The sequence below is a fragment of the Leptospira dzoumogneensis genome (assembly GCF_004770895.1).
GTDB classification, from domain to species: Bacteria; Spirochaetota; Leptospiria; order Leptospirales; family Leptospiraceae; genus Leptospira_B; species Leptospira_B dzoumogneensis.
The window spans coordinates 1-56864 of record NZ_RQHS01000016.1; the positions used below are offsets into that span (position 1 = coordinate 1).

A 56864-nucleotide genomic window follows, 5' to 3' on the forward strand; every position below is an offset into this window, starting at 1 on the left:
GGGAACGTTAAGAGGTCTAAGGAGTTCTTCTCTTACCCCCAATGGGATATGGCAGCTAACGATATTTGGAATACGAACGCGGTTAGTCTGAATATGCTTCAGACAATATAGAATGTAGGCAAATCTTAGTAGTTTCCAAGAAAGTGGATAGATCAATGTTTTAGAGAAAAAGGGAAAAAATTCTGCCCTCTTTAAATTTAAACTCACAACTTGAGAAAATTATATGAAACAATTTAAATATTTTATAACATTATTCTTTTTCTTAAACTTTATCAACTGTCCCGGAGATAAAAACGGAGATAACTTTTCCGATGCTTTGACATTTGGAATAATACAAGCTAACGATACAATTCCATTGCATTGCGGAACTTATCCGAATACTACAGTAAATTACGTAACTAGGGATGAACAGACTGTCAATTTTTTCTCCGGTCAAGGAATAAACACCGGTCCGAGTACACAATTCGTTGCTGCTCTGTTTGTCCTATCCCACGTAAAAGTCGGTAACAAATTAATATTAAAAAGCAACACGACAGACTTAACACAAATCATTCGGGACAACCTTGATTTCGGAACACAGGATGGCTGCCCTCCACAATTTTACGATACTACTCATCAAATTACAATTACAACATATACCGCAAATACAATAGAATTCGTCGTTCATGTACCAGGAAATTACTCAATCGACGTATTATCAAGTCCAGTAGGAACTTTTGACGCAGCACCTACCGATGTGACGATGCAGCTACAGTGAGGCCAAGAGAATCACTTTATCAAATGAATATCCTGATTATTAAAGGTAAACTCACGCAAGGCAGATTCTATAATTCGATCTTCTGCTGAAGGACTCCAAAATATAGAAAAAGTCGGAAGAAGCCATAAGGAAACATAGTGAGTATATTCATTTTCATAATCCTTAATATCTTCAGGTTTCACTGAAAATCGAAGGAAAACATTTACTTCACATTCATTTAATATGCTTTTATCTATTGCCGGTCTTTCTTCAGATAGTCTTCCGCTAAATGTTGTAAAACAAGATACGAATGAGATATAGGTAATTAGAAGGAAAGGAAAGGAGTTCATTCAATTCCCTCGAATCAATCGAATTCCGGTTGCATCCAGTTCCTTTTTAAACTCATTTACGGCTTTAACATTTGAGGTTGCAAAATGATTCTCAAACGAACCTCCGAATAAATTCACCCAAGTAAACGGGAGAAACAGAAACCATGCCGCAATGAAAAGTCTAGGCTGATATTCGTAAACTGAGACTGCTTTATCATTTTGAATTATAGTAAATCGTACAAGTCCGGTTGATTCTCCAAAGAAAGGAATAATGTTTGTGCTGCAATATTAGGCCAGACTGGACATTCTTTGGCAACATCGCAGTCGAAAGTGAAGTGGGCTTCAGTTTCTATTTCGATCTTATTTTCAGACTGCAATTCAACATTTTTACATTCCGGAATATGTAAAATTTCAAGCATGCTTTCACTGATTCGATTTGGTATTATATTGTATTTCTCCATTTCGTTTTTCTGAATGACATGCCCTTTTGAATAAAACGATCGAATATAAAAGCAATTAGTTCGGATCTCGGTGTTTTTGATTGAGCGAGTGGAATTCTGAATCAATTCAGGAGATCTGCCTATTAAGAGACAATTCGATGTCAGCAAATATTGCATCGAGATTACATAAACAAAGATACTTCTATTAATGGAAAACATATGATTCCTTAAATTATATTTTGCCCTTTACAATCCACATTTATTACATGGAAGTTCCCATACCACCAGACGCCCAACCAGTTGATTTGCATAGTTCAAGGACAGCCATAATAGCTAATCCAAACCCGTTCCAATAGATTGAATCGCTGATAGTGTCATCGGTATGTATATCCCTTTTCCCAAAAAATATATGCCGGAACTCCGATAAGCATTAATGCTAACCCTCCGAGGGAAATTAGAGGTAATATAAATTCTCTATTCCTAGTAATTAATTTACCCAGATCACTTCGATCAATACTCCACATCCTTGTGCCGTGATTTCTTGAATACGTTCCTCCACTCAATATTTTTCCATTAATGATCTGCACTATGGGCATATCTTCAAGACAATCCTTCAATTAGCAGTAAAGTCGAACCAATGGTTCGAATAACAGCGGACCGAATCTTTTCGAAGCTATGGGAATTTCTAATTGTAGTTCAGCTCATAATGCTTGCATTTCGACTTGCAATCATAAATTCATTTATTAATAATCCGACTGATCCTTCTTTCCAAAGGTAGAACGTAAGATTTCTGTCATTGGAACAACAGTAAATCCTACTCGGTCATTCTCTCTATAGAGTAAAACTTCCATTTCATCTGCTATTCCAAAATCTCGGTATATTTGAAGCAAAGGAAAGCTCATAGATGCAGAGCTGAGTTTTGAGTTTAAAAACTCTATGTCCTTGATTCTCAGTATGATATACAAATTGTTGATATTAGTTTCAGATATCTTCCGTTGGCTAATTATATTCTCTCGATTAAAGGTTTCGTCATAACTTGGGTTATATGTTCTAAATGGAATAGTAAATATGTATTCGAAGAAGGAACCTATATAATAACCGGGAGCCAAGTAACCATAGCCAAACCCTCCAGCAACTCCTCTTTTATAAATTTCTGAAAATTGTATTTTATAAATCTTCTTAACAGTCTCTTTCTCTAAGACCTTATCTACCTCCTCTTCGATCATCCCTCCATCAATCTTCAATAAAACTCGTCCATCTTGAAATGAATAAGTTATCTGATACTGCTCCGATGTACGCGTTAGCCTTTCTGACTTTAAAACTTCCTTACTAAGCACCTTTTTACCCGACTCGCTCACAGTCAGACAATCGCTTACAACTACAGTCAGCAATAATATGGCGATAGGCGATATGCGGGGCTTTCATAAAATCAGCTATATTTTGTTTAACCAGATTTACTTTTCAAGTGAAAGGTAAGAGAGGATTGAGAAAATGTTCTTCAGAAAATCCAATTTAGCCAGGCAAAGTTAAATCACATTAAGCGGGACTATTTTCACTTGCAAATTGTTGTATTCTACGGACTTCTTTGTCTACATGCGTAAATATTTTCGCTTAATTCTAATTATCTTCTTAATCAATTTGAACTGTGCTACCTTCGTTTTTTATCCCGAAGGAAAACTCTAAATCATATCTCAATTAAATCCTAAAACAGATTTAAGGAGGAAGGAAAAAGTATATTAATTTTCAAATGCAAAATAAACTTTGCTGCAAAGATCTCTAATTAAGTTAGGCTTTGACTTTAAACTGACAGTTCCATCAACAGTCCTTGTAAAATTTTCCCCACCAATATATATAATTTCATCTACTTCACATTTGATATAAGTTCTTTAGCATCAATTTCCAAAATTAATGAATTTATGTATTTTTTCTCCCGTTTCCAAGTCGATTGTATTTCACTCTTCATTGCAAGACTCTACAGAACAAATCTTGGGGAAACACGTGGCCTTCTCATTAAAGAAATAATATTGAGGATAATTCCTCAAAAAGTTTTACATCGGATTAGAAATCTCTAATCGAGTCCGAACAATACTAGGAGGTAATGCCGCATTTCCAAGCGATATAATCGCCAAAAAGATACTTACTCCCCATTGGCTTTCGATTTCATTCGTAAGGATGATTTTAATTTCAGACTTTTGTCCACTTTTCACTATAATATTTTCACAATCATACTTTTCTATAAGATCCGTTTTTACGGAACATTTCTTTGTTTTATCTTTAATAGCACGGCTTCCAATAAAAATCGCATCCAATCGGAACGAATGAGGAAAATCTGAACCATAACCGGAAAGCACTCCAGAATAGACTCCCTCTGGAACCTTAAGCTCAATTGACTCGCCCTTCTCTATCGTAACTGTTCCGTCTGACCGCAAAGTTTCACATACATTCGTACCAAATTCTAAGAAATACTTTTTCTGCGAAAGACACACGCGAGAGAGTTCAATATAATTGATGGGAGTAAAAGTATCATTTTCATACTTAATGGATATTAACCCTATATTTTCTTTTTCTAAAATCTTTTGATCATGATATACAATTTGATTCGAAGAACATCCGAACATGAATAAAATTAAAAGGGGAATACAGAAAGATTTCATTTTTCCTCCATCTATAATCGCTAATATTAAATATATTAAAAGTCTGGCAGACCAAGACAATGACTAACTTGAATATTTACTAATATCCTCTTAATTTTGAATACCCTACTCATTTTATACACGGAATTCAAACCAAGGACGTCCCTTCCGTAAACTCCCAACCGCCCACCTTATCTCAGATTTGCATTCAAAATCACTTAAGGTAGGATTAGGCAATGATATGGCAGTATCGAATCTTTACCTTGCCCTCTAAATCCTTTATAATCCTAGATATAAATTGCCTATCGCAGGAGGATCGAAATGGATCGATTTTCTAAAAAAAATAACCATGGAACCGACAGCACAAGAATAGAATCGAAAAACGTAATTGTTCTTCCATACATATATTTTCTTTTCTCTCTCTTATTTGGATGTTGTGTGTCTACTAAATACCCAAACTCTGATCATTCCAACGGGAAATACTTTTACAATCCAACCCAAGTTGAAGAAAACGGAATATGGAGAACTTTAAAGCTTCTATCCACAATTGATTTTGAAGAATGGCCCAAAAAGGTTCAAAATGAAAAAGCAAATCTAATTAAAAATCCATTATATAAAAATCAAATCGGGATCACTTTCATTAATCATGCGACTGTGTTAATCCAATCCCGCGAAATAAACATCCTTACCGATCCGGTTTGGTCCGAGAGGATCAGTCCGGTGAGCTGGGTGGGAACAAAAAGAGTGAGAGAACCAGGTATGCGGATAGAGGACCTTCCTCGGATAGACCTGGTGGTTATCAGTCATAACCATTACGATCATCTGGACTTGGAAACTTTAAAAACGCTTAATAAAAAATTCTCCCCCAAGTTTCTTGTTCCGTTGGGAGACAAGGAACTACTACAATCCGAAGGAATTTCTGATACAGATGAGATGGACTGGTGGCAAACAATCGAAATAGAAAAGAAAGCAGAAGTAACGTTCGCTCCTACACAACATCTTTCCGCAAGAGGTATATTCGATTGGAATCGCAGTCTATGGGGTAGCTACATGATCAAAATAGGGAATAGACGAGTATATTTTGGCGGAGATGCTGCGTATTCTTTGCACTATAAAGAAATTAAAAGACGTTTGGGCGAGCCGGATATTTCTCTTTTACCGATCGGAGCTTATGAGCCTAGATGGTTTATGAGGTTAGTCCACATGAACCCTTTGGATGCAATTCAAGCTCATATGGATTTGGGTTCTAAACTTTCAATCGGAATACATTTTGGAACATTTCAGCAAACAGAAGAAGCATTAAACGCGCCTGTTGAAGAATTAAAGAAGGAATTACTTAAAGCCGGATTGAATTTAAGTGATTTCATAGTACAAAAAGAAGGAATAGGAAAGATTTATTAAATTTTCTAAATCGATTTAAAAAGGTTTCGGTATTTCTCATTTTCAAAAGGAAAACCTAACGTATGTTTAGGTTAAAGAGTGTAATTTTTTTTAGTCAATGTTCGCAATTTAGAACATTATAAAATGTTGTATAAGCTAGGGCCAAACATTGAAAAATCTAAATAAGAAGTCTCTTGTCATCATATTCACGCTGATTGCGAGTTTGCTATCTGTCGGTTGCAATCACGGCACATCGAAATCTAATATGCTACTAAACCTCGACGGTTTATCAGACGATAGCAGCAGTGAATGGACCAGTCTTTTAGGTATATCTACCACGGAATCAAGAGCCTCAGGAATTACATCGGATCTGTCCGGAAATATTTATACTACAGGTTATACTGAATGGTCTCTAGATGGCCCACCCCATTCCGAAGGTATGAATCAATTTATTGTTAAGTACAATAGCAATGGGGAAAAACAATGGACAAGGTTACTCGGTGCAACTGTTAGTGATACGCATGCAATTGCAATCACTTCGGACTCCACTGGAAATGTTTATACGACCGGTTATACAAACGGAAACCTGGATGGCCAAACACTAACTTATAACACCAATATGTTTGTTGTTAAGTACGATAGCGACGGGAATAAGCTCTGGACAAAATTACGAGCAGCATACGGCAAAAGAACATATTCGTACGGAATCACATTAGATTCTTCGGAAAATATTTATACTACAGGCAATGTGACGGGAAGTTTAATTACTGGCTCCGATATTTCATTTTACGACTTGTTTGTAAGCAGATTTGATAATGATTGATACTTAACTGGTAGCCTTAACATACAAACTTAGTCTATTTTCTTCGATTCCTCTACTCATTTAATACTCGTAATCCAAACCGAGGACCTCCTTTCCCCCCAATCCGAACCGCTCCCCCAAGCCACAAAATAATAAATATTGAATATAAAGCACCGTTCCCAACACCCCTACCTAAACACTACAACCTTGCTCTCAACACACCCTACTTCACTGACATAACTAAGAAGATACTAACTGATTTCTACCCAAAGAAGTGTCCTACTCCTGAGTGTAATAGTAGAATTTTAGATAAAGAAATCTCCACTCGGCCAGATCTCATTAGATGCCCACAATGTAGGTATCTTACTTCAAGACTCAGTTATACTCCCCTGCATCACTTTAAATTACCAATATGGATGTTCGGATTTGTCCTTTATGAATCTCTAATCCAATATCCAAAGGTAGTAACAGCAACAGAACTAAGTAAGAAACTGCGAATAGGATATAATGCAGCAAGCTTACTAAAAAGGAGATTTCAACTATTCGCCTCCGATCAAGTACCAAAGTATAAAGCCTTAACATTCAATGCTTTAGAGAGTAACTTCAAAGACTTCCTACTACCTCCTAATGAAAATAAAGACATCACCTCTAAGATGAGAAACAAGCCCTACGTATGCGTAGACACTGCTGTATTGTATTCTGCAAGTGAGAGAGCAAGCCAAGGTAGGAAACGATACAGCCACAGAGGACAAACATCTTCTATCTACCTTTCAGAGAAACTCGGAGGAAAGCAAATTGGAACTTTAGTCCAGACTATAGCAGTGAAACAAGGACCTGTATTCTTTACTTCAGTATCTAATCAAAAGGCAGAAACTTTAGGACCTTTAATTAAAGAACATCTCCCTACGTGCACTCCACTTTTCACAGACCAAGGATACCCATGGCTTTGGGGAGTATATAGAAACCACAGGTCAGTAAATCATTCTGCGAGATCAAAGGACAATAGGTTCAGATGGGCAAGGAACAGATGGAGTAAGAATGGAGTTCACAACCAAGTAGCAGAAGGCAATCACAGAGTTCTAAAAACTGCCTTTGCTTCTTACGGATACATCAGGCCGGAGTATTCTCAGTTATACCTGAATGAGTTTAGCTTCATCAAGAATGCTAATGTGTTTGGTTTGGATGTTTTAGTAGGAGAAGGTGAAGGATCTTGTTTGAGTAGGGATGCTTTTTCTTCCAATGCGAGAGCGACGGCACGGGGAGCGGTTCGGATTGGGGGGAAAGGATCCTTACTCATCTAGTAATTCCAATCCTCACAAACTAGCTTCTTACTTACCATTACTAACCTCTTCCGCGCAATCCCAACATTCACCTAATAGTAATTATACGAATAAAAGCCTCTCCTCTGTTAGACCTATTAGCAAATCCCACTTAGGTATTAACAAGGACTTCTACTTATTTATTACTAAGAAGTTTCTAGATAATTTCTACCCAAAAACTTGCACAACTCCCGCGTGTGAAAACCATATTTTGGATAAAGAAATTAGCACAAGACCTGAAATCATTCGCTGTAGTAAATGCCATTCTCAACAGTCTAGACTTTCTTACAGTCCCCTACACCACTTTAAACTACCTCTTTGGATGTTTGGATATGTATTACATGAATCTTTAATACAATTTCCTAAGGTCTTAACTTCTACTGAGATAAGTAAAAGACTAAAAATTGGTTATAAAGCAGCTAGTTTACTTAAAAGAAGATTCCAGTTATTCTGTTCCGATCAGTTACCGAAGTATAAAGACCTAACCTACAATGCTCTAAACCATCAGTTTAAAGACTTCCTGCTGCCTCCTAATGAAGACAAAGACATTTCTTCTAAAATGGCTAATAAACCCTATGTATGCGTAGATACAGCCGTTTTATACTCAGCAGGTGAAAGAGCTAATAAAGGAAGAAAGAGATACAATAGCAAAGGACAAACATCCTCTATATTCCTTTCCCCGAAGCTTGGTGGAAAACAGATAGGAACCTTAGTACAAACTATTGGTATTAAAAATGGTCCTGTATTCTTTACTTCTGTGCCTAATCAAAAGGCAGAAACGCTAGGACCTATAATTAAAGACCATATACCTACTTCATCTGCTGTTTTTACTGATTTTGGTTATTCATGGCTCTGGGGAGTATATAGAAACCATAGATCAGTGAATCATTCTGCAAGATCTAAAGATAACAGATTTAGATGGGCAAGAAATAGATATTCTAAAAATGGAATACATTCTCAGGTAGCAGAAGGAAACAATAGGTTACTCAAAACAGCTTTTGCTGCCTATGGTTGGATTAAACCAAAGTATTCTACATTATATTTGAATGAATTTAGTTTTATTAAGAATGCGAATGTATTTGGACTAGATATACTAGTTGATGATGGTTTGAGTAGGGAGCTTTTAGCATCTAATCGGAATTGGCTACGACAGGAGCCGGTGAAGATTAGATCTAAAGGATCCTTACTCAAACAGTATCCGCATCTTCTTGCTGAAAATATAATGCTGCAAGAAGACCATATCGTCCGGATTAGAATCAAAAAAGTTCACACCTAGTTGGTATTTGCCGTCCCCAACCTCTAAGAATCGGACCACTTCTCCTCTTAGGACCAAATTCCTCTCCGAGATCGGAACGAACATTTTGATAATATTATGCTGTTTTAAATAATTAAAAGTCCTTTCATCTTCTATTTCGAATAGAAGTCCATTCATACTGATGTCCAGGATACGAGTTACTGCCTTTTCATTTCTGAAGTTTTCCTGGCGGATATATACTTTAGTTAAAGCGTAGGTAAGAATATCTCCTAATTCTTCTATATACAATGCTTGTTGTTGTACGATAGAGAATTTATCCATCGCGGTAGAGAACACTTTCACGTAGCCGATCGGATCATTGAATAAACGGATTGGGGTGACTATATAAGAGATTAAAAAGTTACGAACTTCTTCTTTTTGGAGTTCTCTGAAAAATTCATCCGCCTTTGCTTGGCCTCTGGTCTGGATCAGATGTAGATATTCGTCTCGGAAATTATCCAGATATGGGTCCTTCTCCTCTCCTATATAACTTTTAATTAAAGAACAATCCGGAACATAGACAGGACGGTTATACTTTTTAATGAAGTCTCCGAAAAATCCTCCGTCTTTTCCCGGCCCGAAGAATACGATCTCATAGTCCCTGGAAATCCCAAGAATATATTCGGTAACCATTAAATTGATCAACTTTAGGCTTGGGTTATCCTTTTTGATCTCTTTCATGAGATGAAAAAACCTTTGCTCTACGCTTAAATTTTTTCCGAGTTCTCTTTCTCCTCCGCTCAAGGAACGATAGAGGATCACATAATTCATAAATAGGTCGTCTACTGCGACCCGGAGGTTTTTACGGAATGCAGCTGCTTGTAATTCGGAAGGGATCTTGACACGAACATGGTCTTCCCAAAAGTCCAGAAGTACAACTTCGAATTGATAAAGTATATTCAAGATTTCGAAACTGATTTTTGCTCTTAAGATCCCTTTTGGCTGTAGATAAGGAACATATAGGACGAGAGTGTCTTCGCTGACTTCCTCGACGACAGAGTTGAGCTTCTCCCCTTCATAATCGAATGGGAACTCTCTTTGATCCGCCTTTAAACTATAAAACAGGTGTTTAACTAGATTGATATCGGAACCGATGATTGTTTCTCCAAACATCGTTTCTAAAATCGTAATCAATTCCTGGAGTGTATCCGATCGTCCTACAGCCATAGCGGTCCGGGTAAAATTCACCCGTATCTTTATTTTCGACTTCGGGACTTTAGGAATCCAGTGCGCTCTTCCGGAATTCGGAGTATTCTTCTTTTTTTCGAAAATGAGACATATGAGAGTATTTTCCGGAAGGAAATTGTGCGGGGGATTTTTATGCTTCTGCCGAAAAATAAACCATGGCAGAGAACAAGTCCGAACTGAATCCAGAACTTTTCGATATGATGCGTCGTGGACAACTTTCCGCGAATAAGATCCTTAACTTGATTTCACTCAGAGAACTTGTGGATAAATTCGCTTCCAAGCCGTTTTTGGAAGAGGAAAAACTCCAAGAGATCAAGGAGCGCACTGGAGTAGAGCCGGACATTCTCACTTGGGGTGATTATTTCCAAACCGAGATCGCTTCCCGTTATTTTGATAAGGCCGATTCTGAATTTTCGAAGATCGTGGATACGATCCGTTTCGATCTGATCTCTGCTCATCTGATCTTCTCCGATAAACCTGATTATTTTGTGGACTCTGTTAGAGGCCAGGCTCTTGTTTCTAAGTCAATCGACAGCAGTTTCTGGACTTTAGAAGATGAAGAGAATGTTCATTTAGAAATTTTATTAGATTATTATGACCAAATGGGCATTGGAGAAAAACCTCTTTCTATTTCGGACAGAGTTTGGTACGAAAGTTTTGAATTAAAACAGGAAGCTGTTTAATGGCATTAGTTGATTCAGAAACAGTAGAACTTTCTTCCGAATCTAGAATAGAAATTCTTTATCTGAACAACCCGGAAACCAAGAACTCCATGACTGTTGCCATGGGTCATGAGTTCCAAGCTCATATAGAAAAGCTTAAAAAGAATCCACCTAGAGCGGTTGTCATTACCGGTAAGAACGATATTTTCTCCGCAGGCGGCAATTTCGAATTATTAAAATCTTTCGCTGAAAAGTCCTTCGAACAGAACAAAAAAGAAATGTTCGAATTTTATAATCTATTCTTAAGCGTTAGAGATCTAAACGTTCCTGTGATCTGTGCTGCGAATGGTCACGCGATCGGTGCGGGTCTTTCCATCACTCTTGCCTGCGACCTTAGGGTTTTTGCTGACGAAGGAAAATATCAATTCAATTTCGTGAAATTAGGGATCCATCCAGGAATGGGATCCAGTTATCTTGCGAAAGAATTATTCGGAATGGAAACTGCAAACCGCCTTTTATTTTTGGCAGAAACAGTAAGCGGTAAAGAAGCTCTTTCTTTAGGAATTTGTTATGATTCAGTTCCGAAAGCGGAAGTTCTTCAAAGAGCTACCGAGATTGCAATCTCTCTGAGTGAAAGCGCTCCTATGGCACTTAGTGAATTAAAAAAGAATATTTACGATCGTGAAAAACTGAATGCTGCTTTGCGTAAAGAGGCAGAATCCCAGGCTCTCAACTTCTTATCCCAGGATTTCAGAGAAACGATCAAATCTATTGAAGAAAAAAGAAAGCCGGTATTTAAAGGGCGTTAATCGACTCGCTCGCTCCGCTCAAGAGCGAGTTGTATTAAGAATTATAAATTCTTTAATAAAGGTTTTAATTCTAAAAGTATCTGCTCTTCCGGAATTGCTAAATCCAATTTATCCACTTTTTTAGGAATTCTTCCGGAAGAAACATCGTCTCCGAGTGCTTTGATCTTAGCTAAGATCGCTTGATCCGTACAGTTAGAAATAGAGATAATATTCGGGACTTCTTTTCCCCAAGAAAATTTCAATCCAGGTGAATCTACAAAGAAGGACTCTGTGATCCCGTCCCCTTCTTTATCTACCATAGTATAAACCGTGGAATCTCCGGTGACCACCGTGACCTTCTTCCCTTTTAAAAAACGATCCACTTTGATCCGGGTATTTGTCATATCCCGGTTCCAAATATAATAATACAATTTATCGATCTGAGAATCTATCAATCGATCCACTGCGGTTTTGAAAAGTTGGCCGTATTTTTTACCTACTTCTTCTTCTCCTCTCATGAGGCCGTCCACTTCTCTTGGAGTGGTAGAATGTAGATAAAAGTCCGGGAGTCCATTGGAATGATTCGTATAGAATATCTGCTCTTTTCTATCACCGGGATAAGGATTGGAATCTACGGAAGTATTATGCAAAAAACCTAATAGGAATTTTTTCCTTTCTTGGGTTTTGGATTTCAGTTCTTCAAACCTTGTTCTAAGAGAACTTGTTTTAGGAGAATCTTTCCCATAAATACGTTCTGTTCTCGAATATTCAGCGTATGCCGCCTTCTCCGCCGCATAAGACTTCAGAAGTTCATCATCATATTTTAATAGAAGATCGAACTCTTTATTCTTCTCTTCCGGCTCGGGAGAAGTTCCGGAAGTCGCATTTGTTTTACTTGTTTCCGCCTGGTTTGGTTCTGTTTTAGAAGAAGGTTTGGTTCTTTCCGATTCAGGTAATTTATAATATTCCTGTTCCAGGTCTTTTAGTCTGGTGAATTTATAAATTTTATTTAAATAGTCCTTTTCCTTCTCCTTTACCTGGGCTGGATCATCGAATCCATCCTTTAAAAGAGTAAGTTGTCCTCTATCAATGATAAGTAACGTGGATTCCGAAGTATCTCTATTCAGATTTCTTTCAGGAAGAGCCTTACCTTCTTTATCCACCAATTGAATATAATGAAATGCTACACGATCCGTGCGGAAATCGTTGATGTTTGTTACATCGGGAGAATTTTGCAGATCCGGAGCTGCGGATAATATGACCCCGGAGATCAAAAGAATAAAAACGACTAAGTTTGTACGTTTGGACCCGGACATATCCTTAATACTATCGGCTGTCTAAAGGGCCAAAACAACCCTTTCAGCCAGTTAATTTAGAGAGAAAACTCAGGAATACCGAAGAAATCTTAGGGTTATCTTGTATGGGTAGAAGAGAGCAAATAGCTTAAACCGGGCAAATCTCCCATTTCTCCGCCTAACTTATATTCGATACGATTTAGATCAGGATAATTCTCGAATAAGGTTTTTTCAGTCGCTAAGAATGCTGACGACAATAGTCCCAATTTTTTACGTTCTATCTCTGCAGACTTTTGCTCTTCCGTCATCTGACTCGCGTATGTATAATCGATCCTGAACTTCATGTCCGAAAGTAAGTTTTCCAATGTGGACTTTCTCAAATCCAAGATCAAAACATCTCCTCTTTTCCAAATAGAGATGACAGAGTCTTGTAAATTAGGAAGTTTTTTCAGATTTCTATATTGAGCGGAAGCGTTCGGAACGGTAGGATCGAAATAACTGGACTCACCGGCTTCCCCCACTAATGTTAAAACATCGTGTCTAAAGTCTTCGCCGGTTAAGAGTACTTTTCTTTTTACCGGGAATACCTGGCCTTCTCCATCTGAACCGTATATTACGATTTCTTTTCTAGGATCTATATTAGGCAGATCATATAGTGTGAATGGAACGAGTAGTTTTAACGGGTTTTTTCCTGCGAGAATGAAACCTGTAAGGAACAATAGTACGATGATCCAAGAATACGTTAAGAATAATATCCTTTTGGATTCTTTGGAATCTGCGGCTCTGGTAGCAAGCTCGAAAACCCAAGTATAAAAGGTGTCCAAATGAGTGAGGAAGCGATCCCAAATTTCCTTAATCTTTTGCAAGTTCATACGCTCTCACACCTTCTAATATACTTTTGGCTAATTTCACTTGGTGAGTTTTATCAGCCAATACCTCCGATTCTTTATTATGGGTGAGGTAACCCATTTCGACCAGAATGGCAGGCATCAAACTTCCCCTTAGCACGGAAAAGTCCGCCTTCTTCACTCCTCTAGACAATATCTTTGGACCAAGGTTTTTTTTCATCTCGGATTCGACACTTCTGGCGAGAAGACGACTTCTTCTTTGGATCATGGAGGACATCATTCCTGCCTGGATCTTGCCGTAGGAGGTCCCGCCTTTCTTGCCGGAAATCCCATTTTCGAATAATGAGACTTCTCTCGCGATTTCAGTACTGGGGGTCTGGGACAAATAATACACTTCGAATCCGTTTACATCCGAAGAAATAGATGCATTACAATGCAAACTTACGAATAAAACGGATCCTCCCTTTTGGATCTCTTTATTCGCGATCTCGGACCTTCTCTCTAATTCTATAAATGAATCATTGGACCTGGTCAGTATCACCCTAACTTCAGGATATACCTTATTCAGGAATTTTTTCAAAAAACGGGCCACCTGCAGAGACACTAACTTCTCCTGCATCCCTTTATCGGAAGAAGTCCCCGGATCTTTTCCCCCATGTCCCGCATCCACTATGATCGCGGAAAGTTTTAATCTTTCCGCTTTAGGCAATAGATCGAATATAAGTTCGTCTTCTTTAAATTCGTAACTTACATCTCCGGGCAATAAACGAACGAAGATCGCCTCGACTAGATCGGGAGGAAGTAAGAAATCCTTGTCCTTATAAACTACAGGTAAATTCGTTTTTTCTAAACTACCATTGATCGCGTAAAAGGAGGCTCCGATACGAAATCGTATCTCACCGGAAGCATGAGAGATAGAGCCTACCAATGTAGCGGACTCGAATTTAGATTGTAGTCCCGGGATCTTTTTATGGATCTCTTCGAAGGGAACGTATCCGTTCTTGCCGATGGTTTGTATCCTGGACTCGGCAAAAACAGGTGCGCTAAAAATTAGAAAGAATCCTAACCCCCAAAGAAGGATTTGATCCTTGTCCAAATTGATCCCTTCTTCTTGTCTGAAGATCTTTTAGAATCGTTTATATCGAATAAGTTACGTTTGCTCTTATCGTAATTCGATTTCTGTTTTTTATTCTCTTGGTTTTGGTGATTATGAGAATGTTGTTTTTGAAAATCGGAACGTTGTTTTCCTTTCTTCTGATTCTGGTTTTTCTGGTTTCTATCTTTACGAGCACCATTGGAACCGAATACGCTGTCCGCTTTTTGTAAAAACTCTTGTGCTTCTTGGATAGCAGCTTCCGGTCTTTTTTTATGACCGCCGTTCTGCTTGCCAGGTCTGGAATCTCTGTTGAAATCTTTTTTGCGATCTCCAGATTCTCTATTCCAGTTCTTCTCCCCTCTTTGATTCCCGCCGTTACCGTTACGTTGGAAATCACCTCGTTTTTTAGGACCTCTGTCCCTTCCTTGGTTCCTGTTCCCATTTCTTTCGACAGGTGCATTATCAAATGCGTCTCCGCCTACAAAAACCTGGAACTCACCAACAGGGAATGTAAGCGCTTCTTCGTGAACCGGCAGAACATCTATCTTTTGTTTCAGATATTTTTCTATCTTCTCCAATTCAACATAATCCGACTCGGAACAGAAGCTGATGGACTTACCGACTCTTCCCGCTCTTGCGGTTCTTCCGATCCTATGCACATAGTTCTCTGTGTCTTGAGGAAGATCAAAATTGAAAACTACTTCGATATTTTCAACGTCGATACCGCGGCTTGCAACGTCGGTCGCCACCATAAACTTGAACTTTCCGGATTTAAAATCCCTCATCAGCCTAAGTCTTTTTTTCTGGTCCAGGTCCGAAGAAATTCCGGTGATCGGAATTCCGAATTTTCTGAGAGAATTCACTATTTTAGGAATATTCGCTTTAAAATTTGTGAATATAATTCCTTGTCCTTCCAGTTCTTCTGCAAGAATGGAATTCACCATATAAGGTAACTTCTCCTCTCTTCCCAAATGGACCAGTTTCTGATCTATTCTTTCAGTGATCAGTTTATCAGGATTGATCTGTATCTCTACAGGCTCGTTCATAAAACGATATGCAAGTCGCATAACTTCGACCGAAAGAGTTGCGGAGAAAAGTAATGTCTGCTTTCTATTCTTACATTTATGAAGAAGCCAGCGTATATCGTAGATGAAACCCATGTCCAACATACGATCCGCTTCATCCAGAATAAAGAACTCGACCTTTTCTAGATCGGCGCTTCCGCTTCTTGCTAGATCGATCAATCTTCCCGGAGTCGCAACGATAAGACCATTCAGTCCGTTCAGATCTCTGTTCTGGACTTTATAATCAGTTCCGCCGATGATCGGGACAACTCTATAGTCCGTATGTTTCAGTAACTTTTCGGCTTCTTCCGAAATTTGGATCACTAACTCTCTAGTAGGAGCAAGGATCAAAGTACTGACTCCTTGTATTCCTCTTGTCAAGATGGAGTGAATGGTCGGCACCAAGAATGCCACAGTCTTACCGGTTCCTGTTTGTGCTAAACCGGTTACATCCCTTCCTTCCATTCCGGGAGGGATTGCTTTTTCTTGTATAGGAGTGAGCTCGGTAAATCCTGCTTCTTGGATTGCTTTTTGCAGGTTAGGCTCTAGATTTAATTCTTCGAATTTCATATTTTTTTAATCGCGATTGAGTGGAATGTGTCGGCGTAGCAGGAGAGGTTTGCGTAGCGAACAAAGAGCCGATGTGTCAGGTATTTGCCTTTCCATCCCTTATCTCTATTAGGGTGGTATGACATAGGTTTCTTATATACCGTGACGAGACCGTACATTTTCAACATTTTTTTAAGAGAATCGGGTGAGTAATCCCAAAAATGGTCCGACGGATGAGTACGAAACCATTCATCAGGATCGGTTTGGAAAGAAGGTCCATTCAATGAAGGAAGACCTAAGAATAATAGCCCACCCGGCTTTAACAATTTATTAATCCTCTCGAAAACAAGCTCCGCATTCGGAAAATGTTCTATTACAAAAAACGCACAGACCGCATCGAAAGTTTCTTTGGGAAAAATCGAATCATCCAAGAAAGAACCGGAGACAACATCCAAACCTAATTTGTTTTTGGAATACTCCGCTTCTGTGGAAGAAAGTTCCAGACCTTTGACTTTGTATCCTTTCTTCTCCGCTTCGGATAAGAAAAAACCGGCGGCGGATCCTATCTCGAAAAGAGTTTTACCTTTCGGATCCTGGAATGCGCTCATCATATCTAAACGCGCCTTAGCTAAATTTCTAAGCTGAGGTTCGTCCTCGTAGTAGGTCTTTTTGTACTGATTCTTGTATTCTTCCTGAAAATAGGAATCTTCGTAATCCCTTTCCTTTGCCAATTTATAGAAATAGACCCCCGTGCGACGGCATACCATATAGGCTTCCGGATATTCTGGGTGAGGTTCCAATTCGAGTATTGAGGACATGCTTGCCTACAAGAAGCTTGTCATAAAGTCTTCCCTACGTAAAGGAAAATCCCCCGGCCCGGAACGAAATACGTGCTTGAAAAAACGAGAAACCATCCAGGAATAGAAGAGAAACGGGAAAAGGAAGCCCTCATAGAATGAGCATACTCGAAAAAATCAAATCCCTTGGGTTGGAACTCCCACCTGCGCCTAAGGCGATTGCAGCTTATATACCTGCCATACAAACAGGAAATCTGGTATTCACTTCCGGCCAATTGCCCTTGAAAGACGGCAAACTCATGCTCACGGGAACCCTTGGCGCCGGACTTTCTATAGATGATGTGAAGGCTGCCACGGAACAAGCCGCTTTGAACGGACTTGCAGCGATCGCAGGAGTGATCGGAGATTTGGACAAAATAAAGAGTATCGTAAAGATCGGAGTATTCGTTTCTTCCGGCCCTGATTTTACGGAACAACACCTAGTCGCAAATCATGCATCTAATCTGCTCTTAAGCATTTTTGGAGAAGCAGGACGTCATGCGCGCTTCGCGGTGGGAAATTCTTCTCTTCCATTAGGAGCTCCGGTAGAAGTAGAAATGACGGTTTCTTTAGGATGATCAAAAACCTTCTCAGAGATCTAAGTCTTGCATTGCCTGCAGCACCCGTCGTATTGAACGGGTGGAAAAGATTTCTTTCCCAACTTTTAGGAAGATTTATAGAATTCTATTCCGAAAAAAGCGGAAAGGAAAAGTTAATCTTCGTTTTGGCATTACTTCAGCTATTTTTTAGTTTAGGAAGTTGGATCAATTATTCCATCAATCTAGGTGTAGAATCTCAGCAGGATCTCATTTCTAAACTGGGTAGCTTTTTCGGAATAGAATCTAGCCGCAGCGGTTTAGAAGAAGTGAATGTAAGAACCGCAGCCAATATATTTTTCATCATTCCTTGCTTTTTAACATTTTTCTTTGGTGGTTTCTGGAGAAGTGAGTGGGTGGGAAAAACGATCGTGGTCCTCCAAGGATTTTCAGGGATATTATTACTTCTAGGTATCTTGCTACCGGATGTATTCTTCGTAAGTTTTATCAGAGACCAGGACTATTATTATAATTTCAACTTTTATGCATTCTGTTCTTTTTGGGCCCTAACAACTGTTTCTTCCTTAACATTATGGAATTCTAAAAATTAAGTTAGTCTGATGGATACTTTCGAATGGGACTCCATCAGACATCCTCTATTTCTCACACTTAAAGTAACATTTTTCTCCACATTCTTCGCCGCATTACTCGGAATATTTTTCGCGTATTGGATGTCCAAGCTCCGATTTTTCGGAAGAGCGTTTGCGGATGCAATTTTGACATTGCCGATGGTCCTTCCCCCCACAGTGCTCGGATATTATCTTTTGGTGGTATTCGGCAAAAAAGGAATACTGGGACATTTTCTTGCGGAACAATTCCAATATTCTATATTATTTAATTTGCATGGAGCAGTTTTAGCTTCCACAATTGTTTCCTTTCCCTTGGTTTATAGATCCGCAAAAGCAGCCTTCGAAGATCTGGATCCAGAATACGAAGAGATCGCTCTCACTTTGGGAAAATCCAAATGGGAAACTTTTTTTACAGTGATACTCCCGCTTTCCTGGAGAGGGATTTTAGCAGGATCTATGATGGCCTATGCAAGAGGAATGGGAGAATTCGGAGCCACATTAATGATCGCAGGGAACATTCCAGAAAAAACACAAACGATCGCTCTTGCAATTTATGATTCGGTCCAATCCGGCAAAGACGAGTTTTCTTTGGTCTTAGTATTCGTAGCATCCATTACTTGTGTATTGGTATTGACAGTTTCCGGGATCTTACTTAAAAAATCTCATTGGTAAGGAGTTGTTAAACGAATGACTAAAAGATTATATATTTTACTCCCTGTTTTACTTCTACTCATCCAATCCCCATCTTATACGCAAGAAAAGGAAAAAGAGATCACTGTCTCGGCAGCCTCTAGTTTAACAGATGTATTGAAAGAATTAGGGCCGGTATTCAAACAAAAAACGGGAACCAAAGCGGTTTTTAATTTCGGATCTTCCGGAAGTTTATACCAACAGATTGAAAAAGGCGCCCCGGTAGATGTTTTCATTTCTGCGGACCAGGACATAGTGGATAAAGGGATCAAAGCAGAAGTTTTAAGATCTTCTACAAAAACGATCTTATTAAAAAATACCTTAGTGCTTATCCAACCTAAGACAAGCGAACTTAAGATCAAAAAGTTAGAAGATCTACAATTACCAGAAATCAAAAAGATCGCGATCGGAAATCCAAGTTCCGTTCCTGCGGGAAAATATGCTGAGGAAGTCCTTACTAAGAATCATCTAAACATTTCCTTAAAAGAAAAGTTCATTCCTGCGGAAAATGTAAGACAGGTTTTGGATTACGTAGGAAGAGAAGAAGTAGAAGTCGGATTTGTATACGTTACCGATGCAGCAATCGCTGAATCTAAAGTGAAGGTCGCACTCATATTAAGCGGACACAAACCGATCTTATATCCGGGAATTTTAGTAACCGGGACCAAAAATTCAGAAGAAGCAAAATCCTTCCTGGAATTCTTAAAAAAATCTCCGGAAGCAAAAGAAACCTTTTTAAAATATAAGTTTATACTTCCTTAATGTCTTTAACCGTAGATATCCGAAAAACACTCTCAGATGGAAATCGAAAATTCGAACTGGACGTTCAGTTTGAATTTTCCGGGGAATTTCAGGTATTGTACGGACCTTCAGGTGCGGGAAAAAGTCTCACATTACGGGCATTGGCCGGTCTTTTAAGACCGGATTCGGGACGGATCTCTTTTGCAAATACGGTCTATTTTGATTCTTCTTCCAAAAAGTATATTCCGCCTCAAAAAAGAAATCTAGGTTATGTTCCTCAAAGTTACGGTTTATTTCCTCATCTAACCGTTAGAAAGAATATAGAATTCGGATTAAACAGATTCTTTCGTATCACAAGCCAAAAAGACAAAGAAACAGTTTCTTACCTAATGAATTTATTCGAGATAGAGGAGACTTCCGAAAGTTATCCTAAACATCTTTCAGGCGGGCAAAAACAAAGAGTGGCGATCGCAAGAGCGCTTGCTCGAGATCCTAAAATTTTACTTTTGGATGAACCGTTTGCTGCACTTCATACGGATCTGAGACAAAAGATGAGAGAAGAATTAAAAAGTTTAAGGAAGAAGATCAGGATGCCAATTCTCCTGATCTCACATGATCCTAAAGATCTGGAATATTTCGGGACTTCTGCTCTTTATATGGAAGAAGGAAAGATAATTAGCAATCGTTCTTAATAATCGAAAATCCCAAGATCCATTTTAGCTTCTTCAGAAGCCATAGCTCTTGGATCCCATTTAGGTGTCCAAACCACTTCTACGTCTACTGAGTTGATACCTTCCACCCTTAAAGCATTGTCTTCTATATCCTTTTTCATTTGAGGACCAGCGGGACAAGCCATAGAAGTATAAGTCATTTCGATCCTGGCCTTATCACCTTCTACCTGGATCTTATAGATCAGACCTAACTCTGCCACGGAGATCCCGATCTCAGGATCTTCTACCCTATGGATCTCAGCATAGACCCTTTTTTCGATCTCTTGAGTTGGTTGTTCTAATAATTGCATCTAACAATTAGTCTATCTGAACAGCGGCTCTGTGTAAAGAATTTTAAGACTTCTTTTATTTTCCATCAGAACGGTTTTAAGAATGGAGCACTTAAACCAATGATCAAGATCAACCAGTTCGGCACTTTTAGGAAAACCATCAAAAAGAATAATGAGCAAAATACGAATAGATCGTAAGCAGAATAAACGGAAGAAGTGAATACAGGAGTGCAGAATGCGGACAATAAAATTCCCAAAGCGGAAAACTGGATCGCATCTATCACGGTTCTCATCTTAGGATAATTTCGTATCTTCTCCCAAAGAGGAAAAAACCCGAACACCAAAAGAAAAGAAGGAAGGAATACGAAAGCAGTAGCAAAAATCGCTCCACTCAAACCTGAGATCATATAACCTAGATAAGAAGCGAATGTAAATAATGGACCTGGCATCGCTTGTGCGGCCCCATATCCCGCTAAAAATTCCTCTTTTCCGATCCAACCTTGTCTTACCACTTCGTTTTCTAATAAAGGAAGGACCACATGTCCTCCTCCGAATACCAAAGCACCGGATCTATAAAATGAATCTGAGATCGCAACGGGCAGAAACCCGGAGAATGATCTTAATAAAGGTAATAAAAAAAGAAGAAGGAAGAAAGACCCTAAAGACCAAAATGCGATCCGACTCGGGATCGCAAAAGAAACGGAAACATAAGGAAGATCGGCTTCTTCTTTAAATAGAAAATAGCCAATAGCCGCTCCGATCAAAATCACGATCAGTTGAGTAAACGCGCCTGAAAACGCTAAAGTAATAAGTGCAGATCCTATGATCATATAGATCTTATAAGGATGATTTTTGGAATTTTTCCACATGGTCAAAATTGCATGAGCCACAACTGCAGCAGCGACCAATTTCAAACCGTGAATCCATTTCAGATCCGGAACTATATTTGATTTTAATAATATTCCAAAACCGACCATCAATAGGATAGAAGGAAGTGTAAATCCAATCCAAGCGGCAAATCCAGATTTCCAACCGGAACGAAGATTACCAATGCAGATGCCTAATTGGCTGCTTGCAGGACCGGGAAGAAATTGGCAGACTGCCAATAATTCTTTATAAACTTCTTCGGAGATCCATTTCTTTCGAATTACGAATTCTTGATAGAAATAAGCTAAATGCGCAGTAGGCCCGCCGAAAGAGACCAGGCCTAATTTTAAAAAAGTGAAAAATACTTCTTTCATTCGAAATTGCAATTTAGGCCCTGCGTGCCGGCGTCGCAAGGCCTTTCAGAGAATTTAATCCTCTACCGGTATCCAAATTTCTAATCCTCCCATTCCAGTGACTGGGTTGAATTCTTTTCCATATCTTTCTAAGTTGGCGCCTTCAAAAGGTTTTACTCCTGAATCTGGAAACCATTTGCCTGCTGCAGCAAAAGTCGCTCTGATCCCGGCGATATGACCCTTATGAGTGAACACCGCATACTTTTGAGCAGGGATTTTAAGAACCTGAAATTCTTTTGGTAATCCTGAAGAATTGGAAACTTCTACTCCACACATATAATCGAAGTTACCTTCTGCATCGAAATTATAACAAACTCCGTAAGCAGCGTCTCCGACTTGAGAAAGAATGTTTCCTAGATAAGCTCCAAAACTCTGCCATTGGTTTGGAATTCCAGCAGGCATTTGACAATCATAATGTTGTACGGTACCTGCGAAAAGCCTGGGCGGAATCGTTTCGAATCTAGGTGGATCGATTTTAGGAATTGGTTCTGAGTTCAAGGTGATAGCCTCCACTAAGTTCACATTACCAAGATGACCTTGCGACTTCAGTTGTTCCGGAGTGATCGAAAACTGATCTCTGAAAGCTCTAGTAAATGCCTCGTGAGATCCGTAGCCGAAATCCAAAGCGAGATCTAAAATATTGGATCCTTTTTCCACCAATATCTTTGCAGCCTCGCTCAAACGTCGTCCTCTTAGATATCTCATCAAAGAGATCCCCATAGTCAAAGAGAAAGTCCGCGTAAGATAAAAGGGAGAAACCCCTGCATTCTTTGCCACATCTTCTAATGAAATATTTTCTTTAGAATGACCTTCTATAAACCAGAGAGCCTTTTGAACAAAATCCATTATAGTCCTTGGTACTGTTTCCAGTATCCTAAGCCTTATTTTTTACTCTTGCTTGATAGTTCTTGCGATCTGAAATTTTTTTTATTTTTTAGGATATAGCTTAAATCCTAATTTTTTAGCTACAGATCTGAATTTTTCGTCCATAGAACACAAGACTAGATCATCGGAGATGGACTTTCTGATATGTAAAGCCGTCGCTAAATGAGCGGCATCCAAAGATTTAAGTTCTAAAACTTCTTTGTTCTTTCGGATCTCCGTTCGAATATCATCGTCTAGATTTTTTAAATTGATTTGAGAAATAAATTCTCCCAGAAAACCTTCCGCGTCTTTAAACCAATTTTTAGGCAGATATTTGCCTTCTTTAGAATAGGTGAAATGTAAACTTCTGAAACTTTCTATCTCAAGCAGGATAGAGCCGAACTTGAGATCGGATCTGTTAAAATAATCCAAATGGTCTTCGTAACCCGCTTCTGCATAAAGAATATTTAATAGAAGACTAGTATCTATATATAAGACCATTTAATCCCTGTCCTCTTGGTAAGCCTCCTTCCAAGCTGCAGAGATTTTTGTTTTGGTTCCAGCATTTAATAATAAGGATTTTGGAATATTGATTCCTTTTGGATTTTTAGCAGGGGTGATAGAGTTAGAAGCCACTGCTTCTTCCAAATATTGTTTGGTGAGATCGGATTTTTGGTCGAACTTTTTGATCTCGGCAATAGGATGATTTCTATCCAAAATGAGGACAGTCTCCCCACCACGTACAAAATCTAGAAAACTACTTAGATTATTTTTAAGATCTTTAATCCCAACCACTCTCATACTCAAAATTGTAGCTACCGGAGCCACTTTGTCAACCCATTTCAGGCAAAATTCCTTACTTTCCGATAGCCTTTTCCAGAGTGTTCCAAGCGAGTGTTGCACATTTAATGCGAGCCGGAATCTTCTTTACCGCTTCCATAGATTCTAGGTCTTCATATTCTTCCGAAAAATTCGGGACCTTATCTTCTAAGAGCATTCCTTTAAATTCTTGTAAAAGTGATTTTGCTTCGGCGATTGTTTTGCCGTAAAGACAATCCGTTAACATAGAAGCGGAGGCTTGGGAAATAGAACAACCCTTCCCCACAAAACTGATCTCAGAGATAATATCTCCATTCAGTTTTAGAAATAATTCTACTTCGTCACCGCAGAGAGGATTGACTCCTTCTTGATGAAGATGGAAGTGTTCCATCTTTCCATGATGTCTTGGATTTTGGTAATGATCGAGTAGTACTTCTTGGTAAAGACTATCGCTTAAGGACACGGCCGAAAATCTCCTTTACTTTCTTTAGACCTACCAAAAGAGAATCTACGTCTTCTTTGGTATTATAAAGATAGAAAGAAGCGCGGCAGGTGCCTGCGATCCCTTTGAAGTCCATAAACGGTTGGGCGCAATGATGCCCCACTCGGATCGCGATTCCCTCTTCGTCCAGAATGGAACCTACGTCGTGAGGGTGAACTCCGGGGAAATTGAAGGAGATCACTCCTCCTCTTTTACTTAGATCGTTTGTTCCGTACAGTTCCAAACCGCCGAAATCTTCCAATCGATCCAAAGCATATTGTAGGAGTTCCAACTCATGGTTTCTGATCTCCTGCATTCCTACTGATTCCAGATATTCCAGAGCAGCTCCGAAGCCTATGACTCCGGAAATATTAGGAGTTCCGGCTTCTAATCTTGCGGGAAGATCTGCATAAGTGGATTTGTCTTTCCAAACCTTGGAGATCATATCCCCTCCTCCCATCCAAGGAGGCATTGTGTCTAAGATCTCTTCCTTAGCGTAAAGAATTCCCACACCGGTCGGTCCGAGCATCTTATGAGCGGAGAATGCGTAAAAATCAAAATCTTCTTTTTGAACGTTTGTAGGAAGATGGCAGATCCCTTGGGCCCCGTCTATCAAGACTTTTGCTCCGACTTCTCTGGCTCTACGAATGATCGCAGAAAGATCGTGGATGGTTCCGGTCACATTGGACATCTGAGCAAGAGCGACTAACTTTACTCTCTCGGTAATGATCTCATCCAGATTAGTTAAATCTAAAGTAGAGTCTTGGTTGAGAGGAATAAATTTTAAAACTGCTTGTTTTTCCTGGGCCAACATCTGCCAAGGAACCAAATTAGAATGATGTTCCAACTCTGTGAGTACGATCTCATCACCTTCGTGGATATTAGTGCGCCCCCAAGACTGGGCCACTAAGTTGATGGATTCGGTAGTATTACGAGTGAATATAACTACCTTAGCACAGGCAGCCCCGATAAAACGGGAAGTTTTGATACGAGTCATCTCGTATTTTTCGGTGGCCTTTTGAGAAAGATAATATACTCCACGGTGAATGTTCGCATTCTCCGCTTCATAATATTTACGAATGGTATCTATAACAGACTTAGGCTTTTGAGAACTGGCAGCACTGTCCAGAAACACCAAGGGCTTGCCGTTCATCTGTGTAGATAGGATCGGAAAATCTCCGCGTATCTTTTCGAGATCAAAACTCAAAGCTTCTGCTCTCCTCGGTTCCCCATGTCAATCCTCTAACTCCACTTCGACTTCGTCACCTACGATTCTAGTCTTATAGACTGGCAAATCTTCCACTGCAGGCATACAAAGTACCTTTCCGGTACGGATATTAAACTTTGCAGAATGTCTTGGACAAACGATTACGTCCCCTTCCAAATCTCCTGTCGAAATGTCCTCACCGTCATGGGTGCAAAGATCCGCAAATGCACAGACTTCGTCCCCAAGTCTAGTCAACCCTACCCTATGGTAACGGGTTTCCGCTACGAATATCTCCCCTTCTTTTAGATCGGAAAGTTTCGCTAGTTTCTGAAATTCACCCATTACTCGCCCAACATCCTAGATTCTATCATAGAGGATAATTCTTCGCGAACAGTTTCGGAAGGAAATTCCCGGACTACTTCGTTCAAAAATCCTTCTACGATCATTTTGCGGGCTTCTTCTTCCGAGATACCTCTGGAAGCTAAGTAGAATAATTGCTCTTCGTCTATTTCTCCGACTGTGGCGCCGTGTTCACATTTTACGCTGTCAGCGAATACTTCCAATTTAGGAATGGATTCGGCTCTTGCAGTTCTGTCTAGAAGAAGGTTATTATTGATCTGGATCGCACCCACATCTTTACAATGTGAAGGTATATGAAGGTTTCCTGTAAATACATGATGAGCCTTCTCTCTTACAACAGTGCGATATAAAATAGAACTTTGAGCATGACTTTCCGAGTGAAGAATACGGACTTCGGTGTCTTGGAATTCTCTGGCTTTTAAAGGAGAAAGACCCACATAACGTGTCCAACATCCCTTACCTGCAACATTCGTATCATAGAACGATTTGCCCTTATATCCACCCCAGGAAGCAAGACTCGCATGGAACTTGGAATCTTTTTCTTGGATCCCGTAAGTGGCCCTAAAATGAAAAGTAGAATCTCCCAAATTTTCCAAACTAGAATATTGAAAATCTCCGTTAGGAGGAGTAAGAAGAATCGTGACTCCACTCATTAGAACCAAATCTTTCTGAGATGGAGATTCCCATCTTTCTAGAAAATTGGATTTTGCTCCGGAGACCGCATCTACGATCAGAAGAGGAAGAATGATATTTCCATCCTTACATTCCATCTTGATCTCAGGAAAAGAAGAAGGATCAGGACCAAGCTGCACATAATACGCATGAGTGAATCTGGAAAATACAAATAGAGGAAACCATTCTTTAGAATAAAATGAAACTGCAGAACCTGCTTTTTTCAAAACCTCTGAAAGTTTTTCCGGAGGAAGATCCTGTAATTTAGTAACCTTAGCGTTCCCGGAAACGGTTACGGAAGAATCAGGGCAAACTTTAGTATATTCAGAAATTTTAAAATTAGAAAGGCTGATCTTTCTCCAAGATTCCAGCGAAGGATCAGGAAATGCAGCTGAGCCTATAAGTTTTTCGGCGTTTGTACGGAATTCTGTAAGAATGGATGGTTCCTTCTTCTCCTTGATATATTCCGCAATTGATTCCGCCAAAATCATTCCTTTAGTTCGCTCCGTTTAGGATCCAATCGTATCCTTTTTCTTCCAATTCAAGAGCGAGTTCTCTTCCGCCTGTTTTCAGGATCTTACCTTGTGCAAAAACGTGAACGAAATCCGGAGTCACATAATTCAACATTCTTTGGTAATGTGTGATCAGAAGAATGGATCTTTCTGCCGATTTGTTTTTAGTGATCCCTTCGCTGATAATTCTAAGTGCGTCTATATCCAAACCTGAATCAGTCTCATCTAGAACTGAAAGTTTAGGCTTGAGAAGAGTCATCTGAAGTATCTCATTCCTTTTTTTCTCTCCACCGGAAAATCCGTCGTTCACGTATCTTCCGATCCAAGTATCGGGAACTTCTAATAAAGCTGTGGCCTCTTTCAGTTCTTTACGGAATTCTTTTACAGGTAGGTCCTTGCCTCGGACTGATTTTAAAATGGTCCGTAAAAAATTTCCGATGGTTACACCGGGAATGCTGGTTGGGTATTGGAAACAAAGAAAGATGCCTGCTCTTGCTCTTTCGTCCGTCGGTTTTTCGAGAAGGGATTCTCCCCTGAAAAATATATCCCCGGAGATCACCTTGTATTTCGGGTGACCCATGATGACATTTGATAAGGTACTTTTTCCGGATCCATTAGGACCCATGATGGCATGGACTTCTCCCTCGCTTATAGTGAGGTCGACTCCCTTTAGGATTTCTTGAACTTCACCGGATTCGGTTTCCACTCCGGCGCGAAGATTTAGAATTTTGAGTAGTTCCGCCACGTATAGGACCCCTGCATAGGACTATGTTTTTATGCCTGAGGCGGAGATCAATAGGAAAGATGTTTGGAAGTCTGGACTTCAGTAGGATTCCCAGTCCAGGCGGAGAATGAGAACATGATCCTCGCCCAGATTCAGGGTGAATAAGACATATTGACGTTTAGTTTCTATATCATGGAAAGGTTCCGTAAACCCGGAAACTCTGCTGGAATGATAGGTTTCCGCCTTATGACGGATGAAGAACGGTTTCCAAGCATAGTTATTTCCTATCTCGGTCAGCAATCTTGTCCAAGGAAGATCGTATGCTTCTCTTTTAAAAGTAGGGGTCACCTGATAACCGTGCATATCGGTAACCAGAACGGAAGTGGTCTCCAAAGGAAGTTTATCCAGGATAGAATTCAATGCATCCGTCATCTTTTCTTCGGAAGAAGTTTCCAGATCTTTGAATAAATCCACGAACTGATCCAAGAAGGATTGTTCTTTTCTGAGATTTTCCAGGATTTCCAAGAACCTAAGCCCTGAGAATTTTTCTAGAGAAGTTTTTAGAGTTTTATTAAAACGTTTTTTATCCTGAAAGTCCAAAGCAGGACGAGAGAAATAAAAACCTTGTAGAAGATTAGCCCCCATGGATAGAGCGAGATATAATTCTTCTTCGTTTTCCACACCTTCGAATAGAAGTTGAGAACCGAGTCTTTGGGACATTTCGGAAATCGCGGAGAGAACGTTTTTGAAAGAGCGTCTATTCAAACTCTCTCTCATAATTTTTATGTCCACTTTCATGATATCAGGATGAATGTAACCGATCCTTTCCAAATTGGAAAAACCGACCCCAAGATCGTCCACTGCGATCTTGATCCCTCTTTCTCTGAAAAGGCTTACTATATATAAAAGTTTTTCAATATTCCCTTCGAACTTATCTTCTGTGATCTCTAAAACTATATCGTTCGGGTTAATATCATATTTGTCTATAAGATGAAGAATATGCAGACGTTTGATATCCAACACTTCTCCCGTGTAGACCATAGAGAGAAAATTGGGCATCATGTTCAGGAAAATTTTGGTCTTAAGACCTGTTTCCTTCACATGTTTGATCGCTTTTTCACGAATGATACGATCGATATGAACTAAACGGACGGTATCCGTATCAGGATTATGGAAATGATAACCTAAGGAATGGTACTCGTTAGATTCGGGAGAAAAAACTCTGCCCAAAACTTCGTAACCTATAATATTACGATTACCGACGTCTAAGATCGGCTGGTAATGAGGGGTATAATAACCTTCACTCAGAGATAGAATTTGTTGAGACTCGTATTCGGCGAGCATGCAGATTCCTTCACTACTAGAATCCGGTTGAAGTATACACACAAGCATATTTCCCTGAAACTGCGTTCGGAATGAAGACGAAAGCTTGGAAAATTCCCCTTTTTTTCTTATTCTTTTTCTACATTATGGCAAATTATTTGTTTTCTTTTGTTACAAAGCCCCGTCTTAAACGGGTTTTTATTCCGAAAAAAACGGCGACTAATCGTCATTAAATGAACAACCTATGAAAGAACATTTAGGCTCCATTCTCCATCCTTCTACACTAGAACCTTTGTTTGGAAAATATTTCGGTCCTGTGCAGATCGATAATTCCAAAGAATATAATGCAGGACTTTTTTCTAGATTCAGATCCGTTGATTCTGTTCTTGTAGATATACTGAGCGAAAAAATTTTTTTAGAGCTTAGGATCTACTCGGGCAAAATCAGTTCTGGAGCGAGTCTTTTACTCTGGGACCGAAAGACCGGAAACGTGCAAGAATTCGAAACCACGGAAAAAGGAACTTCTTCTTTTATTAAACAGGGAAGTTTTAAAGACGGATACTGGAGTTTTACAAGATCGGATAAAAGGTTCAATTTCAGATTGGATGATACCATTCGGCAGGGTTATACTCATTCCGCAGTCTGGGAAAAACATCTAAACTTTCAATTGGACGCCCTTACATATACGGGAGAAAAGAAGAAGGGTAACTGGTTTACTAAAATTTCCCCTTCCGGAAAAGATTGGATTTTCGAAAATCATTCTCCTCATCTAAGTTTAGAAGGGCAATTGTCCTGGAACGACCTTTCTGTATCTTTAGAGAACGGAATTCTTGCTTATACGGTAAGAAAAGGATATTCCTCCGAAGTCTTCTCCTTAGAGAATCGGATCTATTTGGAGATGGGACCTAAAAAGAAGATCCATATCTATAACGACGATGAGATCTATATATGGGGAGATGGAGAAGTTTCGAATCTGGGAAGCGCCGTATGGACTTCGGAAGGAAAAAGAAAGATCGTCCGGGACCAAAATTCGAAATTAGAATTGGTATTAGAACCGGAATTAGAAGCGAGCTTTTTTCGCCCTAACACCTTTAGAATGAAGAATTTTATAAAAACATTATATACGGTTTCAGGATGGATCAAGACCAAATCCAAAAAGGAGAAGGTCACCGATGGGATCGCGATTTTAGAGAAGGTCCAGAAAGTTTAAACCGGTCGCGTTAGGCGACATCAGATCTCCACTAAGTACATGCAGAGATCTGAATATGTTTGACTATGTTTCGTGTAAAACAGATGATTGGTTAAGAGGCGCGCAGAACATGTCCAGACAGACAGACAGACAGACAGACAGACAGACAGACAGACAGACAGACAGACAGACAGACCTATAGCATAAAAGACACATCACGTCAAGTAATAAAATCCCTAATTGAACGTTTCGACGAACAAAAAGAATTTTACAAACGACAAGACTATAACGAAACACAAACTCGCCGTGATTTCATTGACCCCTTTTGGGAAGCGCTTGGCTGGGATGTGGCAAACAAAAATGGCTATGCGGAAAGTTATCGTGAAGTCATTCATGAAGACCGCGTAAAAGTTGAAGGAGCAACAAAGGCACCTGACTATTCTTTCTGACTTGCTGGCGGTAAGCGGCTTTTCTTTTTAGAAGCAAAAAAGCCGAGCGTAATTATTAAAGAAGATGTTCTACCAGCTTACCAAGTAAGACGCTATGGCTGGAGCGCGAAACTTCCGATTTCAATCGTTACTGACTTTGAAGAATTTGCTATTTATGACTGTACCAATAAGCCCAAGCCAACAGACAAAGCAAGCAATGGACGGATAAAATATCTTACCTATTCAGATTACTTAAACGAATTCGATTTTATTTGGAATACCTTCAGCAAAGAACGTATATTAAAGGGCAGCTTTGATAAATTCATTCAAAGCGATACTAATAAAAAAGGCACTGCAACCGTTGATCATGAGTTTTTGGCATCTCTTGACAAGTGGCGTGTAGTCCTTGCTCAAAACATTGCGCTTCGTAACAAAAACCTTGAGGAAGACGAACTCAATTTTGTGGTTCAACACACTATTGATCGCATTATATTCCTTCGTATAGCGGAAGACAGAAGGGTCGAAGATTATGGAGAACTACAAAAATCAGTAACATCCGGTGATGAATATTATCAAAATTTGCTTCGTAACTTTTACATTGCAGATCGAAAATATAATTCCGGTTTATTTGATTTCGATAAAGATAAAATCAGCACTCATATCTCCATTGATAACAAAGTTATCAAAAGTATCATCGAAGAACTTTACTACCCCGTATGTCCTTATGAATTTGCCGTTTTACCTGTAGAGATTTTAGGAACGGCTTATGAGCAATTTCTTGGCAAAACGATAACGATAAATACAGCCCACCGTGCGAAGATCGAAGAGAAACCCGAAGTCCGAAAAGCAGGTGGGGTTTATTACACGCCTCAATATATAGTAGACTACATAGTAAAAAATACTATCGGTAAACTTGTCGAAGGGAAAACTCCAAAAGAAATTACAAAGCTAAAAATTGCTGATCCCGCCTGTGGCAGCGGAAGTTTTTTAATTGGCGCATACAATTACCTGCTTGAATGGCATTTGGACTTTTACACCAAAAAAGAAACACTTGCAAAAAAAGACAAAGCACTCACACCGACTGGTGCACTTTCTACCTCAATTAAAAAACAGATTTTGCTCAACAATATTTATGGGGTAGATATAGATGTTAACGCTGTAGAAGTAACAAAACTAAGTTTACTTTTGAAATGTATGGAGGGTGAAACCCAAGCCAGCGTTGAGATGCAAATGGAACTCTTCCACGACCGAGTTTTACCAACCCTCGATAACAACATAAAAAGCGGGAATAGTTTAGTAGATTTGGATTATTACGAAGATCAGTTTGATTTCAAAGATGAAAAGAAGATAAAGCCATTTAGCTGGCAAAAGGCATTCCCCGAAGTATTTAAACAAGGGGGCTTTAATTGCGTAATAGGAAATCCCCCTTACGCACAAGTAACGGACAAAAGCCTAGTCATTTACTTTAATGAGAAATACTTTCACCAGGATTATCAACAAGATTTGTATTTGTTGTTTTTAGAGAAATATAAGCATTTATTGCTTACTGGTGGAATGTTAGGAGTAATTATTCCGAATACCTGGCTGCAATCCATTAAATTTCGAAATATAAGAAAGTATTTAACTACCGAATTTAATTGGAAAAGGATATTACACATAAACGAACATATTTTCAAGGCCGTTGTAGATACGCATGTTTTATTATTTGAAATGAAAGGACAGGCGATAAACAATAAAGTTGTAATCGATATTTTTGAGAAAAATAGAATAAAAGAACATCAGACAATCCTACAAAATTCTTTCCCAAACAATGGAGATACAATTAATATTCTATCAAAAGAAAATGAAAAAAAACTGTTTGAGAAAATCAAAAATCTATCTAATTCAATCCGAGAAGTAAGTAATGTTTATAATGGCGTAAAGCCCTTTGAGAAGGGAAAAGGAAATCCGCCGCAAACTGAACAAACCATGAAAGAAAAACCTTTTGTGGTAGAGGACCAAGAGAAACCGAAGGGGAAAAACTGGCTGCCTCTTTTAAGGGGTAGTTTAATAAATCGATATGTTAATTTCTGGAACAACAATAGCTGGATACAATACGGCGAGTGGTTAGCTGCGCCACGCGACCCAAAGATCTTCGAAGCGAAAGAAAAGATTATCATAAGGCAAACGAGTGATAGTATCATTGCCACTTTGATCGAAGCAAATATCATTTGCAGAAATAATTTGCATATTCTCATTTCTACAAGTGATAACCACAAATTCTTATTGGGCATTCTCAATTCAAGACTTTCAGACTTTTACTACTTCCAAATAAATCCTGAAAGAGGAGAAGTTCTTGCCGAAGTAAAGAAGCAACACGTTGAGCAACTTCCTTTTCCCAAAAATGCATCTAAAAAACAGCAAGCTGAAATAGCGCAGCTCGTCGAGCAACTCCTACACCTTAATGCCGAAAAACAAAAAACCAAACTGACAAGTAAAATGCAACAGTTGCAAAATCATATAGACTATTGTGAAGATAAAATAAACAAAATCGTTTACGAGATCTACGGATTGGCAGAAGAGGAAATTGCAATCGTTGAGGCAAATTGAATGGAGCCTTTGCGATTAATGAAAAAGCATTACTTTACTATGCATCTCACAGGCATATGAATAACTATGCAATTATTCTAAATTACTTTTACTTGTTACGCAGCGGAGCTTTCCATACTTAAAGTGCATTCATGTGAAAAAACTTCCTTTAAATAGAATTAAGAAGCGATCAGAAGATCTAAAACGGTTTTACCGTCCATTTCTCCGGTGATCGGATTCATCGCTCTTTCAGGGTGGGGCATCATTCCCGCAACTTTGAAATCCGGAGAACAGATCCCGGCGATATCATCCAAACTTCCGTTCGGATTATCTCCCGCATAAAGGAATAGAATGCGGCCTTCGTCTTTCAATTGTTTGCGGATCTCCGCAGAAGCGAAATAACATCCGTCTCCATGAGCCACCGGAACTCTAAGGATCTTATCATCCGCTAAACTGCCGCTGATCTTATTTGAGTTGGATGCTTTTTTAAGACCGATGGTCCTGCAAACATACTTTAGATTTCTGTTACGTATTAATGCGCCGGGAAGATAACCTGCTTCCGCTAATATTTGGAATCCATTACATATTCCGAATAGTTTTCCGCCGCGATCGGTATGTTCTTTTACCGATTTCATTACTGGGGAAAAAGGAGCCATTGCTCCCGATCTAAGATAATCTCCGTAGGAAAATCCTCCCGGAAGAATTACCAGATCGTATTTTTCGGAGAATTGGTCTTTATGCCAGACCTTGTCTACTTTCGCAGAATAGAATTCTGAAAGAACTCTTACTATATCATTATCACAATTGGAACCTGGAAAAGTGACTACCGCTGCTTTCATTCCGTTACGATCTCCGAACGATACGTTTCAATCACATGATTTACTAAAAGTTTTTCGCAGAGATTTGCAACCGTCTTCTTTGCAGTTTCGAGATCCGGAGAATCCAATTTGACCTCGATATACTTTCCTACTCGAACATCTTGGACTGACTTTTCGCCCAGTTCTTGTAGAGTGGATTTTACAGTGTTCCCTTGAGGATCTAGAACTGATTCTTTTAGAGTTACGTTGATTCTTGCGATAAACATTTTAATAGTCGGTCCTGTATTTCCTTATATGCCGCTTGTAATTCCACAATCAGACTTTCCGGAAGATCCGGAGCTGGAGGAACCTTATTCCACCCGGATTTCTCCAGATAGTTCCTTAAGATCTGTTTGTCCATGCTGGGCGGAGTGGTCCCGATAACATAAGATTCCTGCGCCCAGTACCTGGAAGAATCCGGAGTCAAAATCTCGTCGATCAAGATGACCTTATCTTCCGAAATTCCGAATTCGAATTTGGTATCGCAGAGCAAAATCCCGGCCCCAGCTACCAGTTCAGCGGCCCTGGTATAGAGGGAAATCGATTTTTCCTTCAAAATAGAGAAGAGTTCGGATCCTATCTCGTTTTTCATTCTCTCTTCGGAGATATTCTCATCGTGACCTGTATCGTTTTTGATGGCAGGAGTAAAACTTGGTTCAGGCAGTTTTTGGGACTCTTTCAAACCAGGAGGAAGTTTTTTAAAAGCAAGAGTTCCGTCTTGTTTGTATTCTTTCCAGCCGGAACCGGAAAGATAACCTCGGACCACACATTCGAAGTCGATCCGTTTGCATTTTTTAACTAAGACGGAACGATCCTTTAAATCCGGATGATCTTTAAATGGAGAAGGGAATTTAGAAACATCAGTCTCTATGATATGATTCGGAATATCCTTAAAGTAGGAAAACCATTCTGCGGAGATCTTATTTAAAACTTTTCCTTTGCCTGGAACGATCTGACGGAAGACAACATCGAATGCGGAGACTCTATCCGTAGAAGATAATATCAGGGAATTCCCTAAATCGTATACGTCTCTGACTTTGCCGATATAAGAAGGTTTTGGGAGTTCACTCATCCTTGGATAACCATGAGAGCGATATCGTCGTCGTGGGTCATGTTCCCTGAATGAGCCAATATCCTTTCCAAAGAGAAATTCAGAATGTCTTCTTTGGATTCAACGGCTTCTTTCAGGATCTTCTTCAGACTTTCTTCGCCCAAAATATTATAGTTCTCATCCGTTATTTCAGTGGCCCCGTCCGTGTAAAGTAATAGAGAAGCGCCTTTTTCTAAGACTACGGATCTGAACTCGTCTTCCGTCCCAAGTTCTATAGGAATGATCAAAGGTCCCATGCCGGGCAATTCTTCGATATTACCTTTATTGTACAATAGCGGAGGTGGATGCCCTCCGTTCGCGTATTCGAAATTCCCTTTTTTATCCAGGATACCGTAAAAGAATGTAATAGAAAAATCTTCCGGCAGTATCTTTTCCAATTGTTGGCGGAGAGTTTTTACTTTTTCTACAAGAGTATTACTTCTTCCTAAATTGGAGACCTGCATCTTTACCATCGCGGAAAGAAGTGCTGCAGAAGGTCCGTGACCGGAACAATCCGCTATAAAGACGTGAAGTTTATCTTCTTCTATCCATGCGTCTATAAAATCCCCGCCGATCTGCATCAAAGGATGGAAGACTGAATTCACTCTGAAGCCGTTCCATTCCAATTGTTTTTCAGGCACAAGCTCTTGCTGCACCCTTCTTGCCATCACCAATTCTTTTTCGTACTTTTTCTTTTGGTGTAGAAGTTCGTCCTGAAGATTTTTGATACGGATAAATGCTCTGATCTTTGCAACCAGCTCTTTCGGCTGGAAAGGTTTATGAAGAAAGTCGTCTCCGCCGTTGCTGATCGCCTCGTCGAATCCCAACTCCCTATTATAAGCAGTGATGAATAAGATAGGAAGAAGGTTGAATCTATCTATCTCCCTAAGCTCCTTACAAAAAGAAAATCCATCCTGACCGGGCATACTCACATCTAAAAGAAGTACGTCTACTTGGTTGGTTGCGAGAAGTGTACGTGCCTCTTCCGTATTCATCGCAGTTAAAACCTGGAAGCCCAGAGGTTTTAAGGTATGAACTAAAAGTTTGAGATTGATATCCGAATCATCGACCGCAAGGATAGAATAGTCGGAATAATTCAACTGGCTCTCTTGCTTCTCTCTATCCACGATCCGTCCCTATCATTACAAAATTCGTATTTTATAAAATTGAGTGAATTTTTCAATCCAACAATTCTTCTCTTACCGCTTTGATCTTATCCAAACGATAGACTATTCTGTATAAGATCAAAAAAAGTACGTGATAGGCTAAAATCCCCAGCCAAAAAGAGATCCTCATATCCGGATCCATTCCCTTCTTTCCGAGCACGGAAGAAGGATGATTTCCGGGATTGTCCATCCAACGAATGGCTCCCCAGGTTAAGAGTGCATTCACACTGCAGAACAAACTTAAAAAAGCGGAGAAGATATACTTTTTAGTTTGGTCCAGAACTAAAAATCGAAGTAGAAAATACGCCACAAGACTGAGCACCAAAACGAAAAAAGAATTTAAACGAGCGTCAGTACTGTCCCAAGGAGTTCCCCAAGCCAAGTACGCCCAGATCGGCCCTGAAAATAAAACACCGATCGCAAACAAAAGAGAGATCTTATTCGCAGAAAGTGAAAGTGTATCCCAGGTCCTGTTCTTAGTCACCAGGTAAGCGACCGCACAAATGGAAGAAATCCCCGGACCATACAAAGCCACCCATGCGACTGGCACATGGAAATAAAAAATCCTATGGGAGATCCCCTGCTCTAAGATCACATTCGGGTAATATAAACTTAATAGCACAGCAAACGGAAAAATCGATAAAAACAAAAGAGAGAGTATCCAGTCCCAGGCGGGATGCAGGAGGCGAATATTCATACGCTTGGAAGTGTGCTGGTATCCGCAAATTGTATCAACAAGAATCCTATTCGTCGGAAGTCATTTCTACCAGAAGTGCACCCATGGAACCGTAAAAAAAAGCGAATGCCAAGATCAGACAAAAAGAACCCAGCAAGGCGGAAAAAGGTTGGGAGATAAATTTTCTCTCCGCTTCCATTCCGTATAAAAATACAGGAATAGAAAGAGGTACAAGCAGCAATGGAAGAAGTATCTCTTTCAGGCGGGAAGATAAACTGATATGGGAAAGACAAACTCCCAAAAAGGAAAGGCATAATAGACCGGGAAAGAAGAATACGATCTGTCTTCCGAATTCGTTTATGTCCGCGGGGAATGCGGAAAACATGAGAGCAAAAAGTCCCATCAAATAAATTGCGGCCGCAGACAATGCAATAAACACTAAAATCGATTTAGAAAAATATAAAACCCAAGGAGAAATGAATAGCCTGCTCGCAGTTCCTCCACCTGCTTCTCTTTCTTCCCAAGTGAACTGACCGACTAATACGAATGATGCCACGAATAGAATGGCCCATTTTAATCCGATAAGAGCGACCAGATCTATTTTGCCGTTCCTTTCCAAAGCATAATGGAATAAAAACACCATCGCAGAAACTAAAACTAACAATGATAAAATCCCGTTACTTGCTTTTCCTAAAAGCCGGAATTCTTTTCGGACCAGAGCTAAGATCGCTTTCATTTGGAATTTTCTCCCAATTCCAAATGCCTGGATTTTGCATTTAAACTAAAATTAGGATCGTGGGTCACCATGATAATAGAAGAAGTCTCCAGAACATTCTCCAGAACCGATCTTGCTTTGGATTCTCCCTCACTGTCTAATGCAGTCAATGGTTCGTCTAAAAGATAAAGATCCACGTTAGGCAAAAGAGCACGAACTAGTGCGGCCTTCTGTTTCATTCCGCGAGAAAAAGAGGAGACAGGGTCCTTTCTTCTTTGCCAAAGACGAAAATCTTTTAACCAAGAAATAATCTGATCTTCCGGGCGGCAATCTCCCGCGATCCCTCTAAAATATTCTAGATTTTCCTCTAAACTAAGAGTAGTATATAAACCCAGATCATGGCCTAGGTAAGAAAGTTTAGCGGATTTGGAAGAATGGAATTTGATCCGGTCCTTGAATTTATCGTGTTGCAGAATGGACTTGAGTAATGTAGTCTTTCCGGAGCCGTTCATTCCTCTCACAAATAAAACTTCGTTCGGAAAAACGGAGAAGGAAACGTTCTTTAAAACCGATTTTCGTCCGATACTGTACGATAGGTTAGAACATTCCAATACTGGGATCGATGTTTGTAATGGGACCAATGAGGACAATTTCCCTTTTAAAAGAGTATTTACAAGGCTTAAATTTTGCCAAGTCACTCTGCATATTCTTATTATTGATCTTTCCCAATATTGCTCATGCACAATTCAAAATTGGAGACTCTGAATACGCAGGTATACTCTGGGGAGAAAATGATTTTTTAGATCCTGAGTTTTACCAAGACGGAAGCCTGGCTCGCTCAGAGCAGGACTTTATAGTAGCGGCAGGCAGACATTGGAAAGGCGCCCCTCCACCCTCCAAAGCAAGTTTTGAATACGAAGGAAAACAGATCACAAACTGCGGGATCTTCAATAACGAAGCAGTAGGATTATTGCAGTCAGCAGATCCTAAAAAAAGAGAGAAGGCGATCTCCATGTTGGAAGCAGGAATGAGATTCGATCCTTCCTTCTTTGCTTTTAGATATAATTTAGGAAGAGCCTATCATATAGAAAAAAAATACCAGAAGGCTATCTTTCAATACGAGTATGCGATCGCAGAAGTCCCTAAATATTACAGAACTTATATGCACTTAGGAGTTCTTTATGAACTTCTAAACGAACAAATACAAGCAGTCATATATTACAAAAAAGCGGTCGAACTGAATCAGTTCCAGACAGAGGCGCTGGTACTTCTCGCAGAACATTATATCAGAACGGATCTCAAGAATAGAGCCCAGATTTATATTAAAAAAGCATTAACCATAGACCAGAATAGCCCGGATGCTAAACTCGGACTCGCACGTCTGGAGATCATGGGCGGCCGGGATTACTACGCCTATAAGATATTCCGAAATACGGATCTATACGACGACCAAGGGAAGAAGAGACCCTATAATAAAAAATTCCATTTCTATTTCGCGGAGACAGCGAGTAAGATCGGCGATTATGTCACGGCTGCAAAAGAATATGAGGAGTTGTTAAAATTCCCCAATGACCCTTTCTTTACTGAATTCTCACTTAAAATTATAGAAAGAAGAAGGGACCTGGCAAAAAGATTCGCGGAGATCAAGGCCGCGGACGAGGAAGCGGAGAAAGAGGGACAATAACCCAAACCCGAAAAAGACTTGGCAAATCGAAATAATCCGTCCAATCTTACGGACGGAGGATCCAATGAAAAACCAAACCAGGCTTTTCGCTTTGGCGACCCTCTTCTTCTTCGTTCCACTATTGGCCCAACAAAAACAAAAGGTCAACGAGGCGGACGTATTTCAGGACGAAACCAGCGAGTATACCAAGTCCCTTAAAAAAATCATCGTAGGTCTGGAAGCAACGATCAACGAAAGATTAAAAGACTTGGAGCGCAAACACGATATCCTCGTGGTCCTGATGCCGAAGTATGAGAAACGCCAAACCATTGTCACGGAAGACATTCCTTTCCAAGTTCAGGACGGTTACGAAAGCAATTTGCTTAAGTACATTACCTTCCAGTTCAATAGCGGAAAGGTATCCGATATCACTTTAGCATCCGAAAGTAAAAGGATCTATTACGAGGTGATGTTCGAGAATAAAAAAATCGTCTTCAAACCGACAGATTTAAAATCGAGCGAGGTTACTCACGAAGTTTTTGAAAAAACGGAAGTGACCAGACTCAACGAGATGTCTCTCGAAAACCAGATCAAAGCTCTCAGATTGTTAGAAGCAAGCCTTCGTTCTTCCATTTACAGGATAGACATTCTATTAGCTTTGTATAAGGACAAAAAAGACCGCAAAAACTTGTATCATATAGAGTTCTAAAAAAACTCTTTCGATCTAGTTTTGTTAAACCCCGGGGTATTTAGCCTTGGGGTTTTTTATTTGCAAAAGGTCCGTTCAAGCGGGTCATTTTGCTACGGCGTCGGAAGTTACATTCAACTCTTCCATCTCTACGATACGAGAGCAGAACTTATTTGCGGATTTAATATTATGAGTTACCCAAAGAATAGTAACTCCTTCTTTTTGATTCAGATCGGAAAGAGCCTGCAAAACCTGATGATTCAAGATAGGATCTAAAGCGGAAGTAGCCTCATCCAAACATAAAATTTTGGGACGGCAAAGAAGAGCACGAAGAAGAGAAAATCTTTGCAGTTCTCCTCCGGAAAAAAAAGAAGGAAGACGATCTCTATCCTTACCTTCCAATCCCAAGATAGGGATCCATTTTTCTAATAAAGACTCATATAAATTTTCTTCTTTAAATAATCGTAAAGGTTCTCTTAAACTTTTTTCCAAAGTCCAAATCGGATTAAAACCCAAAACAGGATCTTGGAAAACCGGTTGGATCCATCTGGCTGGGATTTCTTTTTTGGATTTTCCAAAAATCCGAATACTTCCTGTTTTTTTCCAAGAGGAAGGGATCGGAAGGTCTAATAATAGTCGCAAGAGTGTGGACTTTCCAGAACCGGAACGGCCCAAAATTCCGAGAAATTCTCCTGCTTCTACTTGTAGGTTCACCCCGGACAAGTAAGTCCTTTCGGAAGAAGATAGGGAAATATCTTCCATAACGATAATAGTTTCTTTTTTCTCGGACACGGATACCGGTTTAGTGCTTGCTTAGAATTCTGACAACCAATCCCTTAATGACATGAGTTTGAAAATTACGGAAGTAGGACCAAGAGATGGACTCCAAAATGAAAAGTCGGAGGTCCCCACACAGGATAAATTAGTTTATATCCGGAAGTTGGTCGCGGCAGGCCTAAAACATATAGAAGCAACTTCTTTCGTAAGAAAAGAAAATATTCCTCAGCTTGGAGATGCAAAAGAACTTTCTGCCTCCTTAAACTTAAATGGGGATGTACATTTTAGCGCACTCACCCCCAACTTAAAAGGATACCAAGCTGCAATCTCCTCCGGATTTAAAGAAGTAGCAGTGTTCACAGCGGCCTCCGAATCATTCACCAAAAAGAATATCAATCGGACCATCCAAGAATCCATAGACGGATTTAAAGAAATTTTTGCAGAAGCAAAGAAAGATGGAGTTCTGGTCAGAGGTTATGTTTCTACCGTAATCGATTGCCCTTACGAGGGAAAAATTGATCCGAAAAAGGTTTTAGAAGTTTCTAAAATACTTTTGGATCAAGGAGCTTACGAGATCTCCCTGGGAGAAACCATCGGCACTGCGGTTCCTGCAGAAGTTGACAAATTACTCAATACTCTTCTGAAAGAAATTCCTGCGGATAAGCTAGCAGGACATTTTCATGATACATACGGAATGGCGATCTCCAATGTACAAAAATCCTATGAATTAGGAATTCGATCTTTTGATTCTTCTTCGGGTGGATTGGGAGGTTGTCCTTATGCAAAAGGAGCCTCCGGGAACTTGGCAACAGAGGACTTGGTGTATTTCTTCCATAAGTCCGGGATCCAAACAGGGATAGATCTTTCTAAATTATTGGAAGCTTCCGCATTTATGGAAGGGATCTTACAAAGAAAATTAGCTTCTCGTTCCTATATTGCATTAAAAGCGAAAGCGGCTTCTTAAGAAGAAGTCCCTAAGAGCGGAATATGCCCTCTTCTACCCTTCCCAAAGAGAAAAACCTGAAAAAAAGTTTCGATCTTTTATATAAGAATTATACGAAACCTGAATTTTTAGATTCAGATCCATTATTTTTATGTTATCTATATGATTCTCCGGAAGACAGGGAATTTGTGGGGCTTCTATCCGCGTTATTCGCCTATGGAAATGTAACCGCGATCCGAGGTTTTCTCTCAAGGCTTTTGGAACCGATGGGTAAAAACCCGAAACAGTATTTACTCAATCATGGAACAAAGATCTGGAAAAACAAATTAGGACCTTATCGTTTCCAAAAAGAAAAAGACATTCTATTATTCTTGCAAGCAATCCGATTGGCTTATCTGGAAATTGAAAAATCAGGAGAGAAGTTTTTAGAATCTTGGTTTAGTCCGATCCATCCTAAAGATCCAGGTTTAGAAAAAAGGATCTCAGGTTTTCAATCCAGGATTTCTGAAATTTTAAACGATTTGGACCCGGGTTGGAAATCCTACGGACTTGGCTTTTTGATCGGACTTGGAAATCCTAAATCCGCGCATAAACGTTATTGTATGTTCTTAAGATGGATGGTCCGGAAAGAAGGACCGGATCTTGGACTATACAAACAAATCCAAACCTCTGAGTTATTATTTCCTTTAGATACTCATATCAATCGCCTTTCTAATATTCTGGGAATTACGGAAAGAAGGACTTCCGATCTCAAAAAATCCAGAGAGATCACCGACTATTTCCAAAAGTTTTATCCGGAAGATCCATTGAGAATGGACTTTGCTCTTTGCAGGCTTGGGATCTTGCGTAAATGTAAAACTGCCTACGTAGCCGAGCTATGTGAATCTTGCGATCTGAAAGAGGTTTGTAAGATTTATGGGAAGAAAAAGAAGAAGGTTGGTACCGCCACGGAGAATTGAACTCCGGTTACCAGGATGAAAACCTGGTGTCCTAACCACTAGACGATGGCGGCGTTTTAATTAGTTCAGCTTGAGTCGTTTGGGATTCGAACCCAAGACCCTCTCATTAAAAGTGAGATGCTCTACCAGCTGAGCTAACGACTCGAACGTAAGAACACGATATTTTTCGGCCCTCTCTGGTCAAACGAATTTCATATAGTTTTTTGCTAGTTTAGAGAAGTTTCCAAACGCAAAAAAATAGTCTCTTCTCTCCTGAAATCCGCAGGCAGCATAAGAAAAACTTTCGCCTGAGTTAGAATCCCGAAGCGATCGTGTCCTTTCTGTCCGGTCCTGTAGAGATCAAATCGATACGAACACCTATGAGTTTTTCCAAAGCACGGATATAATCCTTACAAGCGGCAGGAAGTTTGTCGAATTCTCCGATGCCGGTGATGTCTGTCTTCCAACCGGGAAATTCTTCGTAGATCACTTTTACTTGGTCCAGCCCTTGAGAAGGGAAACAATCCAGTTTTTTGCCGTTCCTTTCGTAAGCTACTGCAACAGGAATTTTATCATAAGCGGAAAGAACATCTATCTTAGTAAGTGCAATGGATGTAAGTCCGTTGATACGAACTGCATGTCTTAGAACTTCCGTATCGAACCAACCGCAGCGTCTTGGTCTTCCTGTGGTTGCGCCGTATTCTGCGCCCAGGGTTCTGAGTCTTTCTCCTTCTTCCCCGTGAAGTTCCGTAGGAAAAGGACCTTCTCCCACTCTTGTGGTATATGCCTTTGTGATCCCGATCACACTTTTTAAATGATGGAATGCAATTCCGGATCCAATGAATGCTCCACCTGTAGTAGGATTAGAGCTAGTTACATAAGGATAAGTACCAAAATCGACATCCAGCCCTGTTCCTTGCGCACCTTCTAACAGTATTTTTTTGCCTGCTTTTAACTGGGATTCCAAGTAATAAGGAGTATTGATGATATTCTTTTGGATCTTAGAATAGAATCTTTTTACATTCTCTAAAATATCTTTGGCGGAGAGTTCCTCTCCATCATAAAGTTTTACGAGTTCTCTATTCTTTTCATCTACCAGATGTTGTAGTCTGGTTTCGAAATCGTTTTCTAAAAGATCTCCTACTCTAAGGCCGATCCTCATCATCTTGTCTGCGTAACAGATACCGATCCCTTTTTTTGTGGTTCCTATCTTACGATCAGGAGCGCAGGAACTTTCTCTTGCAGAATCGATCAATCCATGGAATGGGAAAAGAAGATGACATGCATCGCTGATCAGAAGTTTTTCATACACCGGAAATCCTTCTGCCTGTAGTTTATCACATTCTTCGATAAAGAATGTCGGATCTAAAACAACTCCGTTACCGATCACACAAACTGTTTGGTCGTAGATGATCCCGGATGGCACCAAATGAAAAACGTATTTTTTGCCATGAACCACCACCGTATGTCCAGCGTTGGCTCCGCCCTGGTAACGTACTATGATATCCGTATCTTTGGAAAGGTAATCGATTACTTTTGCTTTCCCTTCGTCACCCCATTGGGTTCCGACCACTAATGTTGCGGGCATGGATTATTCCTTAATTCCTGTTTCTTTTGTATCTGACCGATTGATTTATATAATTTCATATTATCCCAATACTGCTTCCAGCGCATCCACATTGATCGCAAATCCGCAGGCATCTTTTTGGGTTCCGGAAAATAGCTCATATAAATGATCATAAGCTCCTCCGGTTAGAACCGGTTCTGAACTTCCGGAAACGTAACCTTGGAAAACGAATCCGGTATAATATTCCAAATCCGGAATAAGAGTATAATCCGAACAAAATTCCAAACCGGGAGTTTTGCCTAGAGAACCTATAATTTCGCCTGTTTCGGAGATGATCTTCTGGAAAGAATCGGAAAGTCCTAAAGAAGAGAACTTCTTACCTAGATCTTCCTTATGAGAAACAAATCCCAAACATAAAGATTCTAACACAGGGAAAATCCTGGAAGCGTTTCTGTTTTCCAGAAAACGGCGGATCTCCGGAAGATTTTTCCTATATAATAAAAACGATAATTGCCTTTTTTCGGATCTGGAAAGTTCCAAAGACTCCAGAACGGAATGAAAGACCCCAACATTGCCTAACACAATCGTTAATGGCGAACGCAGTTTAATTCCGGAGAATAATCCGGAAATCTCTTTCAAAATTCCTAAAATAGCCGGGGCACCCGATCCGCCTATATGCTCCGCACCTACTTGCAGGATTTCTTTTCTAGATCCGCTCTTTCTACCATAGTCTCTGAAAATTTTTCCCTGATAAAAGATACGTTGGTTTTCTTTGCGGTGCGCAAAACCGGCCATACCTTTTACAGCCTGAACAGTCAGATCCGCACTGGGAGAGATCTCATTTCCGTCTGAATCCCTGAATCTGTATAAAGCAGAGGAGTCTTCTGCTGACATGGTAAGCAAAAAAGAAGAAGAATAATCAAAAGAAGGTAAAAATACCTCAGAGTATTTGAATTCTTTGAGCTTGGAACTGAGGGAATTTAGAAGTTCCCTTCTTTCCGAACTCTCGTTCGGTCCAAAAAAATGAAATCCGTCCGGGATCCATTTTTTCTCGCTAAACTCTGGAGGATTATGTGTCATCTGTTCTTTACGAAAAGCCCCAAAGAACAGTTCCTTTTGGCTAGGGTAGAATTCAAATCGTTTTTCCCAAAAAATAGAATGACAATAAGCCTTCCAAGGATAGAAAGTATTCTCCGGAAATCGCGTATCCAACCTTAAAGTTCGAGCTCTAAGCACCGAAACCAGATTAACCGCAAGACCTTAAACAGAGACGTAGCATGGCAGAAAAAGAACAATCCGTCGGAAGATGGCAGAAGGAATTCTTCGAGAACATTCACCTATTCAAAAGATCCGGGATGAGCGAAGAAGAAGCTAAAAAGATACTTCAGAAATTTCTTTATCTTTGTTCCGTAACTCCGATGCCTCCGGTCATGGATGTTTTTAAAGATCCATCTTCTCTGGAAAGAATAGGTGTGTACACCCCTCCTGAAAAAAAGGCCAGGGAATTCATGATCGAATTCCTTTCTCCTATCATGAAATTTTTTACTGTAGAAGGTATCGAAAATCTAGCTGCAGTTAAACCTCTGATCGGAAAATACCCGGTAACCTTGATCTCTAATCACCTTAGCCATTTGGATGCTCCTGCAATCTTCCAACTTTTATATCATGCTTCTCCGGAAGGCAGAGAAGTGGCGGAACAATTGGTATTCATCGCAGGACGTTTGGCATACGAACCTGATTTTACCAGACTAGGACTCTATATGTTCGGAACTCTTTTGGTCTGCTCCAAGAGAGACATGGCGGATAACCCAAGTCTTTCGGACGTGATGACCAAAATTAATATGAGAGCCTTCCGACATTCTCAAAAACTACAACAAGAAGGAAAGATCGCCGCTATCTTCCCGGAAGGGACCAGGTCCAGGGACGGAAGGTTAATGCCTTTTGTGGACACAGTCTATCATTATGTTGCAAATAAGGTCATTCTTCCAATTTCATTGGAGAAGACGGACAAAATCCTTCCTACCACAAGTTTGCTCTTCAACCAGGTAGCAGGAAAGCTAACCATCGGCAAACCTGTGTTAGTCGGAGAATTATCTAAAAAGGAGATGGCTCATTTCCCTAAAGATATAGAACATCTTCCATTCCCGGAACATGGGGATAAAAAACAATTCCTGATCGATAATCTAGCTCTACTTGTAGGACAAAACCTGAACAAACACCAGCATGGTATTTATAGGAACTTGTACAGCGCGGATGCCAGAGACCAAAACAAACTCATAAAGGTGCCTAAAGAACCTAAAGAGAAGGTTGTAGTGATCGGAAATAGCAGTATGGGAATTGCGATAGCAACAGTACTTGCCAATAAAGACATCAACGTTTTTGTTTATCATCCTGACAAAGAATACACTTCTCAATCCAATACGGAAAGAAGAGATCTCAGAACGTATTCTTTGTATAAACTTCCTCCGAATCTTACATTCACTTCTGATCCGGAAGAGCTAAAAACTGCGACATTATTTATCCAAGGAACCAATCCTTGGGAGCTGCATACGATCTATCCTGATCTTCAACCTTATCTTTCTAAGAACAAGGCTCCATTCTTCAATATTATCAAAGGATTTACGAGCGCAGGTTTGATCTTAGACGATCTACAACATGGGTTAGGGATAGAAGATGATAGGATCGGAGTGATCTCCGGTGCTTGTTATCCTGATCAGATCATGGAAAGAAAAATTTCCGGATTCGAGATCGCGGCCGTGAACGAAAGTCTGATCCCTCGTATTCAAAAATTATTAACTACAGGTTATATTTTCCCAAGATCCGCTCTCATTCCTACGGACGTAAAAGGTGTCCAGTTAGGCGGGGCACTCAAAACAATTTACGCTCTTGTAATGGGTATTGTAGAAGGTTATTTCCAACAAACCCTCGGCGGGAATGTGGACAATTCCCTATTCCATCTTTCCAATCGTTTTTTCAACGAAATGGTAAATGTGGGAGTCCGTATGGGAGGAAAACCGGAGACATTCCAAGGCCTATCAGGACTGACTGACTTTATGTTATCTTGTTTTGGAACGGATGCAAAAGACAGAAAAACCGGTTACGATATAGCGAACGGTCATCCTTCCGAGAAGATGTCTAATGGATTCTATGGATTGAAGGTAATGCCAAACCTAATGAAGATAGATCCGAACGAAGTTCCGATCATGTATGCAGCTTACGAAGTGGTCATCAATAAGAAAGACGTTCGTAAGGTTGCGGAAGGAATGGAAGAAAGGCTTTCGAGAGTTTAATCACCTGCTAAATCCATCCAAGCGCAATGCTTGGATGGAGTCTTTCGGTCAGCTTTATCTTCCGTTTACGAAAATTTCCAGCAGTCCTTCCGACAGCGCTTCTATCTCGGAGGCTCTTTCTTTCAGAAGTCTGAAAGTTTTTTGTAATGCGATTTCCATTTCCTCTTTGGGAACTCCGAATGTAGTCAATCCCAATTGGATGACTGTGGTCATCATTCTTAGTCTGTCTATTTTTCCGGAATGTACCATTTCTTCCAAAAGGCTTTGGAATACTCCTCGGAAGGCCAAAGTACGGATTAAATACTCTTGTTCGTCGAACTCAGGATTATACTTTTCGAATAGGATCTTACTTCTATGAGAGCCTCGGTTGCCTATCATATCGGTCACACCTTGGGTCTTATAAGCCGCTAAGTAAGTTTCCGCTATAGTGAGTTTTTTCTGGCAAAGGTAGAATTGTAATCCTACTTCCATGGCAAAAACCAAAGGAGGATCCATTTCACCTACCAGGCGTTCGGCGGTCTCACCCGCTTCGTTGAATACTTCCCCCGCTATCGCGAGTAGTATCTCTTCCTTATTCTTGAAAAAATGATATAGACTTCCTGTAGTGATCTCTGCTTCCTCGATGATCCTACGTATGGTCGCCTTCTCATATCCTTCGCTTACGAAAAGTTTCCGGGATACTTCTAAAATTTTAGCCCGAACTCGATTGGACTGTTCTATTCTCTTCATCTGTTGACACCCTGCCGGAACAGAGCCTATTCATTTCGCATAAGTAGTCCCTTATGGGATAAGCTCTTTCCTTTTTATTTATATGTATTTAAGATTGCGTAATGCGCCTTGTTAGCCTCGTATAATTTTTTGAATACGGAAAAATTCCGATCATATACTAATTTATTCGCCGGATTCGGATTCCATCTTTCTTTGCTCGGGATCAGATTTTTGATCTCTTCGAAAGAATGAATTTTACCTAATCCTAATGCAGCGATCGCTGCAGCCCCGGTTGCTCCTGCATTTTGAGGATGGTCTATCGTTTCAATGGTTCTACCTGTAATATCCGCCAAGATCTGACAAATGATAGGAGAACGTGCCACTCCACCCACAAATCGAATTGTAGAAGAAGCTGGGACTTTTGCATGAGATAATTCCAGTATCCAACGTTTATGAAAGGAAATACCTTCGATCACGGACCGGATCAGTTTTCTTTTTCCTGTATCTAATCCTATATTAAAGAACATTCCTCTTGCTGCAGGATCTTCGAAAGGACAACGGTTTCCATGCAGCCAAGGAGTGAATATGACTCCATCACTTCCTGCAGGAGTGTCTTTGATGGATTCGAATAGGTATGCGAAAAGACTTTCGTGAACTGCGTCTTCGCCTTCTGTTACATTCTTTTTTTCTAAATAAACATCTATCTCATCCAATGCAAGATGGTCCTTGACCCATTGTAGACATTTACCGGAAGTTTCCTGCTCTCCGAAATAATTATAAAAACCGGCTCTTGCTCCTACGATGGATGCGATCCTCGCGTTGATATCCACAGTTCTTTTTTTGGTGACCGTTGATACCCAACCGGAGGTTCCTGCATAGATATGAGTGTCTCCTTCTTGTACTGCACCTGCTCCGATACCTATCAGTGTGGCGTCTCCTCCTCCACCGAAAACTGCAGTCCCTTCCTTTAATCCTAGTTCTTTTGCGGATATTTCAGTCAAACCGCCGATTAAATCTGTGGATTGTATTAGATCGGGAAGATGTTCGAAACGAACTCCGAACATTTTGCAAAGCCCTTTATGCCAGCGGCTTTTACCGGGACGAGAATCATATAAGAAAGTGGCGAATGCAGAATCCAAGGTCATGGTTGCTCTGCCGGTACATCTAGTAGTCAGATAATCTTTCACATCCAACCACTTGTGAACTCTTGCGAATTTTTCGGCTTCTTTTGCCTCGACCCATTTATATTTCCATAATGGATCTTTTACACTTCCTGCAACTGCGCCTGTGATCTGTAAGGAACGAAGAAGTTTATAAGCATTCAGACCTTCTATCTTGATCCCATGCTCTATTCCTTTTTTCATTTGTTCACGGGCTCTTTGGTCCATATAACTCATCGCAGGACGAACCGGTTTCAGATCCTTATCAACTAAAACAAGACCTTGCATTTGAGAACAGAAGGAGATCCCACGGATTTCTGCGGGATCTAATTTGGTTTCTTTTAAGACTTGGGCGGTGGTATCTCTCATGGAATTCCACCAATCTTGGGGATCCTGCTCCACTCCTCCGCCTTCTAAAAGTGTGAGTCCGTATTCTTGGGTTGCAGAATTAACTAGAGTAAGCCTATCACCTATTTCAAATAGGCAAGTTTTGGTCCCGGTAGTTCCTATATCGTAAGCCAAAACATAGACTTTTGATTTCATGCAGTAGATCCTCCGAAACCCAGTTGAAAATAACTAGATGAGTGAGCACTCACTCATCAGGAGATTGGAAAGCCCCTCAAAAAGGGCAATCCTTTTTTCTAAAATGAGAAGGCGGTTATATGAGATTGTCGTTTCGTGTCAATAGAATCGCGGCAAACAACCGCCACAGCGATGCGCAGGGGAAGTCCGATCGCTGATGTCGTCTGGATATTTTGGCCTTCGGCCATCGACTTGCTTACGCAGTCGTTTTCTCGCTCCCTACGGGTCGCTGCGAAACCTTTTATAAAAATTATCTACCGATAATCCCTTCCGCTTCCGGTTTGAATCTATAGATATAATAAGGTCCCTTGCTTAAGATAGTGCTGTCCGTTTGCAAGAACACTTCGTTTAACGCGCTGCAAGTCAGATACATATATCCGTCTGGAGCGTAACTGAATCCGTCAGGCCAACGGAAGCTTGGGTCCTTGAATAATGTGGTGATCTTTTTATCAGGATCGATCAAGTTCACTGCAGAATGTTCCGCGTCTGTCACATAAATATTTCCGCTCTTATCTATGCTGATCCCGTCACTCATTGATTTTAAAGAATATTGTTCTACCTGGGCCGCGAGCCCCGCCGCGGATAACGTAGAATCCCTTAAAACGCTGGTTTTAGCGCGGTATAGTTCTCCGGAAGTGAAAGGAGCAAAATACAACCATTCCCTATTTTGGTCCAAAGCGATTGAGTCCGCATTAAATATGATAGAAACTCCTGCCACTTGGAAAGGAGATCCGTTCACAACGATCTCATTTCTTTCTCCCACTACGGAGACATGGTCTTTCAGCAGGCGTCTTGCTTTTTTATTTGTGATATCATAAACAACTAAGCCAGGATCCGGGATGAGAGGGCTTGTATCGGTGATAAAGATCGTCTCTGTTACGGTGTCGATCTGCATATCGTTGAACAAAGAATCCTTAGGAGCGATAGAAACCGGGAATTCATACTCATGGACGGTGGCTCCTGTTTCTATATCGAATGCGTAAACTTTCGGTCTTGTTATTGCTAGATTGCCATAATCCAGGGTCCAAAGGCGATTTTTATCATCTACTCTGACTGAAAGAACAGTATTAAAATTTTTCTGAAAGTTCTGGTTTGGAAAAGGAAGTACCTGGCCATTCTTTAACTCGGCAACTTTGATCGGAGGAGATCCTTGGGGGAAGAAAGAGAAGAAGATTCGGCCGGAAGCGGACGCGCTTATATTACCGGGAGGACGATCCAACTGGATCACTTTTTCCAAAGAAGAAGTAGGATACTTAGGTAACGTTGTCCTATCTTCTAAATTTCCCGTTTCACATTTTACAATGGTGGAAACCAATACAAAGACCAGAGCCCATTTTTTTAACATAAAATTTTCTCCACTGCCTCATATCATAAGGCAAAAAAGAAAACAGTCGTCCGCATTGCTTAAGTCGAACGTCCGAATTTAAGAAGTCGGTCTTTTATAAAAAATCAAAACTTACAACTTTCTTATTTCTTAAAGTACTAGTAAGCTATGTAAACTTGCGTTCAAGCGAAAAGGAACGGGATTATAGGATCGAATTACCTTGCACTTATATGCGTCTTACATTTTACAAAAACACTTATTCGCATAATATTGAGATTGTTATAATTAGAATCTAAAATCATATCTACTTCCCATTCCAAAATTATAATTTGCTTGGAACTAGAACATATACCTCTTATACTGTCATTGTTACTTCCGAGCTTATAAGTGATGACTTCCTCGGACCTAAGTGATGCGAATTATTATCTTTTACTATTTAAATAAAAACGGGGCTTTCTATGCGTGAAAACCAAGTAAAGGTATACGGCTACAGATGGGTGATTCTTGGTCTATACGCACTAATTACGGCGATTATCCAAATCCAATGGCTGACTTTTGCGCCGATAGCCAGAGAGGCTAAAGTATTTTACGATGTATCCAGCCTTCAAATAGATCTTCTCTCCCTTATCTTTATGGGAGTATTCGTATTAATGGCAATCCCTGCTTCTTATATAATCGATACTTACGGAATTAAGATAGGAGTCGGAGTGGGAGCGGCTCTCACAGGAATTTTCTCCTTAAGTAAAGGAGTGTATGCGGATAATTTTAGTATAGTGGTTGCATCTCAAATCGGCTTAGCAATCGCACAACCTTTCATATTAAACGCAGTCACTAAAGTAAGTGTGCAATGGTTTCCGATCACTGAAAGAGCCACCGCTGTTGCTATCGGAACACTCGCACAATTTGTAGGCATAATCTTAGTAATGGCGATCACTCCTAGAATGTTAGGAGAAGTAAATCCGAACCCACAAGAAATCCCTGGAATTCTTTTGAATTATGGATTGGTAGCTTTGTCAGGAGCCGTCGTATTCTTAGCGTTCTTTAAAGAAAAACCTCCGACTGCTCCGGACAATGTAAATCTACAAGATTCCAAATTTAAAGTATTCGAAGGTTTAAAACATATTTTAAGCCAAAAGGATATGAGAAAATCTCTGCTTCTATTTTTGATCGGACTCGGAGTATTCAATGCAGTCAGCACTTGTATAGATCAGATCTGCGAAACAAAACATCTGAACATGACCCAGTCCGGAGAAATTGCAGGAATGATGTTAATGTCAGGAATTATTGCAGGTATCTTTGTTCCATTGATCTCAGATAAGGTCGGCAAAAGACAACCTTTCTTGGTGATCTCTATGGCAGGGTTTTTACCGGGAATGTTATTATTCTCCTTAGCAAACGATTATACATTAGTTTTAACCGGAGCATTTTTAATCGGGTTTTTCTTACTCGGGATTGGAGCGCCGATCGGATTCCAATATTGTGCAGAGATCACCTCTCCCGCACCTGAATCTTCTTCCCAAGGTCTTTTACTTTGGATCGGTCAGATCTCAGGGATCTTCTTTATCTTGGGGCTGAACTTTTTAGGAATAGATCTATTCTTAAAAATATTCATAGGTCTTGGGGTCCTGAACTTAGGTTTATCTTTTTTACTCAAAGAATCTCCACTCATGCTTGGAGCAAAAGTACAGGAGAATTCTCTCTCCAGAAAATAAATAAAAAAAGGTCCGTCGGAATTACTCCGACGGACGGTTTAAGGTTTGCTATTCAATGGATCAAGTCGTTTCAGATGTGATCCGCTTGGAAGAAATTCGTTCCAAAAATTTTCTATAGTCCGCTTTAAAAGTAAAGGCTATCGATTAGTGTCGAGGTCGGGCTTCAAGAGCCTGCGAAGCAGGTTCTTATAATTTTTAGCGTTACGTCTTCCTCTGATCTGATCACGGATCATATTCCAAATCAAAGAACCTGGTAGTTTTGGTTCTTTTCCTTCTCCCATTCTTCTGAACTGAAGACGGATCGCGGACATCTTAGAAAGTGAATTGATTGCAGGATTGGAAAGTTTAGGTATTTCTACGGAAACCTTTTCTATTTTTCCGGAAAGTAATCCGTTTACGAATGTAGGATGGAATGCAAAAGGTGCAGCGATCCCTACCAAGTCCGCTTCTTGCGAAACAATAGCTTCTTCCATTACGGATCTGCTTCTGAATCCTCCGGTTACTAACAGAGGGATTTTAGTGATCTCTTTTGCCTTTTTGGCAAAATCCAAGAAGTAAGCTTCTCTTTTGTTTGTGCCTGTTCCTTGCATTGCAGGAGATTCATAATTCCCTCCCGAAATTTCCAAAAGATCCAAACCGATCGGTTCCAGCATTTTGATCACTTGAATGGAATCTTCTTCCTGGAAACCTCCACTCTGGAAGTCCGCGGAATTTAATTTAACTCCAATCCCGAAATCGGATCGAACAGATGTTTTGATCCCTTTTAGAACTTCTAAAAGGAATCTTGCGCGATTTTCTAAGGAACCACCCCATTCATCTTTTCTAATATTGGTGATCGGAGATAGGAATTGGTTTAATAAATATCCATGAGCAGAATGGACTTCTACTCCGTTGAACCCTGCTTTTTCGGCTAAGACTGCAGCATCCACGAACTTTTGGATGAGAACTTTAATCTCTTCTCCACTTAATTCTCTTGGTTCTCCAAAAACCTTAGCGAACATTCTTCCTGGTATATGGACTTTTACCGGGGAAGGTGCAACGGGGGTTTCGTTAATAAAGCCGAATGTTTGTCTTCCCGGATGATTGATCTGCATCCAAATTTTGGATCCGCCGGACTGTCCTATCTCCGCCCATTTTTTAAGTGGAGAAAGATCCATATCCTTTCTTAAGATCACGTTTCCCGGACCGGTAAGTCCATTCACGTCCACCATTACGTTTCCGGTAAGAAGAAGTCCCGCTCCTGATTGGGACCATCTTTCATATAGTTTGAATAAACTTTTGCCGGGAAGAAATTCCTTATCCGAAAGACCTTCTTCCATAGATGCTTTCACGATTCTGTTTTTGAGTATTTGGTCGTTTGGAAGTTTCAGTTCGGATGAAATCCCTTCCTTTGATAATGCCTGGATCATAAAATTCTCACTTAATTGTTCCTACCATTCGGTATTTATTTGACTGGGTCGGTCAATTAAAATTCCTACCGGTTGGTATTTATTTTTAGGAAAATGAGAGAATTCGTTTGACGGGCCAAAGAAAAATGTAGAAACAGAGGGCAGGAATGAAACTAAGCAAAGCTAAACCGGGCTGGAAAAAAATGCCGGAGGAAGTCCGAAAGGGATCCATCCTTCAGGCAGCTATGCAATGTTTCTTTAGTAAGGGTTTTGAAAGGACCTCCGTCCAGGACATAGCGGACGCAGCCGGTCTCACAAAAGGCGGGATCTATTTCCATTTTGAAAGCAAAGAAGAGATCAGAGACACTCTCATCCAAAACTTTTTGTCCTGGGAAAGGTTCGGATTCGAAGAGCCTGAAGTAAAAGCACTCCCACCACATCTGCGCTTGGTAGAATACCTAGAAAGACTTGCGAATCGTCTGGCAGTGGAAGGAAATTGCAGCCCTCGCCTATTTGCAGAAGCCACTGCCTGCGGCGCCATGGAAAAAGAAATATTAAGTTTTTATGATTCTTTAGAAAAACTTTTCGCTAAAACTATTAAGGAAGCCCAAGAAAACGGCAAGGTCAGGGAAGATCTTTCTCCTGAACTTTCTGCAAGGACACTACTTGCACTTTTTGACGGTTTGCAGATCCAATCCGATATTTCCGATAAAAGAGCGCTGCAGACCAAAGGCAGGGAAGTGCTGAAAGTGTTTTTTAAATCTATGTTATTCCTTCCTCAGGATGGCTGTGAGATTTAAAGGATCGTTTCAAAGTTTGAGTCTTTCAAACCTTGATCGGAAGATAAATACTCACTAACAAAAAAGCCAGAGAAATCAGGATCGCCATGAGTGGTCGGACGATCCGATAAAATTTCCACAGTCTCAATTTATATTTTTTATTCTTCATCTCTATATATTAGAGAACAAAGGAAGGATCTCAGACTTACATTTTCAGAAAATTTTTTATGATCCCTTGAGTGAGGGATAGCGAATTAAGAATTAGATTATTTTAATTCTTTATGTCTTTTCCTGATCCAGAGTCCGTATACTATTCCGACGGAAAATCCGGATACGATCACTATAATTAGAATTGGGTCCATCTTTGTCATAGATTGATCTTAGATCTATGTATTGCAAGGCCTTAGTTGGACTTGCTAGTCACTGAAGTGATCTGGAGGGTTACTCCGGAAACTTTTAAGTATGTCCAGTCCGTAGTTAAAGTGGGAGAAATATCCGTAGTCCCGATAGAACCTCCGTCCCCCACAACTACCATTCTATTTAGTTTAGTACTATAAGTTGCAGACATCCAATCTTGGTAGGAACTCGTAGTTCCACAAGCATCCAATGTATTTACCGTAGTCCAAGATATTCCTTGGTTAGAAGAGTAAGCCCATTTGCAGGAATTTCCGAAACTGTATATGTTCCCAGACTCATCACTTGCAAATCCATTGGGTCGATTATTCGCCCCAAAACCGATCGCAACTGACGCAGGCCAGACTCCACTCGCATTCATTTTAGAACTTACCGCTATTGAATCGGCTGCTCTCATTCCAAATACCAAAAGTGAATTTGCCCTAGACACGAAGAACTGGAATGAATATTGATCATATACGGTAGTATTCGGAGGAGCATATGTCAAAGATTCCAATGCATTACCGCCGCCATATGGAGGAAAACCCGGCATGTCAGAAGTAGAAGTGCTCGGATTATATTCTAAGGTCGCCGAATAAGACCCGCCTTCTTGAGCGCAGTACAGAGTATCATTATGGAACATGACCAAACATGATCCATTCACCGTTCCATATTCCGTTTCCGGAATATCTTCCATTACGGTCCAAGTCTTTCCATTTGTACTTTGGATCATGTATAATTGGTCTGCGCTTGAATTCGAGCCAAACTTAGTACCGGCTGCTACAAATTTTTTTACTCCACCGACCCTTCCGTAAGAAATAGATCTAAGCGGTAAATTTCCTTGGGATGGAAATACGCTACTATTCGGACAAGGGATCCTGGTCCAAGTTGTTCCGTTTGGACTTGTCCAAAGCCCGCAGTTATTTGTTCGAGTTTCGAATGAAGCGGAGAGAGTTCCAACAGCTACATATAATCCGTTACCATAAGTTACCGAATATAAAGTTCCTCCGGAACAATCAGGAAACACGGAAGAACCGGAGGCGACGGCCCATTCGACTCCATCTTCACTTGTCCACAGGGAGCAAGAAAGCCCCACTGCTACAAACTCATTACCGTTCTCGGTAGGTTGGAGTTGATTTGATAATGTCAGATCCAAGGAAAGACCC

General features: G+C 40.2%; 57 protein-coding genes and 2 tRNA genes (1 of these 59 running past the window's edge). 21 read left to right on the forward strand and 38 right to left on the reverse strand.

The genetic code is table 11. From position 1 onward, the window contains the following. Positions 1 to 223 precede the first annotated feature (223 nt). The gene (locus EHR06_RS09975) at positions 224 to 757 is read left to right on the forward strand and encodes a hypothetical protein (RefSeq protein WP_135756862.1); all 534 of its coding nucleotides are present in this window, start codon (positions 224 to 226) and stop codon (positions 755 to 757) included. An 11-nt stretch (positions 758 to 768) separates the two neighbouring features. Here the strand turns inward: EHR06_RS09975 and EHR06_RS09980 are convergent, their stop codons facing one another. The 4 genes from EHR06_RS09980 to EHR06_RS09995 form a co-directional block, all read right to left on the reverse strand. Next, on the reverse strand, positions 769 to 1086 hold the full coding sequence (locus EHR06_RS09980) for a hypothetical protein (RefSeq protein ID WP_135756863.1): 318 nt from the start codon (positions 1084 to 1086) through the stop codon (positions 769 to 771). Positions 1087 to 1289: 203 nt separating this feature from the next. Further along, positions 1290 to 1484: a hypothetical protein gene (locus EHR06_RS09985; RefSeq protein WP_135756864.1), complete on the reverse strand. Its 195-nt coding sequence runs from the start codon at positions 1482 to 1484 to the stop codon at positions 1290 to 1292. A gap of 764 nt (positions 1485 to 2248) precedes the next feature. After that, on the reverse strand, positions 2249 to 2749 hold the full coding sequence (locus tag EHR06_RS09990) for a hypothetical protein (RefSeq protein ID WP_135756865.1): 501 nt from the start codon (positions 2747 to 2749) through the stop codon (positions 2249 to 2251). An 804-nt stretch (positions 2750 to 3553) separates the two neighbouring features. Further along, positions 3554 to 4159: a hypothetical protein gene (locus EHR06_RS09995; RefSeq protein ID WP_135756866.1), complete on the reverse strand. Its 606-nt coding sequence runs from the start codon at positions 4157 to 4159 to the stop codon at positions 3554 to 3556. Between the two features lie 417 nt (positions 4160 to 4576). Between EHR06_RS09995 and EHR06_RS10000 the strand changes: the two genes are divergently transcribed. From EHR06_RS10000 to EHR06_RS10015, 4 genes are all read left to right on the forward strand, one after another. Continuing rightward, positions 4577 to 5539, forward strand: coding sequence for an MBL fold metallo-hydrolase (locus tag EHR06_RS10000; protein WP_244288566.1), 963 nt, complete (start codon positions 4577 to 4579; stop codon positions 5537 to 5539). Positions 5540 to 5687: 148 nt separating this feature from the next. Next, positions 5688 to 6341: an SBBP repeat-containing protein gene (locus EHR06_RS10005; protein ID WP_135756868.1), complete on the forward strand. Its 654-nt coding sequence runs from the start codon at positions 5688 to 5690 to the stop codon at positions 6339 to 6341. Between the two features lie 128 nt (positions 6342 to 6469). Further along, positions 6470 to 7621, forward strand: a complete 1152-nt coding sequence (locus EHR06_RS10010; protein WP_244288574.1) for a transposase — start codon at positions 6470 to 6472, stop codon at positions 7619 to 7621. Next, the gene (locus EHR06_RS10015) at positions 7560 to 8915 is read left to right on the forward strand and encodes a transposase (protein WP_244288575.1); all 1356 of its coding nucleotides are present in this window, start codon (positions 7560 to 7562) and stop codon (positions 8913 to 8915) included. Before EHR06_RS10010 ends, EHR06_RS10015 begins: the two co-directional genes overlap by 62 nt. On the opposite strand, the gene EHR06_RS10020 is transcribed toward EHR06_RS10015, so the two are convergent. Beyond that, the gene (locus tag EHR06_RS10020) at positions 8823 to 10100 is read right to left on the reverse strand and encodes a PilZ domain-containing protein (protein WP_135756870.1); all 1278 of its coding nucleotides are present in this window, start codon (positions 10098 to 10100) and stop codon (positions 8823 to 8825) included. The genes EHR06_RS10015 and EHR06_RS10020 overlap by 93 nt on opposite strands. 176 nt (positions 10101 to 10276) lie before the next feature. Between EHR06_RS10020 and EHR06_RS10025 the strand changes: the two genes are divergently transcribed. Beyond that, positions 10277 to 10804, forward strand: coding sequence for a hypothetical protein (locus EHR06_RS10025; protein WP_135625676.1), 528 nt, complete (start codon positions 10277 to 10279; stop codon positions 10802 to 10804). Then, positions 10804 to 11592 (forward strand): enoyl-CoA hydratase/isomerase family protein, encoded by a 789-nt coding sequence (locus EHR06_RS10030; RefSeq protein ID WP_135756871.1) that lies wholly within the window; start codon positions 10804 to 10806, stop codon positions 11590 to 11592. Before EHR06_RS10025 ends, EHR06_RS10030 begins: the two co-directional genes overlap by 1 nt. A gap of 41 nt (positions 11593 to 11633) precedes the next feature. On the opposite strand, the gene EHR06_RS10035 is transcribed toward EHR06_RS10030, so the two are convergent. The 5 genes from EHR06_RS10035 to EHR06_RS10055 form a co-directional block, all read right to left on the reverse strand. Further along, the gene (locus EHR06_RS10035) at positions 11634 to 12887 is read right to left on the reverse strand and encodes a hypothetical protein (RefSeq protein WP_135756872.1); all 1254 of its coding nucleotides are present in this window, start codon (positions 12885 to 12887) and stop codon (positions 11634 to 11636) included. A 95-nt stretch (positions 12888 to 12982) separates the two neighbouring features. Next, on the reverse strand, positions 12983 to 13738 hold the full coding sequence (locus EHR06_RS10040) for an LIC_10740 family protein (protein ID WP_135756873.1): 756 nt from the start codon (positions 13736 to 13738) through the stop codon (positions 12983 to 12985). Beyond that, positions 13719 to 14810: an N-acetylmuramoyl-L-alanine amidase family protein gene (locus tag EHR06_RS10045; RefSeq protein WP_135756874.1), complete on the reverse strand. Its 1092-nt coding sequence runs from the start codon at positions 14808 to 14810 to the stop codon at positions 13719 to 13721. The genes EHR06_RS10040 and EHR06_RS10045 overlap by 20 nt, the downstream gene beginning before the upstream one ends. Next, complete coding sequence (locus EHR06_RS10050) at positions 14777 to 16444, reverse strand: DEAD/DEAH box helicase (protein WP_135756875.1); 1668 nt, start codon at positions 16442 to 16444, stop codon at positions 14777 to 14779. The genes EHR06_RS10045 and EHR06_RS10050 overlap by 34 nt, the downstream gene beginning before the upstream one ends. Beyond that, a complete protein-coding gene (locus EHR06_RS10055) occupies positions 16441 to 17241 on the reverse strand; it encodes a class I SAM-dependent methyltransferase (protein ID WP_135756876.1) in 801 nt (266 codons plus the stop codon). Before EHR06_RS10055 ends, EHR06_RS10050 begins: the two co-directional genes overlap by 4 nt. 137 nt (positions 17242 to 17378) lie before the next feature. On the opposite strand from EHR06_RS10055, the gene EHR06_RS10060 reads away from it, so the two are divergent. From EHR06_RS10060 to EHR06_RS10080, 5 genes are read left to right on the forward strand one after another with little or no spacing between them, the layout of a single operon-like run. Continuing rightward, positions 17379 to 17837, forward strand: coding sequence for a RidA family protein (locus EHR06_RS10060; protein WP_135756877.1), 459 nt, complete (start codon positions 17379 to 17381; stop codon positions 17835 to 17837). Beyond that, positions 17834 to 18406 carry a hypothetical protein gene (locus tag EHR06_RS10065; RefSeq protein ID WP_135756878.1) on the forward strand — a complete coding sequence of 191 codons (573 nt, stop codon included), beginning with the start codon at positions 17834 to 17836 and terminating at the stop codon, positions 18404 to 18406. The genes EHR06_RS10060 and EHR06_RS10065 overlap by 4 nt, the downstream gene beginning before the upstream one ends. Before the next feature lie 9 nt (positions 18407 to 18415). After that, entirely contained in the window at positions 18416 to 19096 is a 681-nt protein-coding gene (gene modB, locus EHR06_RS10070; protein ID WP_135756879.1) for a molybdate ABC transporter permease subunit, read from the forward strand. Between the two features lie 15 nt (positions 19097 to 19111). Continuing rightward, positions 19112 to 19876, forward strand: coding sequence for a molybdate ABC transporter substrate-binding protein (gene modA, locus EHR06_RS10075; RefSeq protein WP_135756880.1), 765 nt, complete (start codon positions 19112 to 19114; stop codon positions 19874 to 19876). Further along, the gene (locus EHR06_RS10080) at positions 19876 to 20547 is read left to right on the forward strand and encodes an ATP-binding cassette domain-containing protein (protein WP_135756881.1); all 672 of its coding nucleotides are present in this window, start codon (positions 19876 to 19878) and stop codon (positions 20545 to 20547) included. The genes modA and EHR06_RS10080 overlap by 1 nt, the downstream gene beginning before the upstream one ends. On the opposite strand, the gene EHR06_RS10085 is transcribed toward EHR06_RS10080, so the two are convergent. The 11 genes from EHR06_RS10085 to EHR06_RS10135 all read right to left on the reverse strand — a co-directional run bounded on the left by EHR06_RS10085 (position 20544) and on the right by EHR06_RS10135 (position 29118). Then, positions 20544 to 20876, reverse strand: coding sequence for a metal-sulfur cluster assembly factor (locus EHR06_RS10085; RefSeq protein WP_100724813.1), 333 nt, complete (start codon positions 20874 to 20876; stop codon positions 20544 to 20546). The genes EHR06_RS10080 and EHR06_RS10085 overlap by 4 nt on opposite strands. A 65-nt stretch (positions 20877 to 20941) precedes the next feature. Beyond that, a complete protein-coding gene (gene chrA / locus EHR06_RS10090; protein WP_135756882.1) occupies positions 20942 to 22096 on the reverse strand; it encodes a chromate efflux transporter in 1155 nt (384 codons plus the stop codon). 54 nt (positions 22097 to 22150) lie between these two features. After that, a complete protein-coding gene (locus tag EHR06_RS10095; RefSeq protein ID WP_135756883.1) occupies positions 22151 to 22981 on the reverse strand; it encodes an AraC family transcriptional regulator in 831 nt (276 codons plus the stop codon). Between the two features lie 81 nt (positions 22982 to 23062). After that, on the reverse strand, positions 23063 to 23500 hold the full coding sequence (locus EHR06_RS10100) for a PIN domain-containing protein (protein WP_135756884.1): 438 nt from the start codon (positions 23498 to 23500) through the stop codon (positions 23063 to 23065). After that, complete coding sequence (locus EHR06_RS10105; RefSeq protein WP_135757029.1) at positions 23501 to 23800, reverse strand: type II toxin-antitoxin system Phd/YefM family antitoxin; 300 nt, start codon at positions 23798 to 23800, stop codon at positions 23501 to 23503. Between the two features lie 55 nt (positions 23801 to 23855). Continuing rightward, positions 23856 to 24281, reverse strand: coding sequence for a Fe-S cluster assembly sulfur transfer protein SufU (gene sufU, locus EHR06_RS10110; protein ID WP_135756885.1), 426 nt, complete (start codon positions 24279 to 24281; stop codon positions 23856 to 23858). Continuing rightward, positions 24265 to 25506: a cysteine desulfurase gene (locus EHR06_RS10115; protein ID WP_135756886.1), complete on the reverse strand. Its 1242-nt coding sequence runs from the start codon at positions 25504 to 25506 to the stop codon at positions 24265 to 24267. Before EHR06_RS10115 ends, sufU begins: the two co-directional genes overlap by 17 nt. Positions 25507 to 25533: 27 nt before the next feature. Further along, on the reverse strand, positions 25534 to 25848 hold the full coding sequence (locus tag EHR06_RS10120; RefSeq protein WP_100724808.1) for a non-heme iron oxygenase ferredoxin subunit: 315 nt from the start codon (positions 25846 to 25848) through the stop codon (positions 25534 to 25536). Continuing rightward, entirely contained in the window at positions 25848 to 27029 is a 1182-nt protein-coding gene (locus EHR06_RS10125) for a SufB/SufD family protein (RefSeq protein ID WP_135756887.1), read from the reverse strand. Before EHR06_RS10125 ends, EHR06_RS10120 begins: the two co-directional genes overlap by 1 nt. Before the next feature lie 4 nt (positions 27030 to 27033). Then, entirely contained in the window at positions 27034 to 27795 is a 762-nt protein-coding gene (sufC, locus tag EHR06_RS10130; protein WP_135756888.1) for a Fe-S cluster assembly ATPase SufC, read from the reverse strand. A gap of 78 nt (positions 27796 to 27873) precedes the next feature. Next, complete coding sequence (locus EHR06_RS10135; RefSeq protein WP_135756889.1) at positions 27874 to 29118, reverse strand: EAL domain-containing protein; 1245 nt, start codon at positions 29116 to 29118, stop codon at positions 27874 to 27876. A 223-nt stretch (positions 29119 to 29341) separates the two neighbouring features. Here EHR06_RS10135 and EHR06_RS10140 point away from each other — a divergent pair, with 223 nt between their 5' ends. Together EHR06_RS10140 and EHR06_RS10145 are read left to right on the forward strand one after the other, a co-directional pair. Further along, on the forward strand, positions 29342 to 30307 hold the full coding sequence (locus EHR06_RS10140; RefSeq protein ID WP_135756890.1) for a DUF2804 domain-containing protein: 966 nt from the start codon (positions 29342 to 29344) through the stop codon (positions 30305 to 30307). Positions 30308 to 31089: 782 nt separating this feature from the next. Further along, a complete protein-coding gene (locus EHR06_RS10145; RefSeq protein ID WP_135756891.1) occupies positions 31090 to 33303 on the forward strand; it encodes an Eco57I restriction-modification methylase domain-containing protein in 2214 nt (737 codons plus the stop codon). 158 nt (positions 33304 to 33461) lie between these two features. Here the strand turns inward: EHR06_RS10145 and purQ are convergent, their stop codons facing one another. From purQ to EHR06_RS10180, 7 genes are read right to left on the reverse strand one after another with little or no spacing between them, the layout of a single operon-like run. Continuing rightward, entirely contained in the window at positions 33462 to 34121 is a 660-nt protein-coding gene (gene purQ, locus EHR06_RS10150; protein ID WP_086447054.1) for a phosphoribosylformylglycinamidine synthase subunit PurQ, read from the reverse strand. Continuing rightward, on the reverse strand, positions 34118 to 34366 hold the full coding sequence (gene purS, locus EHR06_RS10155; RefSeq protein ID WP_008593368.1) for a phosphoribosylformylglycinamidine synthase subunit PurS: 249 nt from the start codon (positions 34364 to 34366) through the stop codon (positions 34118 to 34120). Before purS ends, purQ begins: the two co-directional genes overlap by 4 nt. Further along, entirely contained in the window at positions 34342 to 35211 is an 870-nt protein-coding gene (locus tag EHR06_RS10160; RefSeq protein WP_135756892.1) for a phosphoribosylaminoimidazolesuccinocarboxamide synthase, read from the reverse strand. Before EHR06_RS10160 ends, purS begins: the two co-directional genes overlap by 25 nt. Next, positions 35208 to 36356 carry a PP2C family protein-serine/threonine phosphatase gene (locus tag EHR06_RS10165; protein WP_135756893.1) on the reverse strand — a complete coding sequence of 383 codons (1149 nt, stop codon included), beginning with the start codon at positions 36354 to 36356 and terminating at the stop codon, positions 35208 to 35210. Before EHR06_RS10165 ends, EHR06_RS10160 begins: the two co-directional genes overlap by 4 nt. Positions 36357 to 36408: 52 nt before the next feature. Next, on the reverse strand, positions 36409 to 37092 hold the full coding sequence (ccsA, locus tag EHR06_RS10170) for a cytochrome c biogenesis protein CcsA (protein ID WP_135756894.1): 684 nt from the start codon (positions 37090 to 37092) through the stop codon (positions 36409 to 36411). A gap of 46 nt (positions 37093 to 37138) precedes the next feature. Continuing rightward, entirely contained in the window at positions 37139 to 37807 is a 669-nt protein-coding gene (locus EHR06_RS10175; RefSeq protein WP_135756895.1) for a heme exporter protein CcmB, read from the reverse strand. Further along, positions 37804 to 38427: an ABC transporter ATP-binding protein gene (locus EHR06_RS10180; protein WP_135757030.1), complete on the reverse strand. Its 624-nt coding sequence runs from the start codon at positions 38425 to 38427 to the stop codon at positions 37804 to 37806. The genes EHR06_RS10175 and EHR06_RS10180 overlap by 4 nt, the downstream gene beginning before the upstream one ends. On the opposite strand from EHR06_RS10180, the gene EHR06_RS10185 reads away from it, so the two are divergent. Then, positions 38427 to 39470: a tetratricopeptide repeat protein gene (locus EHR06_RS10185; RefSeq protein WP_135756896.1), complete on the forward strand. Its 1044-nt coding sequence runs from the start codon at positions 38427 to 38429 to the stop codon at positions 39468 to 39470. The genes EHR06_RS10180 and EHR06_RS10185 overlap by 1 nt on opposite strands. A gap of 64 nt (positions 39471 to 39534) precedes the next feature. Then, entirely contained in the window at positions 39535 to 40158 is a 624-nt protein-coding gene (locus tag EHR06_RS10190) for a hypothetical protein (protein WP_135756897.1), read from the forward strand. 84 nt (positions 40159 to 40242) lie between these two features. Here EHR06_RS10190 and EHR06_RS10195 read toward each other — a convergent pair whose 3' ends face one another. Further along, positions 40243 to 40899, reverse strand: a complete 657-nt coding sequence (locus EHR06_RS10195) for an ATP-binding cassette domain-containing protein (protein ID WP_244288567.1) — start codon at positions 40897 to 40899, stop codon at positions 40243 to 40245. An 82-nt stretch (positions 40900 to 40981) separates the two neighbouring features. Here EHR06_RS10195 and EHR06_RS10200 point away from each other — a divergent pair, with 82 nt between their 5' ends. Both EHR06_RS10200 and EHR06_RS10205 read left to right on the forward strand, forming a co-directional pair. After that, complete coding sequence (locus EHR06_RS10200) at positions 40982 to 41878, forward strand: hydroxymethylglutaryl-CoA lyase (RefSeq protein ID WP_167492287.1); 897 nt, start codon at positions 40982 to 40984, stop codon at positions 41876 to 41878. Positions 41879 to 41901: 23 nt separating this feature from the next. Then, entirely contained in the window at positions 41902 to 42816 is a 915-nt protein-coding gene (locus tag EHR06_RS10205; protein ID WP_135756900.1) for a TIGR02757 family protein, read from the forward strand. On the opposite strand, the gene EHR06_RS10210 is transcribed toward EHR06_RS10205, so the two are convergent. From EHR06_RS10210 to EHR06_RS10225, 4 genes are all read right to left on the reverse strand, one after another. Continuing rightward, positions 42795 to 42869, reverse strand: a tRNA-Glu gene (locus tag EHR06_RS10210). The two genes, EHR06_RS10205 and EHR06_RS10210, sit on opposite strands and share 22 nt — an antisense overlap. Before the next feature lie 18 nt (positions 42870 to 42887). Beyond that, positions 42888 to 42960, reverse strand: a tRNA-Lys gene (locus EHR06_RS10215). A gap of 148 nt (positions 42961 to 43108) precedes the next feature. Continuing rightward, positions 43109 to 44383: an adenylosuccinate synthase gene (locus EHR06_RS10220; RefSeq protein ID WP_135756901.1), complete on the reverse strand. Its 1275-nt coding sequence runs from the start codon at positions 44381 to 44383 to the stop codon at positions 43109 to 43111. Positions 44384 to 44443: 60 nt separating this feature from the next. Then, positions 44444 to 45442: an ATP phosphoribosyltransferase regulatory subunit gene (locus tag EHR06_RS10225; protein ID WP_208757773.1), complete on the reverse strand. Its 999-nt coding sequence runs from the start codon at positions 45440 to 45442 to the stop codon at positions 44444 to 44446. 197 nt (positions 45443 to 45639) lie between these two features. Here EHR06_RS10225 and EHR06_RS10230 point away from each other — a divergent pair, with 197 nt between their 5' ends. Continuing rightward, complete coding sequence (locus EHR06_RS10230; RefSeq protein WP_135756903.1) at positions 45640 to 47652, forward strand: 1-acyl-sn-glycerol-3-phosphate acyltransferase; 2013 nt, start codon at positions 45640 to 45642, stop codon at positions 47650 to 47652. 54 nt (positions 47653 to 47706) lie between these two features. Here the strand turns inward: EHR06_RS10230 and EHR06_RS10235 are convergent, their stop codons facing one another. The 3 genes from EHR06_RS10235 to EHR06_RS10245 form a co-directional block, all read right to left on the reverse strand. Continuing rightward, complete coding sequence (locus EHR06_RS10235; protein WP_135756904.1) at positions 47707 to 48381, reverse strand: TetR/AcrR family transcriptional regulator; 675 nt, start codon at positions 48379 to 48381, stop codon at positions 47707 to 47709. Positions 48382 to 48455: 74 nt separating this feature from the next. Then, entirely contained in the window at positions 48456 to 50063 is a 1608-nt protein-coding gene (locus EHR06_RS10240) for a xylulokinase (RefSeq protein ID WP_135756905.1), read from the reverse strand. 289 nt (positions 50064 to 50352) lie between these two features. Continuing rightward, positions 50353 to 51447, reverse strand: coding sequence for an L-dopachrome tautomerase-related protein (locus EHR06_RS10245; RefSeq protein WP_135756906.1), 1095 nt, complete (start codon positions 51445 to 51447; stop codon positions 50353 to 50355). A gap of 437 nt (positions 51448 to 51884) precedes the next feature. On the opposite strand from EHR06_RS10245, the gene EHR06_RS10250 reads away from it, so the two are divergent. Beyond that, positions 51885 to 53138 (forward strand): MFS transporter, encoded by a 1254-nt coding sequence (locus EHR06_RS10250; RefSeq protein ID WP_135756907.1) that lies wholly within the window; start codon positions 51885 to 51887, stop codon positions 53136 to 53138. 137 nt (positions 53139 to 53275) lie between these two features. Here EHR06_RS10250 and EHR06_RS10255 read toward each other — a convergent pair whose 3' ends face one another. Next, positions 53276 to 54547, reverse strand: coding sequence for an NADH:flavin oxidoreductase/NADH oxidase family protein (locus EHR06_RS10255; RefSeq protein WP_135756908.1), 1272 nt, complete (start codon positions 54545 to 54547; stop codon positions 53276 to 53278). 146 nt (positions 54548 to 54693) lie between these two features. Here EHR06_RS10255 and EHR06_RS10260 point away from each other — a divergent pair, with 146 nt between their 5' ends. Continuing rightward, the gene (locus tag EHR06_RS10260) at positions 54694 to 55326 is read left to right on the forward strand and encodes a TetR/AcrR family transcriptional regulator (RefSeq protein ID WP_135756909.1); all 633 of its coding nucleotides are present in this window, start codon (positions 54694 to 54696) and stop codon (positions 55324 to 55326) included. Positions 55327 to 55708: 382 nt separating this feature from the next. Here EHR06_RS10260 and EHR06_RS10265 read toward each other — a convergent pair whose 3' ends face one another. Next, positions 55709 to 56864: the 3' portion of a beta propeller repeat protein gene (locus EHR06_RS10265; protein WP_135756910.1), read on the reverse strand. 92 nt of this gene lie beyond the right edge of the window; only the last 1156 of its 1248 coding nucleotides appear in the window; its start codon lies off the right edge, out of view; the stop codon is at positions 55709 to 55711.

Excerpts from the sequence above, each read along its gene's own strand:
- EHR06_RS09975 (WP_135756862.1), top strand. The coding sequence starts at position 224 with ATGAAACAATTTAAATATTTTATAACATTATTCTTTTTCTTAAACTTT.
- EHR06_RS09980 (WP_135756863.1), bottom strand. The coding sequence starts at position 1,086 with ATGAACTCCTTTCCTTTCCTTCTAATTACCTATATCTCATTCGTATCT.
- EHR06_RS09985 (WP_135756864.1), bottom strand. The coding sequence starts at position 1,484 with ATGCTTGAAATTTTACATATTCCGGAATGTAAAAATGTTGAATTGCAG.
- EHR06_RS09995 (WP_135756866.1), bottom strand. The coding sequence starts at position 4,159 with ATGAAATCTTTCTGTATTCCCCTTTTAATTTTATTCATGTTCGGATGT.
- EHR06_RS10015 (WP_244288575.1), top strand. The coding sequence starts at position 7,560 with ATGCGAGAGCGACGGCACGGGGAGCGGTTCGGATTGGGGGGAAAGGAT.
- EHR06_RS10020 (WP_135756870.1), bottom strand. The coding sequence starts at position 10,100 with ATGGCTGTAGGACGATCGGATACACTCCAGGAATTGATTACGATTTTA.
- EHR06_RS10025 (WP_135625676.1), top strand. The coding sequence starts at position 10,277 with ATGGCAGAGAACAAGTCCGAACTGAATCCAGAACTTTTCGATATGATG.
- EHR06_RS10030 (WP_135756871.1), top strand. The coding sequence starts at position 10,804 with ATGGCATTAGTTGATTCAGAAACAGTAGAACTTTCTTCCGAATCTAGA.
- EHR06_RS10035 (WP_135756872.1), bottom strand. The coding sequence starts at position 12,887 with ATGTCCGGGTCCAAACGTACAAACTTAGTCGTTTTTATTCTTTTGATC.
- EHR06_RS10040 (WP_135756873.1), bottom strand. The coding sequence starts at position 13,738 with ATGAACTTGCAAAAGATTAAGGAAATTTGGGATCGCTTCCTCACTCAT.
- EHR06_RS10050 (WP_135756875.1), bottom strand. The coding sequence starts at position 16,444 with ATGAAATTCGAAGAATTAAATCTAGAGCCTAACCTGCAAAAAGCAATC.
- EHR06_RS10055 (WP_135756876.1), bottom strand. The coding sequence starts at position 17,241 with ATGTCCTCAATACTCGAATTGGAACCTCACCCAGAATATCCGGAAGCC.
- EHR06_RS10060 (WP_135756877.1), top strand. The coding sequence starts at position 17,379 with ATGAGCATACTCGAAAAAATCAAATCCCTTGGGTTGGAACTCCCACCT.
- EHR06_RS10065 (WP_135756878.1), top strand. The coding sequence starts at position 17,834 with ATGATCAAAAACCTTCTCAGAGATCTAAGTCTTGCATTGCCTGCAGCA.
- modB (WP_135756879.1), top strand. The coding sequence starts at position 18,416 with ATGGATACTTTCGAATGGGACTCCATCAGACATCCTCTATTTCTCACA.
- modA (WP_135756880.1), top strand. The coding sequence starts at position 19,112 with ATGACTAAAAGATTATATATTTTACTCCCTGTTTTACTTCTACTCATC.
- EHR06_RS10080 (WP_135756881.1), top strand. The coding sequence starts at position 19,876 with ATGTCTTTAACCGTAGATATCCGAAAAACACTCTCAGATGGAAATCGA.
- EHR06_RS10085 (WP_100724813.1), bottom strand. The coding sequence starts at position 20,876 with ATGCAATTATTAGAACAACCAACTCAAGAGATCGAAAAAAGGGTCTAT.
- chrA (WP_135756882.1), bottom strand. The coding sequence starts at position 22,096 with ATGAAAGAAGTATTTTTCACTTTTTTAAAATTAGGCCTGGTCTCTTTC.
- EHR06_RS10095 (WP_135756883.1), bottom strand. The coding sequence starts at position 22,981 with ATGGATTTTGTTCAAAAGGCTCTCTGGTTTATAGAAGGTCATTCTAAA.
- EHR06_RS10100 (WP_135756884.1), bottom strand. The coding sequence starts at position 23,500 with ATGGTCTTATATATAGATACTAGTCTTCTATTAAATATTCTTTATGCA.
- EHR06_RS10105 (WP_135757029.1), bottom strand. The coding sequence starts at position 23,800 with ATGAGAGTGGTTGGGATTAAAGATCTTAAAAATAATCTAAGTAGTTTT.
- EHR06_RS10120 (WP_100724808.1), bottom strand. The coding sequence starts at position 25,848 with ATGGGTGAATTTCAGAAACTAGCGAAACTTTCCGATCTAAAAGAAGGG.
- EHR06_RS10125 (WP_135756887.1), bottom strand. The coding sequence starts at position 27,029 with ATGATTTTGGCGGAATCAATTGCGGAATATATCAAGGAGAAGAAGGAA.
- EHR06_RS10135 (WP_135756889.1), bottom strand. The coding sequence starts at position 29,118 with ATGCTCGCCGAATACGAGTCTCAACAAATTCTATCTCTGAGTGAAGGT.
- EHR06_RS10140 (WP_135756890.1), top strand. The coding sequence starts at position 29,342 with ATGAAAGAACATTTAGGCTCCATTCTCCATCCTTCTACACTAGAACCT.
- purQ (WP_086447054.1), bottom strand. The coding sequence starts at position 34,121 with ATGAAAGCAGCGGTAGTCACTTTTCCAGGTTCCAATTGTGATAATGAT.
- purS (WP_008593368.1), bottom strand. The coding sequence starts at position 34,366 with ATGTTTATCGCAAGAATCAACGTAACTCTAAAAGAATCAGTTCTAGAT.
- EHR06_RS10160 (WP_135756892.1), bottom strand. The coding sequence starts at position 35,211 with ATGAGTGAACTCCCAAAACCTTCTTATATCGGCAAAGTCAGAGACGTA.
- ccsA (WP_135756894.1), bottom strand. The coding sequence starts at position 37,092 with ATGAATATTCGCCTCCTGCATCCCGCCTGGGACTGGATACTCTCTCTT.
- EHR06_RS10175 (WP_135756895.1), bottom strand. The coding sequence starts at position 37,807 with ATGAAAGCGATCTTAGCTCTGGTCCGAAAAGAATTCCGGCTTTTAGGA.
- EHR06_RS10185 (WP_135756896.1), top strand. The coding sequence starts at position 38,427 with ATGAGGACAATTTCCCTTTTAAAAGAGTATTTACAAGGCTTAAATTTT.
- EHR06_RS10190 (WP_135756897.1), top strand. The coding sequence starts at position 39,535 with ATGAAAAACCAAACCAGGCTTTTCGCTTTGGCGACCCTCTTCTTCTTC.
- EHR06_RS10195 (WP_244288567.1), bottom strand. The coding sequence starts at position 40,899 with ATGGAAGATATTTCCCTATCTTCTTCCGAAAGGACTTACTTGTCCGGG.
- EHR06_RS10200 (WP_167492287.1), top strand. The coding sequence starts at position 40,982 with ATGAGTTTGAAAATTACGGAAGTAGGACCAAGAGATGGACTCCAAAAT.
- EHR06_RS10205 (WP_135756900.1), top strand. The coding sequence starts at position 41,902 with ATGCCCTCTTCTACCCTTCCCAAAGAGAAAAACCTGAAAAAAAGTTTC.
- EHR06_RS10220 (WP_135756901.1), bottom strand. The coding sequence starts at position 44,383 with ATGCCCGCAACATTAGTGGTCGGAACCCAATGGGGTGACGAAGGGAAA.
- EHR06_RS10225 (WP_208757773.1), bottom strand. The coding sequence starts at position 45,442 with ATGACACATAATCCTCCAGAGTTTAGCGAGAAAAAATGGATCCCGGAC.
- EHR06_RS10230 (WP_135756903.1), top strand. The coding sequence starts at position 45,640 with ATGGCAGAAAAAGAACAATCCGTCGGAAGATGGCAGAAGGAATTCTTC.
- EHR06_RS10235 (WP_135756904.1), bottom strand. The coding sequence starts at position 48,381 with ATGAAGAGAATAGAACAGTCCAATCGAGTTCGGGCTAAAATTTTAGAA.
- EHR06_RS10240 (WP_135756905.1), bottom strand. The coding sequence starts at position 50,063 with ATGAAATCAAAAGTCTATGTTTTGGCTTACGATATAGGAACTACCGGG.
- EHR06_RS10245 (WP_135756906.1), bottom strand. The coding sequence starts at position 51,447 with ATGTTAAAAAAATGGGCTCTGGTCTTTGTATTGGTTTCCACCATTGTA.
- EHR06_RS10250 (WP_135756907.1), top strand. The coding sequence starts at position 51,885 with ATGCGTGAAAACCAAGTAAAGGTATACGGCTACAGATGGGTGATTCTT.
- EHR06_RS10255 (WP_135756908.1), bottom strand. The coding sequence starts at position 54,547 with ATGATCCAGGCATTATCAAAGGAAGGGATTTCATCCGAACTGAAACTT.
- EHR06_RS10260 (WP_135756909.1), top strand. The coding sequence starts at position 54,694 with ATGAAACTAAGCAAAGCTAAACCGGGCTGGAAAAAAATGCCGGAGGAA.